This window comes from Amycolatopsis sp. NPDC051373 (genome assembly GCF_040689465.1).
In the GTDB taxonomy this organism is placed as follows: Bacteria; Actinomycetota; Actinomycetes; order Mycobacteriales; family Pseudonocardiaceae; genus Amycolatopsis.
In genome coordinates, this window is sequence record NZ_JBFBAE010000016.1 from 125,576 (window position 1) to 182,293 (window position 56,718).

The following is a 56,718-nucleotide window of genomic DNA, read 5'->3' on the forward strand; positions in this document are numbered from 1 at the left end:
CCCCGGGAGCACGAAGTGCGAACAGGAAGGGGCAGAAGGGGCGACCCGCTCAACCAGCCTGGGGGTCACTGGGAGCGGGTCGCCGAGTACCAGCTTAGGTAATAAGTGCCGAGTTCGCTCCTCGGGGTCTTCAACGAACACCGATTATTTCTTCACCGAGTGAGCCCGCAACCGGTGAAGAAGCACGTTCAGGATCATGAAACCCCTCGTCAAAGGCACTTCGATCGACGAAAGCGTACCGCTGAACGGGACGCGCAGCGTGACGAACGTCGCTCCGGCCACGGGTTCCTGTCGGTCGCCGCGCGGTGCCTGAAAAAGAGCACGAGGGGCCCCCGCCGGTTCGCGGAGGCCCCTCGAGGCGCCAGGTGGATCGGTTGGGTCACGCCAGGGCGGTCGCCAGGGGCGTGTGCGGCAGGCCGTGCGCGGTGGCGACGGGCTCGTTGGTGAGGGCGCCGCCGTGGGCGTTGAGGCCCTTGGCGAGCGACGCGTCGGCGTTCAGGGCCGCGTGCCAGCCGCGCTCGGCGAGCTGCACGGCGTACGGGAGCGTCACGTTGGTGAGGCCGTAGGTCGAGGTCCGGGGCACCGCGCCCGGCATGTTGGCGACGCAGTAGAACACCGACTCGTGGACGCGGTAGGTCGGGTCGTCGTGCGTGGTCGGGCGCGAGTCGGCGAAGCAGCCGCCCTGGTCGATGGCGATGTCGACCAGCACCGAGCCCGGCTTCATGCGCGAGACGAGGTCGTTGGAGACCAGCTTCGGGGCCTTCGCGCCGGGCACCAGCACGGCGCCGATCACGAGGTCGGCCTCCAGCACGGACTCTTCGACCGACAGGCGGTTGGAGGTGACCGTGCGGATGCGGCCGCCGAAGTCGTTGTCGATCTGGCGCAGGCGGTCGACGTTCGTGTCCAGGATCTCGACGTCCGAGCCCAGGCCCAACGCCACGCGGGCGGCGTTGATGCCCGCGACGCCGCCGCCGATCACCACGACCCGCGCCGGGTGCACGCCCGGGATGCCGCCGGGCAGCACGCCGCGGCCGCCGCTGGGCTTCATCAGGGAGTACGCGCCGACCTGCGGGGCCAGCCGGCCCGCGACTTCGGACATGGGCGCGAGCAGGGGCAGTGCGCCGGTGGCCGTCTGCACCGTCTCGTACGCGATCGCCGTGGTGCCTGCCGCCAGCAGGGCGTCGGTCAGGGGCCGGTCGGCCGCGATGTGGAGGTAGGTGAACAGCACCAGGTCCTTGCGCAGCCTCGGGTACTCCTCGGCGATGGGCTCCTTCACCTTGAGCACCAGCTCGCCCTCGGCCCACGTCTCGTCGGCGGTGGCGAGCATCTTCGCGCCGGCGGCCACGTACTCCTCGTCGCTGATCGACGAACCCACCCCGGCGCCGGTCTCGACGAATACGTCGTGACCACGCCCCACCAGCTCGTGCACGCCGGCCGGGGTCAGGGCGACCCGGTACTCGTGCTTCTTGACCTCACGGGGAACGGCGATACGCACGGCGGCCTCCTGGCGGCGGATTGGTTCGAGGTGCTGCCACTCACGGTGATGCACCCGGACGGCGGTGTCATCATGCGCGCGGAACAGTTCTTTCGCCATTTCATGGTGCCAAGGGCACAAATCGCTTGACCTCGACCGTACTCGAGGTTGTCGGCTGTCGCACTTGGTCGTGGAGGAGGGCGTGCATGCGTGCGGTGTGGTTGAGGGAGTTCGGCGGACCCGAGGTGCTGGTGGCGGGGGAGGCGCCCGACCCGGTCCCGGGGCCGGGCCAGGTGCTGGTCGAGGTGGCGTTCGTGAACGTGACGTTCGTCGAGACGCAGTTCCGGGCGTCGGGCTTCGGCCCTGTGAATGCGGAGCTGCCGATGATCCCCGGCAACGGCGTCGGCGGCGTGATCAGCAAGGTCGGCGACGGCGTCGACCTGGCCCTCGTGGGCCGGCGGGTGGTGACGTCGACCGGCGGCAGCGGCGGCTACGCCCAGCGCGCGGTGGTCGACGCGGCCTTGGTGTTCCCGGTGCCCGACGCGCTTTCGCTCGACGCGGCGGTCGCGTTGCTCGCCGACGGCCGGACGGCCACCGGGCTCGTCCACACCGCGGCAGTGGCGCCGGGCGACCGCGTGCTCGTCGAGGCTGCCGCCGGTGGCGTCGGCAGCCTGCTGGTACAGATCGCGAAGGCGGCCGGCGCGGAGGTCGTCGCGGCGGCGGGCAGCGCTGAAAAACTCGCGCGGGCCCGAGAGTTCGGCGCGGACGTGGCGGTGGATTACACAGCTGCTGACTGGGCTTCGGTGGTCGGACCGCTCGACGTGGTCTTCGACGGGGTGGGCGGCTCCATCGGGACCACCGCGTTTTCCTTGCTGCGTCCCGGCGGTCGCATGGCGGTGTACGGACTCGCGAGCGGCGCGTGGGCGAAAGTGTCCGAAGAGGACGCTCGCGCTCGCGGCGTCACGGTGATCCGCTCAATCGGCGACGCGGCCGCGCTGCGCGCCTTCACGGTGTCGGCCCTCGACGCGGCTTCGGCCGGCCACCTCACTCCGGTGATCGGGCAACGGTTTCCCCTCGCGGCGGCCGCCGACGCCCACGCGGCGATGGAAGCGCGCGGCACTTTCGGCAAAACCCTGCTGGTCGCATGATTCTGCTGGTCGCATAACGCCCGACGCCGGAAAGCCTTCGTGTGAAGGACCTTTCCTGCGACGTCAACGCCACCGCAACGCCACCAACTGTGTAAGCAACGCCAGCCGCACATCGGGGTCGTGGCGTTCGATGCGAGACGCGTCGGGCCTGATTGAGCGCATTGCGCCAGACCCCGCCCCACCAGACAGGCCCCCACCCTCCACCGGGGGGACGTCCCTGTTCCATCCTATCGCCACCAGGCCTCGAAAAACGGCTGCAGCGCAATCTGTGGACAACTCCGCCAAAGGCGACCTTCCTGTGGACAACCAAGCCCGCCACTTGGTGTCCCGAGCGGTCCCGCCGGGGCGTTAGACGTGCCTGGCGCGCGGCGGAAAGTGGTGCGGTACCTAGGGCCTGACGAGCAGCGGTCGGCCCCGCGATTCCTACACGAACGAGACCAAACGCGGCACCGTCTGGATCCGGCTGACGCCGGAAACCCTTCGCACGAAAGACCTCTCGTACGTCAACTCCACCGCAGAGCCACCAGCTGCGTAAGCAAAGCCAACCGCACATCAGGATCGTCCAGATCGAGTGGCACGAGGTCCAGCAGGCGTTTCATGCGGTACCGCAACGTGTTCGGGTGGATGCGCAGCTCCGCGGCGGCCGCGCGGGGGTCGCCGGGGTGGCGGAGCCATTCGTAGAGCGTGTCGACGTAGCCGGCTTTCGTGGTTTCGTCGTGGGCGCGCAGCAGGCCGAGCGGGCCGAGGTCCGCGACGCGCGCGGTGGCCGAGCCCGTGGCGGCGCGGTGCAGCACCAGCGAAGTCCAGGCGTCCTCGTAGGCGACGACGCGTCCCTCCACCAAGCCGGCGCGCAGCAGGCCCAGTGCTTCGTCGGCCTGCGTGCGCGAAGTAGCCAACGCGGAGACGGCCACGGGGGAGCCGGCGGCGGCGCGGGGGACGCCGCCGCGGCGGGAGGCGGGCTGCGCGGCGAGTGCGTCGCGCAGTTCGGCCCAGGCGCCGCCGTCGGGAACGACCGCGTAGAGCAGGCCGCCGAGTTCCGTGGCGACGGGGCGGCGGCCGATGCCCTGGGAGATGCGTTCGAGCAGCGCCAGGCGCAGGCCCTCGGCGTCGCGGCCGTCGCCGCCGGTCACCTCGATCGCGACGACGCGGTGGGGCTCGTCGGACAGGTCCAGCTCGGCCACCACGCGCCGCTGGCCGGGGTGGCCTTCGAGGACGGCCCGCAGCAGCTCGGCCGAAGCGCGGCGTTGCGCGTCCGTGTGCGCGCGGCGCCGAAGCAGGTGCAGCGCGACCACCGGCGCCGCGTCTGCGAAAGCGGCCGCGCGTTCTTCGGAAACCGGCCCCGCGACGACGGCCCACATCGACCCCAGCAGCTCGCCGCCCATCCGGATGGGCACGATCAGCCGAGGCAGCGTGCCGTCGCGCTGGGCGGGCACGAAGATCGTCTGCCGCCCGCGCGACAGCTCGCGGAACACGCCGCGCGAACGGAACCGCGCGAGCACGTCGTCGGGGATCCGGCGGCCCATGATCGTGGCGACGCGCGCGGGGTCGGTGAGGTCCTGGCGCGCGGAGTAGGCGAGCACGCGCGAGTTCGTGTCCTCGATGGTCACGGGCGCGTCGACCACGGACGCCACCGCGTCGGCGAGCCGGAACAGATCGCCTGAGCCGGGGTCGCCGCCGTCTTCGAGGGACTCCGATTCGTCGCCGAGCGCGTCGAGGACCGTGCGCAGCAGCCACACGAGCTGGGCCCACGACGTCGCCGAGTGGACCTGGATGAGCGCTATTCCGGCAGATTTCGCCGCGCGGCGCACGGTGGGTTTGGTCGCCAGCGGTGGTTTCAGCAGGACCGCGGCGGCGCCCTGCGCGGCGCTCACGCGCAGCAGTTCGGCCGCGTCGGCCGGATCCACCGTGGCGACGCCCAGCACTAGGTCGCCCGCCGCGATGCCCGCGGGCACGCCGGGCTCGGCGATCACCACGTCGCCCGCCGCCGGGCAGTCGTCGGGCAGCTGGAGCGCGTGGAGCAACGTCGGCCCCACCCGGTCGACCACGCTGCGCACCGAGACCACGGGATACATCCTCGCCGAGACGCGTTCACGGCGCTCGGCGCGGGTAGCCTTCGACGGAACCGGGCAGCCGCCGGAGGGGAGGAAGGCGATGGCCATCGTGGGTGTGGGCAAGGTCGTCGTCGGCGTCGAGGACCAGGCGCGGGCGAAGGCGTTCTGGGCGGACACCGTCGGGTTCACCGTGACCACCGACGTGCCCTACGACGACCAGGGCAACCGCTGGGTCGAGGTCACCGCGCCCGACGGCACGATCCTGGTGCTGAGCGCGGCGCCGGAGGACCGGCGGCGCTTCGAGGGCCGCGACGAGCTGCCGACGTCGAACGTCTTCTTCCACGCCGACGACATCGTGAAAACCTGCCAGGAGCTGTCGGAGCGAGGTGTGGATTTCCCCGCGAAGCCCCAGCGGCAGCCGTGGGGCTGGTGGGCGATGTTCACCGACTCCGAGGGCAACCGGTTCGCGCTGCAACAGCGTGACTGAGTCCGTTATGGACGGTCACCCGAACGGCCGCGCCCGGGCACCCGCTCGGGTGATCGACTTGCACGGTAGGTTGACGGAGTACTCCCAGCCCGTGGGAAACCTTGGGTGGGCCGTTCAGGGGAGCTAGCTTCGTCCGCGGAGCCGATCCCTTTGAGCCGCAAGGAGAAACTGATGCCGGAAGACACCTCGGCCTGGTCCTTCGAGACCAAGCAGATCCACGCCGGCGCGGCACCCGACCCCGCGACGGGCGCCCGCGCGACGCCGATCTACCAGACCACGTCGTACGTCTTCCGCGACACGCAGCACGGTGCAGACCTGTTCAGCCTGGCCGAGCCCGGCAACATCTACACGCGCATCATGAACCCGACGCAGGACGTGCTGGAGCAGCGCCTGGCCGCGCTCGAAGGCGGCGTCGCGGCGCTCGCGTTCGCCTCCGGCTCGGCGGCCACCACCGCGGCGATCCTCACGCTGGCCGGCGCGGGCGACCACTTCGTGTCCAGCCCGTCGCTGTATGGCGGCACCTATAACCTGTTTCACTACACGCTGCCGAAGCTCGGCATCGAGGTCACGTTCGTCGACGACCAGGACGACCCCGAGCAGTGGCGCGCGGCCGTGCGGCCCAACACGAAGGCGTTCTTCGCCGAGACGCTGGCCAACCCGGGCAGCAACGTGCTCGACATCCGCACCGTCGCCGACGTCGCCCACGAGGCCGGCGTACCGCTGATCGTCGACAACACCGTGCCCACGCCGTTCCTGCTGCGCCCGATCGAGCACGGCGCCGACGTCGTCGTGCACTCGGCCACGAAGTACCTCGGCGGCCACGGCACCACGGTCGCGGGCGTGCTCGTGGACGGCGGCACGTTCGACTTCGGCAAGGACCCGTCGCGCTTCCCGGGCTTCTCCGAGCCGGACCCGAGCTACCACGGTCTCAAGTACTGGGAAGCTCTCGGCCCCGGCGCGTACGCGGCGAAGGCGCGTGTGCAGATCCTGCGTGACACCGGCGCGGCCATCTCGCCGCTCAACAGCTTCCTGATCCTGCAGGGCATCGAGACGCTGTCGCTGCGGCTCGAGCGCCACGTCGCGAACGCGCAAGCGCTTGCGGAGTGGCTGGAGCAGCGCGACGAGGTCGAGACCGTGTATTACGCCGGCCTCCCGTCGAGCAAGTTCTACGCGGCCGCGCAGAAGTACCTGCCGCGCGGCGCGGGCGCGGTGCTGTCGTTCGACCTGCGCGGCGGTGTCGAGGCCGGCCGCAAGTTCGTGGACGGCACGGAGCTGCACAGCCAGCTGGTGAACATCGGCGACGTGCGCAGCCTGATCGTGCACCCGGCGTCGACCACGCACAGCCAGCTCAGCCCGGAGGAGCAGCTCGCGAGCGGCGTCACGCCGGGCCTGGTGCGGCTCGCCGTGGGGCTCGAGGGCATCGAGGACCTCAAGGCCGACCTCGAGGCGGGCTTCCGCGCCGCCAAGGCGGAACTGTGACGGATTCCGGTGCGCATCCCCTGCCCGTCACCGGTGCGTGGCGGGCAGGGGACCCACCCGGCAGACGGCAGTGGTTCACCGGTCCCGGCGCGCTGTCGCTGGAGGCCGGTGGGTCGCTGCCGTTCTACACCCTCGCGTACGAGACGTGGGGCACGCTCAATTCCGACGGCTCCAACGCGGTCCTCGTCGAGCACGCCCTGACCGGCGACAGTCACCTCGCCGGCCCCGCCGGGCCCGGCCACCCCAGCGCGGGCTGGTGGGACGGCCTCGTCGGGCCCGGCAAGGCGCTGGACACGGACTCGCTGTTCGTGGTGGCGCCCAACGTGCTCGGCGGCTGCCAGGGCTCCACAGGCCCGTCGTCGCCCGATCCCGACGGTCGTGTGTACGGCAGCCGCTTCCCGGTCGTCACCGTGCGGGACCAGGTGGCGACAGAGGCGGCGCTCGCTGACGCGCTCGGCATCGACCGCTGGGCCGGCGTGGTCGGCGGCTCGATGGGCGGCATGCGCGCCCTCGAATGGGCGGTGACTTTGCCCGATCGGGTGGCGTCCGTCCTGGTTCTCGCTTCGGCGGCCCGCGCGTCGGCCGAGCAGATCGCTTGGGCCGCGCCGCAGCTGCACGCCATCCGCTCCGACCCGGGCTGGCACGGCGGTGACTACTACTCGCTGGCGCCGGGCGAGGGCCCGCACGCCGGCCTCGGCGTCGCCCGCCGGATCGCCCACGTGACCTACCGCAGCGAACCCGAACTGGCGCAACGCTTCGGCCGCCTGCCGCAGGGTTCGGAGGACCCGCTTCGCCGCGGCCGCTTCGCCGTGGAGTCCTATTTGGACCACCACGCCGACAAGCTGGTGCGCCGCTTCGACGCGGGCTCCTACGTGGTCCTCACGGAGTCCATGAACACCCACGACGTGGGCCGTGACCGTGGTGGGGTGGGTTCGGCTCTGTCTCGGGTCCGGGCGCGGACTGTGGTCGCCGGCGTGGACAGCGACCGGCTTTATCCGCTGTACCAGTCGGCGGAGATCGCGGAGGGCGTCGGTGGTGAGGCGGCGGTGGTTTCGTCGCCGTATGGGCATGATTCGTTCTTGATCGAGACCGGGCAGATCGAGGCTTTGGTGAAGTCCTTGCTGGGCTGACCGGGCGCGGGGCGATGATCCGAGGCACGCTGGGGTGGTGGACGACGCCTTCACCTCACGCTTGAAGATCACCTACGGTCCGGCTGACCGAGTTGACCGAGCTGATCCGGTTGGCTCGGCTGATCCGGTTGGCTCAGTTGCCTCGGTTGGCTTCGCCAGTGGGCTCGGCACCGAGCCTGGTCCGTCGATCTCCCTGGACCTGCACCCGATCCTGCGCGACTTCGCCCACTCCACCGACTCGGCTTCACACCAGGCTTGGCTGACCGGCCTCACCTGGACCGCCCACCTTCGCGACTCGATGGTCGTCGTCACCGCCTCCGCTCCGGACGGCAGTTCCTTCGGCTTCGGGATCCCGGACGGACCCGCCGCCTCCCGCCTGGCCGCCGCCGCGGACCACCTGCAGGACTTCGTGGTCGAGCACCTCCGCGCCGGCCTGCCCCTGGTCCCCGGCACCGCCCGCCCGGCCCACGCCCGCCTCCACGACGGCGAGGCCCTGTGGGCCGACGTCCGCACGCCTTGGTCCTGCCTCATCGGCTCGTACCCGTGACACCTCGGCGCACCAGTGCCGCGCTGAGTTCGTTCGCGCCGGGGTGAAATCCTCGCGTTGCGAGACAACCCCCGCGCGACGGCAGGGCCCACTCTCCCAAGGCAAGGTTCCGGCAAAGTTGTTGTGGTGTTCAGGGGTGGATGCCGAGCAGGGTGAGGGCTCGGGGTGGGGTTGCGGGTCGTGTGGCGTAGTCCGGCGGCGATGGTGGTCCAGCCGGTGCGGTCCAACCGGTGTGGCGCAGGGCGCTGGTGGTGAGGTTGCGGAGGCTGGCCATGACGCGGGGGTGCGGTGCCGGTGCGCGCTCGGGAGTGGTCTTCGTTGTCTGTGACGTCGCGGACCCAGCGGAGTTTGTTTTCGATGTGCCAGTGGTTGCGGACATAGTGGCCGATGGAGGCGGGGTGGGCCCAGGTTCCGGTGAGGTTGGTGAGGCCGAGCGCGGTGTGGGCGGTGTGTCGTGCGCTGGTGTAGTGGGTGGCGTGGGGGAAGCCGATCGCGGGGCAGCCGAGGAACTGGCCGAGTGGTGCGAGTTGGGTGGTGCGGCGTTAGGTGCGGCCGTGGCCACAGTCGGTGGTGATGTGGGCGGGGATCTCGTGCCAGGGCAAGGTCTGGAGCAGCCCGTGGAGGCGGTGCTGGTTTTCTTTGACGGTGAACACGTAGTGGGTCATCGCGGCGAGTTGGTGCACTCCGGCGCCGCCGGTGAGGGCGAAGGTGCCGCGCAGCGATTTCCCGTCCACCGCGATCGCTTCGGGCAGGGTGTCGGCATCGGGTTCGGCGGGATCGTGTTCGGCCGGCACTCACATGATCAACAGAGACTGCGCCCGCCCTACAACCAGGGCCACACGACTTTGCCGAAACCCCGCCCTCCCAAGGGGGGCTGCCCAAGATCCATTCTATCGGCACCCGGCGACAGAACCCTGCGCTCAGCCGGAGTTGTCCACAGGACCCCACGGCCGGCCCAAGTTGTTCACAGCACTCTTTGGTGGACCTCGACGCACCACCTCGATGAGTCGAGGTGGTGCGTCGAGGTCGCCTGCCCCGCACACCCGCCACGGCGAACAAGCCGCGCCCTGGTGAATCGGGGCATCCCTCAGCGAGCCGCGAAACGCAATCGATCGGGGGACAGCAAAACGGACAACCCGGTGAACCGGACGCCCCAACTCCGACCGCCGTCGATCAAAGCAACTACAACAAGAAGAGGCGCCCCACCAAGGGACGCCCCTTCCGCATCACCAAAAACCGCAGATCAGCCGATCGCCGACGTCAACGGGTTGTAGTACCCACCACGCTGCCCAGCCGCCGTCGGGTGGTAGGACTCGTCCACCGGCCAGGTGAGGCTGTGGAGGTAGTCGCTGGCCGACGAGCAGATGTTGTGCCCCACGAAAGCCGAGCGCACGTCCACGAACTGGGCGCCCGCGGCCGCAGCGCGGGAAGCCAGCACCGAGGCCAGGGTGTCCGCGCCGGAGTTGATCGCGGAGCGCTTCGTGTCGCTCAGGCCGACGCTGCAAGAACCCGGCACGGTGTAGAAGCGCGGGTACGACAGCACCACGAGCTTTGCGTTGGGCGCCTTGGACTTCACGGCGCGGTAGACGTTGTCGAGCAGGCCCGGGAGGGTGTTCTGCACGTAGGTCTTGGCGGTGTTGACCCGGGCGGTGCAGGTCGAGTCGCTGTTGAGGGTGCAGGTGGTGATCACGTCGGTGAAGCCCGCGTCGTTGCCGCCCACGGTCAGGGTGACCAGGGAAGCGCCCGAGGGCATCGAGTTGATCTGGTTGAGCACGTCGCCGGTCTTCGCGCCCGAGCAGGCGAGGAAGGTGAACGACGTGCCGGCGTGGGCGTTGGCCCACAGCTGGCCGTAGGCGTTGGCACTGCGTTTGCAGCTGCCCGAGCTGCCGTAGCTCCCGGCGCCCACCCCGGAAGAGTAGGAATCGCCGAGCGCGACGTAGCTGGTGGCGGCGTTGGCGGTGCTCACCAGGCCGAGTGAAGCGAGAACAGCGACCCCCAGGGCCGCACACATCCGGAGGAACGTACGTGAGGTGGGACGAGCGGCTTCAGCCATGGTCACTCCAGTCGTGACGGTTCGACGAGAAGAACAAATACCAGGTGGAATCCCCACCCGGCACCCCAGAAATCCCAGGTGACCCCACTTGGCTCACGCACTAAGTGGGGCCGGAAGTTAGCGGTCGCTAACCCGCCGCCCTACTATGAGCGGATGCCGGCGAACCCCACCCCACTCGTGAACGGCGAGAAGGCGAACAGGCGTGAACAGATCATGGCCGCCGCCGCCGAGCTGTTCGCCCACCACGGTTTCCACGGTGTCGGGATCGACGACATCGGCGCGGCCGTCGGCATCTCGGGCCCGGCGCTCTACCGCCACTTCCGCAGCAAGGACGCCATCCTCGGCGAGATGCTGAACTCGATCAGCCACTACCTGCTCGAAGGCGGCACCGACCGCGCCGAGACAGGCGGCACGCCGCTCGAGCTCCTCGAAGCGCTGGTGCGCTTCCACGTCGGCTTCGCGCTCGACCACCCGGCGCTGATCACCGTGCAGGAGCGCAACCTCGCGAACCTCACTGACAGTGACCGCAAGCAGGTGCGCGCGCTTCAGCGGCAGTACGTCGAGGTGTGGGTGCGCGCGATCCGCGACGCGATCCCCGGTCTCGAAGAGCGAGAAGCCCGCTCGGCGGCACACGCCGTGTTCGGCTTGATCAACTCGACGCCGTACAACCGCCATCTCGGTGACACAGAGCTGTCCGAGCTGCTGTGCCGGCTCGCTCTGGGCGCACTTTCCGCGGCCGGCTGATCACCCGGATTCGGGGTATCCCCACGGAAGCCGGTGCTGGTGTTTGATAGGCACGTGACCCCGGACCGGAGCGAGGACGAGCAGCGGCTCGTGGAGAAGGCGCAGCGCGCGCTCGTCGCCATCAGCCTCGGCGAGGACGCCGAGGCGCTCGAAGAGGTCACCCCGTCGTCCGACGAGCCGCAGGCGCGCTCGGAGGAGACCAAGGAGCTCATGCTGCTGCTGTTCGGCGAGTGCAGCGCCATGGTGTCCACGCTCGGTGACGGCGGCACGGCCCCCGTCAAGGTCCAGGTCTTCGACGAGGACGGCGAAGAGGTCTCCATCGACCAGGCCGACCCACCCGTGCGCACCGCCGTGCGCACGCTGCTCGCCGAAGTGCACGGCAACACCGCCGCCGCGCGCGAGCAGGTGGAGATCGCGTTGGCCAGCGCCGCGCCCAACGAGGTCGACAGCCTCGTGCTCCAAGCGCTGCGCTGGACGATCCGGCTGTCGGTCGAATGCCTCGACCGCGACCTTCCCGTCGCCGACTGGATCTCCGACGCCGTCACCGGCTGAGTCCCGCGTCCCGGACAAACGCCCGCCGCGCTGGCAGGATCACGGCCATGGAACGCGTGCTCGGCATCGGCGGCTACTTCATCCGCGCTGCGGACCCGGCGGCCCTGGGCGCCTGGTACCGCGACTGCCTCGGCCTCGATGCCGACGAGAACGGGGTGTGGCAGCAACAACCCGGCCCCACCGTTTTCGCGCCGTTCGAGGCCGGCACCGAGTACTTCGGCTCGAAGTCGCAGCAGACCATGCTCAACTTCCGCGTCCGCGATCTCGACGCCATGCTCGCCCAGCTGCGCGACAAGGGCGCAGAAGTGGCGGAGGAGACGCAGGAGATGGACGGCGTCGGCCGCTTCGGCTGGGTCACCGACCCGGAGGGCAACCGCATCGAGCTTTGGCAGTCGGCCTGACGCCGGCCACGGGTGGCGGGAGACAGCCAAGGATGACCACGTCCGGAACCTCGAACGTCGCTGTGATCGGCCCGGGAGCGATCGGGACGACCATCGCGGCCGCGCTCCACCAGGTCGGCCGCACGCCCCGGCTGTACGGCCGCACCGCTCGCGACCGGCTGGAGCTGCACGCACCGGCCGGCCACCTCGTGGTGCCCGGCCCGGTCCAGGTCGACGTCACCCGGGACGTGACCCCGGTCGATCTCGTTTTCCTGGCAGTCAAGGCGACGCAGGTCGACGCGGCTGCGCCCTGGCTGGCCGCGCTGTGCCGAGCGGACACGATCGTCTGCGTTCTCCAGAACGGGGTCGAGCAGGAAACCGTCGTCGCGGAACACACCCGCCTCGGCCGGGTGCTGCCCAGCGTCGTGTGGTTCCCGGCGCAGACCCGGGCCGACGGGGCGGTGTGGCTGCGCGCCCAGGCCCGCTTGACGGTGCCGGACACCGAGCCGGGCCGCGCGGTGTCCGCGGTGCTGGCCGGGAGCTGGTGCACCGTCGAGGCGGCAGCCGATTTCCGCTCGTTGGCCTGGCGCAAACTCATGCAGAACGCGCTCGCGGGGCTCATGGCCCTCACCGGCCGGCGTGCCGGCATGTTCGCGCGGGCCGACCTGACCGAGCTCGGGCTCGCCTACCTGCGGGAGTGCCTCGCCGTGGCCCGGGCCGAGGGCGCCGACCTCGATGACCAGGTGCCCCGGGAAATCATCGACACGTTCCGGGCCTATCCGGCGGACATGGGCACGTCGATCCTGGCCGATCGCGAAGCCGGCCGGCCGCTGGAATGGGACGTCCGCAACGGGGTCGTGCTGCGCCGCGGGCGCCACCACGGCATCCCGACACCCGTCAGCGACGTTGTGGTTCCGCTGCTCGCGGCCACCGGCGACGGGCCGGGATGACGCGGGTGTGAGCCCCCGGACCCTGGCTGGACACTCCGGTTAGCGGTCGCTAACATCCGAAGGTGAGTTAACGACCGCTAACGTCTCGACGGGGAGTCATGGACACGCCGGTACTGAGCAGTTCCGCGGATCCGCGCGGCGACGCGTTCGCCCGCAGCGTCACCTCGCACGGCGAGCTCGTCGAGGACCTGCGCAAGCGCCTTGACGCCGCCCGCCTCGGCGGGCCCGAGAAGTCCCGTGCCCGGCACGTGGAACGCGGCAAGCTGCTGCCGCGCGACCGCGTCGACACGTTGCTGGACCCGGGTTCGCCGTTCCTCGAGCTCTCGCCGCTCGCGGCCAACGGCCTCTACGACGACGAGGCGCCGAGCGCCGGGATCATCACCGGCGTCGGGCGCGTCTCCGGGCGTGAGTGCGTGATCGTGGCCAACGACGCCACCGTCAAGGGCGGCACGTACTACCCGCTCACGGTCAAGAAGCACTTGCGCGCCCAGGAAGTGGCGCTGCACAACAACCTCCCGTGCATCTACCTCGTCGACTCCGGCGGCGCGTTCCTGCCGCGCCAGGACGACGTGTTCCCCGACCGCGAGCACTTCGGGCGCATCTTCTACAACCAGGCCACCATGTCCGCGCGCGGCATCCCGCAGATCGCCGCTGTGCTCGGCTCGTGCACGGCGGGCGGCGCGTACGTGCCGGCCATGAGCGACGAAGCGGTGATCGTCCGCAACCAGGGCACGATCTTCCTCGGCGGCCCGCCGCTGGTGAAGGCCGCGACGGGTGAGGTCGTCACGGCCGAAGAGCTGGGCGGCGGCGACGTGCACTCGCGCCAGTCCGGCGTCACCGACCACCTCGCCGACGACGACGCCCACGCGCTGCGCATCGTCCGCGACATCGTCTCCACGCTCGGCCCGCGCACGCCGCGGCCCTGGGACGTGCGGCCCGTCGAGGAGCCGGCGGTGGACCCGCGCGAGCTCTACGGTGTGGTGCCCACGGATTCGCGCACCCCGTACGACGTGCGCGAGGTGATCGCGCGCGTGGTCGACGGCAGCCGGTTCTCCGAGTTCAAGAAGGAATACGGCGCCACGCTCGTCACCGGCTTCGCGCACATCCACGGCCACCCGGTGGGCATCATCGCCAACAACGGCGTGCTGTTCGCCGAGTCGGCCATGAAGGGCGCGCACTTCATCGAGCTGTGCGACCGCCGCTCGATTCCCTTGGTGTTCCTGCAGAACATCACCGGCTTCATGGTCGGCAAGGCCTACGAGGCCGGCGGCATCGCGAAGCACGGCGCGAAAATGGTCACGGCCGTCGCGTGCGCGCGGGTGCCGAAGTTCACCATGATCATCGGCGGCTCGTTCGGCGCCGGCAACTACTCGATGTGCGGCCGGGCGTACTCGCCGCGGTTCCTGTGGATGTGGCCCAACGCGCGGATCTCCGTGATGGGCGGCGAGCAGGCGGCTTCGGTGCTCTCGACGGTCCGCCGCGACGCGATCGAGGCCCGCGGCGGCGAGTGGTCGGCCGAGGACGAGGACGCGTTCAAGGCGCCGATTCGCGACCAGTACGAGCACCAGGGCAGCCCGTACTACTCCACCGCGCGGCTGTGGGACGACGGCGTGATCGACCCGGCGGATACCCGCACAGTGCTCGGGCTCGCGCTGTCGGCCGCGGCCAACGCGCCCCTGCCCGAGGTCAACTACGGCGTCTTCCGGATGTGATGAGCGTGTCTGACGGTTCTTTGTTCACCACGGTCCTGGTCGCCAACCGTGGCGAGATCGCGGTCCGCGTGATCCGCTCGCTGCGGGAGCTGGGCATCCGCTCGGTCGCGGTCTACAGCGACGCGGACGCCGACGCCAAGCACGTGCGCGAGGCCGACACCGCGGTGCGCCTCGGCCCGGCCGAGGCGGCGAAAAGCTATTTGTCGATACCGGCCATCGTCGCTGCGGCCCAGGTGACGGGCGCGCAGGCCGTGCACCCGGGTTACGGCTTCCTCGCCGAGAACGCCGCATTCGCGCGTGCCTGTGAAGAGGCCGGTCTGGTGTTCATCGGCCCGCCCGTCGCCGCGATCGAGCAGATGGGCGACAAGATCCGGGCCAAGGCCACGGTGTCCGCGGCCGGTGTGCCCGTCGTCCCCGGAGTGTCCGATCCGGACATTCCCGAGGGCGGGTTCGCCGAGGCGGTGGCCGGGGTGGGTTACCCGGTGCTGCTGAAGCCGTCCGCGGGTGGTGGCGGCAAGGGTATGCGGCTCGTGCACGAGGAGTCGGAGCTCGCCGCCGCGATCGAGTCGGCGCGCCGTGAGGCCCGGGCTTCGTTCGGCGACGACACGCTGCTCGTGGAGCGGTTCGTCACGACGCCGCGCCACATCGAGATCCAGGTGCTCGCCGACAAGCACGGCAACGTCCTGCACCTCGGCGAACGCGAGTGCAGCCTGCAGCGGCGGCACCAGAAGATCATCGAAGAGGCGCCGTCGGTGCTGCTCGACGAGGCCACGCGCCAGAAGATGGGCGCCGCGGCGGCCGAGGCCGCGCGGTCCGTGGGTTACGTCGGCGCGGGCACCGTCGAGTTCATCATGTCGGCGCACGACCCGGACGAGTTCTTCTTCATGGAGATGAACACGCGGCTGCAGGTGGAGCACCCCGTCACGGAGATGGTGACGGGTCTCGACCTCGTGGCGTGGCAGGTCCGCGTGGCCGCCGGTGAGCCGCTGACGGTGAAGCAGGAGGACGTGCGTATCGAAGGCCACGCCGTGGAAGCCCGCGTATACGCGGAGGATCCCGCGCGTGGCTTCATCCCGACCGGCGGCACGGTGCTCGCCGTGCACGAGCCGTCGGGTGACGGCGTGCGCGTGGACTCGTGGATGACCGAGGGCGCGGTGGTCGGCTCGAACTACGACCCGATGCTGGCCAAGGTGATCGCTTACGGCCCCGACCGCACGGCGGCGTTGCGCAAGCTCGACCGCGCGCTGGCGGACACGGCGTTGCTGGGGCTGGGTACGAACATCGCGTTCCTGCGCAGCCTGCTCGCCGACGAGGACGTGCGCGCGGGCCGGCTCGACACCGAGCTGGTGGACCGGCGGCTGTCGTCGCTGGTGTCGTCGGAGGTGCCCGAAGGGTTCTTCGTGGCGGCGGCGCTCGACCGGTTGCTTTCGTTGCAGCCCCAGGGTTCCGTGGTGGATCCGTGGGACGTGCCCAGCGGGTGGCGCATCGGCGGCGGAGGCGGGGTCACGTTCCGCCTGCGCGTCGGCGAGGTCCAGGCCGTGGTGCGAGTGACGGGGCTCGTTTCCCAGGCCACCGTGCAGGTCGACGACAACGCACCGGTCGAGGCCACCGCGACCCGCGCCGGCGACGTGCTGGAAGTGCGGCGCGAAACCGGGATCGAGCGCTACCGCCGCGCCGAAGGTCCACAACGGATGGTCTGGCTCGCGCGCGATGGCTTCGGTTTCGCGTTCGCGGACCAGGAAGTGCGGCTGGCGGCGCGTGGTGAAGCCGCGGGCGCCGGGCCGGTGAAGAGCCCGATGCCGGGCATGGTCCTGGTGGTCAAGGTCGCCCAGGGCGACGTGGTCGCGGCCGGCACACCGTTGCTGGTCGTGGAAGCGATGAAGATGGAACACACCGTGACCGCGCCGATCGACGGCGTGGTGAGCGAGCTTTCGGCGCGCGCGGGCCAGCAGGTGGCGTTGGACGAAACCCTGGCCGTGGTGAGCCCGAACGAGGAGCAACGATGATCGACTTCCGGCTGGACGAAGAGTACGAGGCGCTGCGCAAGACGGTCGAGGACTTCGCGCACAACGAGGTCGCGCCCGTGATCGGGCCGATGTACGAGAAGGAACAGTTCCCGTACGAGCTCGTGGCCAAGATGGGCGAGATGGGCCTGTTCGGCCTGCCGTTCGCCGAGGAGTTCGGCGGCATGGGTGGCGACTACTTCGCGCTGTGCCTGGCCCTGGAGGAGCTGGCGCGGGTCGACTCGTCGGTCGCGATCACGCTGGAGGCCGGCGTTTCCCTCGGCGCGATGCCGATCTACCGCTTCGGCACGCAGGAGCAGAAGGAAACCTGGCTGCCCGCCCTGTGCTCCGGCGAAGCTCTCGGTGGCTTCGGCCTCACGGAACCGGGCGGCGGTTCGGACGCCGGCGCCACGCGTACCCGGGCCAAGCTCGACGGTGACCAGTGGGTGATCAACGGCAGCAAGGCGTTCATCACCAACTCCGGCACCGACATCACGCGGCTGGTCACCGTCACGGCGGTCACCGACGTGATGGAGAACGGCCGCAAGGAGATCTCCGCGATCCTCGTGCCCTCGGGCACGCCGGGCTTCGCCGTGGCGCCCAAGTACTCCAAGGTCGGCTGGAACTGCTCGGACACGCACGAGCTGTCCTTCGCGGACGTTCGTGTGCCGGCGGAGAACCTGGTCGGCATCCGCGGCCGTGGCTACGCACAGTTCCTGTCCATTCTGGACGAAGGCCGCGTCGCGATCGCCGCCGTGAGCGTGGGTCTGGCCCAGGGCTGCGTCGACGAGTGCCTCAAGTACGCCAAGGACCGCGTCGCCTTCGGCCACCGGATCGGCGAGTACCAGGCGATCCAGTTCAAGATCGCCGACATGGAGGTGCGCACCCACACCGCGCGCCTCGCGTATTACCAGGCGGCGTCGAAGATGCTGCGCGGCGAACCCTTCAAGAAGGAAGCGTCCATCGCGAAGCTCGTCGCCTCCAACGCCGCCATGGACAACGCCCGCGACGCCACCCAGATCTACGGCGGCTACGGCTTCATGAACGAATACCCGGTCAGCCGCTTCTACCGCGACGCGAAGATCCTGGAGATCGGCGAGGGGACGAGCGAGGTGCAGCGGATGCTCATCGCTCGCCACCTCGGCGTCGCGGGCTAGTGCGTCAGCTCGCGGTCAACACGAAGAACAGGAAGCTCGGGCTGATCGTGAGCAGACGGTAGTCCTCGGGCCACAGCTCGCGGGCGGCCGGCGCGGGCATGGGTTCGCTGATCACGGAGATCTCGAAGCGCGCCGCGGTGAAGGCGGCGGTCATCGCGTGCAGCGGCCGCATCCAGAACGACATCGGGATGGTCTGGCTGCCGAACGTCCACTCTTCCGTCCAGTTGTAGGTCTCGAAGTAGTTGGTCTTGATGCCTTCCATGCGCTGCAGGGCGTGGATGGCGAAGGGGTGATCGACCGAGATCAGCAGGCGTCCACCCGGTTTGAGGATGCGCTTGAGCTCGGTGAGCGACGGGCCCCAGTCCTCCAGGTAGTGCAGCACGAGGGACGCAATGACGTCGTCGAACGCGTTGTCGGCGTAGGGTAGCGGTTCGGCCAGATCGGCGACGCGCAGGTCGGCCTCGGGCCCGAGCCGGCGGCGGGCCAGCTCCAACATGCCGGCGCTGAGGTCGAACCCGGACATGATCGCGCCGCGATCGCGCAGCACCTCGGACAGCGGGCCGGTGCCGCAGCCGGCGTCGAGGACCCGTCTTCCGGCGACGTCGCCGGCGAGCTCCAGCATCGCGGGCTGCTCGTAGTAGGCGTTCTGGATGCCGTTTTCGTTCTGGGCCGCGTATGCCTCGGCGAAGCTGTTGTAGTCGTTGGCCGGCAGCGTGTGGTTGTCCGGAGTCATGCGGCCGATCATGGCAGAAAACGCCGGACTTCCGGTTGATCCCCTTTCACCATAACCCGGGTGGCAAGCCGGAAACATCGGTCCGCGGGGCGATGTTTCGGCGCCGCCGAATGATTACTGTGGTCGGCATGCCTGAGGAACGCGCACTGAACGTCGGCCCGTCCGGAATCGAGCTGGCGTACGAACGCTTCGGTGACCCCGGAATGCCGCCGGTCGTGCTGATCATGGGCGGTGGCGCACAGATGATCAACTGGCCTGAGGAGTTCTGCCGGGAACTGGTGGACCGCGGCTTGCACGTAATCCGCTTCGACAACCGCGACTCCGGCCGGTCCACGCATTTCGACGACGCGCCTGTGCCGGATTTCGCTGCCGTTCTCGCGGGGGATTTCGCGACGGCGTCCTACACGCTGTCGGACCTCGCGGGTGACACGGTCGGGCTGCTTGATCTGCTCGGGCTGGAGAGCGCACACCTCGTCGGAGCGTCGCTCGGCGGGATGATCGCGCAGATGGTCGCCATCGAGCACCCCGATCGGGTGCGGACGCTGACGTCCATCATGTCCACGACCGGGGCCCCGGGTGTGGGCGCGCCCGACCCGTCGATCCTGGCCGAGATGGGACAGCCGCCGAGCGAGCGGCAGGCGTTCGTGGCGTGGCAGGTGCGAGCGTCGCGGATCACCGGGTCGCCGGGGTTCGAGTTCGACGAAGCTGCCGTCGCTGAGCGAGCGGGGCGGACGTTCGACCGGGGCTACCCCGCACTGGGCATGCCGCGGCAAGCCATCGCCGTGGTGGCGTCGGGCGACCGCACGGACCGGCTGCGGCAGCTGGACGTGCCCACCCTGGTCATCCACGGCGACGCCGACCGCATGTGCGACCTCAGCGGCGGGCGCGCCACGGCGGCGGCCATCCCCGGGGCGGAGCTCGTGGTGGTACCCGGCATGGGGCACAGCCTGCCGCGCGAGTTGTGGGCGGACTTCGCGACGCGGATCGCCGCGCTGGTCAAGACACCATGACCGCGGCCAGTTCGCCGCGTCGTACGCAGTGGTGTGCGCGAGCGCGGGATCTTCTTGCCACTGCGGGGTTTCCCGCATCGACGAGACCACGTCGGCAGGCATTCCCACGGCGTCCGTGCGGAACAAGGCCAGCGCACCGTCGAGGTCAACAGCGTCCACCAGCGCCCGCAGCCGCCGCGCGCCTCCTGCCGTGATGGCAGAAGGTGGCTCCTACGCGACCACCCACCGCACCACGTCTGGCCGCACCGTCGCCCGCAACGCCAGCATCCCTCCCGACGAATGCCCGGCCACCACGGCCGCACCGCCGGCGGCAACAGCCGTGGCCACGACGTCGGCGACCTCATCCGCGACGGGGTGCGCCGGCGGTCAGTCGATCGCCACTTCCGCCTCGATCTCCACTGGAATGCCGAACGGCAGCTCCGCGAGGCCGACCGCCGAGCGCGCGTGGTCACCCGCGTCCGCGCCCCACAGCTGCACGATGAGGTCGGAAAAACCGTTGACCACGGCGGGAGTGCGGGCGAACCCGGGCGCGGTGTTGACCATGCCGAACACGCGCAGCCACGCCGTGACGCGGTCGAGGTCGCCGAGTGCGAGCTTCAGCGAACTGAGCACCGCGAGGGCGGTCAGGCGGGCGGCCTCGTACGCCTGCTCTTCGGTGACCTCGGCGCCGACCTTGCCGAGGGGGCCGGCGAGGGAGCCGTCGGGGAGCAGAGGGCCGTGGCCCGAAATGAACGCGCGGTCCCGGAAGACGCGGACCCACGGGAAGGCGAGCGTGACGCCGGGCGGCGGGTTCATCGGCTCCGGCAACTGCAGGCCGAGCTCGGCAAGGCGGTTTTCGATGTGCACGACGGGGAGCTTACGGGCCGGGATAATAATACCGGTATAGTTATCCTCATGGTGGAGCTGAAGACCGCGACCGAGCTCGCGGTGATGCGGGAGGCGGGCCGCGTGGTGGCCCAGGCGCTGGCTGCTGTGCGGGAGGCCGCGGACATCGGCGTTTCGCTGGCCGGGCTGGACGCCGTCGCCGCTCAGGTGATGGCCGACGCCGGGGCGAAGCCGTCGTTCCTCGGCTACCACCCGAACTGGGCGCCGACGCCGTACCCGGGCGTGATCTGCGCGAGCGTGAACGACGCCATCGTTCACGGCATCCCCGGCCGGTACCGCCTGCGTGACGGCGACCTGCTGAGCATCGATTGCGGCGCGTCCATCGACGGCTGGCACGGCGACGCCGCGGTGAGCTTCGTCGTCGGCGCGGCGGACCCGGCCGACCTCGCCTTGATCGCTGCGACGGAAAAGGCGCTCGCGGCAGGCATCGCGGCCGCGCAGCCCGGCGCGAAGATGGGCGACATCTCGGCCGCCATCGCCTCGATCGGCCGGGCGCCGGGCTACGGCGTCACCGAAGACCACGGCGGCCACGGCATCGGCCGCGCGATGCACGAGGACCCGCCAGTGCCCAACGACGGCCGCCCCGGTCGCGGCCTGCGCCTGCGGCCTGGTCTGGTCCTCGCCCTCGAGCCCATGTTCACCCGCGGCGGCCTCGACGACTACCGGCACGCCGACGACGGCTGGACCGTCCACACCACCGACGGCACCCGCGCGTCGCACTCGGAGCACACCGTCGCGATCACCGAGGCCGGGCAGGTGGTCCTGACGCTGCCCTAGGGGTACAACGTCGGAGATGGCGACTTTCACGATCCGCCCAGGCGAACCCGGCGACGCCGACACGTTGCTGCGCTTCTTCGACGAGGCCGTCGAGTGGCTGGTGGCGCGCGGCAGCGCCGGTCAGTGGGGTGATCAGCCGTGGAGCGGTATTCCGCACCGGGCCTCGCGCGTGGCCGACATGGCGAAGGAGCCGGGTCTCGGCATCGCCGAGGTCGACGGTGAGCCGGCGGGGGCGTTGATCGTCCGCGAGGAATGCCCGAAGTACGTGCCGCCGGCCGCGGAGCGGGAGCTGTACATCGGGCTGCTCATCACGTCGCGCCGGTTCGCGGGTCACCGGGTGGGCGCGCGGCTGCTGGAGCACGCGCTGGAGGAGGCCCGGAAGAGCGGCATCGGCCTCGTGCGCGTCGACTGCTGGGCCGGTGGCGACGGCGAGTTGCAGCGCTACTACGAGGGCCAGGGCTTCACGCCGACCGTCCGCTTCGACGTCGACGGCTGGATCGGTCAGGTCTTCGAGCGACGCCTCTGATCGGGGCAGTCGACTGGCGCTCGGCGCCGCGCCGGGGCACGATATTGACACGACGCCAACAGTGCCCCGAGGCAAGAGGAGCCGGCCATGGCCAAGCAGCCGCGAACGCTGTCCGGGAAGGTCATCGTCATCACCGGTGGCGCGCAGGGCATCGGGGCCGCCACGGCCACCGCGCTCAAGCGGCTCGGCGCGCGGGTGGTGCTGGGCGACCTCGACCTCGTCCGCGCGGAGAAGACGGCCGGTGAGCTGGGGCCCGACGCCGTCGCGCTGCCGCTGGACGTGACCGACACGAAAGCGTTCACCGAGTTCCTCGACGAGGTCGAGCGCCAGGTCGGGCCCATCGACGTGCTGATCAACAACGCCGGCATCATGCCACTGGCGCCGCTCGACGAGGAGGACGACGCGGCGACGCGCCGGATGCTGGAGATCAATCTGCACGCCGTCATCCATGGCACGCGCGAAGCCGTGAAGCGGATGAAGCCGCGGCGGACCGGGCACATCGTGAACGTCGCTTCGATGGCCGGGAAGTCCGGGTTCCCGGGCGCGGCCACGTACTGCGCGACCAAGCACGCGGTGGTCGGGCTGTCGGAGGCGGTGCACTTGGAGCTGCGCGGCACGGGCGTGTCGGTGTCGTGCGTGATGCCGGCGGTGGTGCGCACGGAGCTGGCGTCCGGGCTCGGCGAGGCGAAGTTCATCAAGTCCGTGGGGCCCGAAGACGTCGCCGCGGCGATCGCGGATGCCCTGAAATACCCGAAGTTCGATGTTTTCGTGCCGAAATCCCTGGATTTCACGGGCCGGATCACGCGGCTGTTCCCGCGCGCGTTCGGCGAATGGTTCGTGCGCGCGCTCGGCGGTGATCAGCTGCTGGCGTCGGCCGCGCATTCCCCGGCGCGAGCGGAATACGAGTCCCGCGCTGCTCAGAGCGCTCCGGCGGCCGACGCGGGGAACTAGGTTCCCGGTCACCGGGCACTGTCCGAAATGGACGTGCTTGCCGGGTGCTTGCAAGTGTGGCGGTGTTGATGCCGCCCCCGGCCACGGGCAAGATTGCCTCCGAGAGGTCGAGCTCAGGAGGCACACATGGTTTCACCCACGGCACGGCTGGCCGCAGCGGCGTCGAACGTCGTGGGGAAGGTGCTGCACGGCGGTGTCGCCGACCTGCGCCCGATGCCCCGGGTGCTCATCGACCAGGGCCCGAACCGCTCGCTGTACCGGATGACTCACAGTGGCGCGCCGGTGTCGGGGCCGCCGATCCTGCTCGTGCCGCCGCTGGCCGCGCCCGCGCTGTGCTTCGACCTGCGCCGCGGCTGCAGCCTGATCGAGCACCTCGTGGAGGCCGGGCGCAACGTCTACCTCGTCGACTACGGCAACGTCGCGTTCTCCGACCGGCGCCTCGGCATCGAGCACTGGATCGACGAGGTGCTGCCGCGCGCGATCCGCAAGGTGAGCGAGGACGCGGGCGGCGAGGGCGTGCACCTGGTGTCGTGGTCGCTGGGCGGGATTTTCTCGCTGCTGGTGAACGCCGACCAGCCCGAGCTGCCGATCGAGTCCGTCACCGCCATCGCGTCGCCGGTCGACTTCGCGGCGATCCCGATCGTCGCGCCGTTCCGCCCGCTCGTCGACCTCACCGGCGGCCACCTGCTCACGCCGGTCTACCGCGCGTTCGGCGGCGCACCGTCCTATTTGGTCAGCCGGGTGTTCCGCGCGACGGGCATCAGCAAGGAGATCACGAAGCCCATCGCGATCCTCAAGAACCTCGACGACCGCGACTACCTCGCGCAGATCGAGGCCGTGGACCACTTCATGGACAACATGTACGCCTACCCGGGCCGCACGTTCGGGCAGCTCTACCACCGCCTTTTCCGCACCAATGACCTCGCCGAAGGCACCGTCGACCTCAACGGGCGCAAGATCAGCCTGTCGGACGTGAAGGCTCCGGTACTCGTCGTCGCGGGCGAGAACGACACGATCGCCCCGCAGCCTTCGGTGGAACGCGTGGTGCGGCTGCTGGAAAACGCGCCGGAGGTGCGCTTCCGCACCGCGCCTGGTGGTCACCTCGGTGTGCTGACCGGGCGCAAGGCGCGGGGCACCACGTGGACTTATCTGGACGAGTTTCTCGACGACCGCATCTGACGGCAAGCAAAGGGGCACCGGGCTGACCCGGTGCCCCTTGTTGACTTAGACCGCCGGCGCCTGACCGTTGCGGGCGGAGATCCAGTCACGCACGTCACGCTGTAGCAGACCGCGCAGGGCGAGGCCCGCGAAAACCAGCGGCAGCACGCCCGAAAAGCCGCTGCTGATCAGCGTCACGATGCCGTTGATGATGATCACGGCCTCCACCACGATGGCGGTCACGAACGCCCACTGCTTGCCTTGCGGGAGCACGATCGCGCAGGCGGCGAGGGCGATCGCCATCAGGATGTTGACCACCACGATCACCAGCAGCACCCCGGCAAAACCCCCGGCGGAGGCGCCCGCGACGGCTCCGATCAGGATCGAACCGAGCACGCTGAAGGCGACCTGGATCCACATGAAGATCCGCGCCTGTCCCAGGCCCTTGGGCGGGCCGTACTCCCCAGGATTCGTCATGCCGCGAAGGTTAAGGCAAACACGTCGAAATCTATCGGCAGGAGATCAATCCGATATTCCGGACCTAAGACGCTAATTACGTGAGGAGTTGGAGAAAAACTCACCTGAGCGCGGTGAGTGCCTTTTCCAGTGCGTCGAGCGCGCCGAGGGCGTCGCTGTAGCAGTTGGGGAGGAAGTAGACCGAGCCGTAGAGGTGGTTGGCCTTCGTGTCGGGCAGCGTGGTGAAAGCCGTCTGGCTGAACAGTTCCGGGCCGAGGTTGGCGGGCTTGTCGGCATTTCGGTCGGGGAAGGTGCATGCGCGCGCTGCAACGGGTGGCATTGCCGGCATGAAACCGCCATTGGGCGGATACGAACCCCGCTCAGTCGCAGTTCCGTTGCGACCGGGCGGTGTTTCGTTACGCCCCAACCTACTTCAACTGCGCCGACGTCTTCCCCAACACCCGCCGAGCCACGATCAGCTGCTGAATCTGCTGCGTCCCCTCGAAGATGTCCAGTATTTTTGCGTCCCGAGCCCACTTCTCCAGCAGCGATTCCTCCGTGTACCCGTACACGCCGGCCAGCTCGACGCACTTCAGGGTCACGTCCACCACGGTCCGGCCGGCCTTGGCCTTCGCCATGGAGGCCTGCAGGGAGTTGGGCTTGCGGTTGTCCGCCATCCACGCCGATTCCAGTGTCAGGAGGTACGCGGACTCGAAGTCGGCCTCCAGTTCGAGCCAGGTGGCGGCGGCCGGGTGCTGCGGGGGGCGGTCGTAGTCGATCGTGACGCCCGCGGACGACAGGATTCGGCGGGTCTCCTCCAGGGCGGCGCGGGCGACGCCCACCGCCATGGCCGCGACCAGCGGCCGGGTGTTGTCGAACGTCTGCATGACGCCCGCGAAGCCCTTGGCGGTGTCGATGTCCGGCGTGCCCAGCAGGTTCTCGCGGGGGACGCGGCAGTTTTCGAAGCGCAGCACGGCCGTGTCGGACGCGCGGATGCCCAGCTTGTGTTCCACACGAACGACTTCGAAGCCCGGCGTGCCCTTCTCGACCACAAAGGACTTGATCGCCGCGCGGCCCTTCGTACGGTCCAAAGTGGCCCAAACCACCACGGCATCCGCGCGCTGTCCCGACGTCACGAAGATCTTCTCGCCGTTGAGCACGTAGTCGTCGCCGTCGAGGACAGCGGAGGTGGTGATGGCGGCGGAGTCGGAGCCGCAGTCGGGCTCGGTGATGGCCATGGCGGCCCACAAGCCGGAAAAACGGGAGAGCTGCTCGTCGGTCGCGACGGAGCTGATGGCCGCGTTGCCCAGGCCCTGGCGTGGCATGGACAGCAGCAGGCCGACGTCACCCCAGCACATCTCGATCGTGCCGAGGACGACGTTGAGGTTGGCGCCGTTGCGGTTTCCGTCGCCCGCCGAGTCACGAGAGCGGCGCACGCCCGCCGCGCCGGCGCCGCCCTCGCCGGAGGAGTTGAGGCCGTCGAGCAGGGCGGCGAACATGTCGAGCTCGGCTGGGTAGGTGTGTTCGGCGCGGTCGTACTTGCGCGAGATCGGCCGGAACACTTGGGCCGCGGCCTGGTACGCCTGGTTGATCAGCGTGCCGGCCTTCTTCGGAACTTCGAGGTTGATCATCGAAAAGCCTTTCTAGAGGAGGACGGCGCCTTCCATCACGCCGATCGCTCGCAAGTCCCGGTACCAGCGCTCCACGGGGTGCTCCTTCACGAAGCCGTGTCCGCCCAGCAGCTGCACGCCCGCGTTGCCGATGCGCATGCCCTTGTCCACGGCCAGCTTGCGCGCCAGCGCGGCCTCCCGCGCGTAGTCCTTGCCCTGCTCGGCCCGCGCCGCCGCGCGCAGCGTGACCAGGCGCAGGCCCTCGAGCTCGATGGCGATGTCGGCGACGGAGAACGCCACCGCCTGCCGGTGGCTGATCGGCTCGCCGAACGCGGTGCGCTCGTTCACGTACGGCACCACGTAGTCGCGCACGGCCTTCGCCGTCCCGGCGGCGAGCGCCGCCCAGCCCAGCCGCGAGAGGCGCACGACCTCGGTGAACACGTCGGGCTTCCCGCCGCCCAGCAACGCGCCAGCCGGCAGCGCGACCTTCTCCAGGTGCAGCTTGCCGGTCGCGGCGCCACGCAGGCCCATCGCCGGCTCGGCCTCCACGGTGACCCCCGCCGACGACGATTCCACGAGGAACAGCGCCGGGCCGCGGCCTTCGAGATCGGCCGAGACGAGGAACAACTCTGCCTCCGCCGCACGCGGGACCAGCGACTTCACGCCGTCGAGCTGGTAGCCCTTCGGCGTGCGTTTGGCCTTCGTGGCGGGCTTGAACGGGTCGAACAGCGGCGTGCGCTCCAGCAGGGCCAGCGCCGCCGCGGGCACCTGGGCGCCGGCGAACGCGGGCACGTAGTCGGCCTGCTGCTGCTCGTCGCCCCAGGCCACGAGCGCCGTGCTCACCGCGGACGGCGCGAGCACGGACACGGCCAGGCCCATGTCGCCGTGCGCGAGGGCCTCGGCGACGAGCGCGTTGGTGACGACGGAACGCTCGGTGCCCGCCCCGCCCAGCTCCTCGGGGATGCCGACGAGGCTGATGCCGAGCTCGGCCGCACGCGTGAGCAGGCCTTCGGGCGCCGCGAGCTTGGCGTCGGCGTCCGCGGCGGCGGGCCGCAGCTGCTCGGCGGCGAACTCGGTCACCGTCTCCGCGATGAGCTGCTGGTCTTCGCTGGGCGTGAGGTCGAACAGCCCGGTGTCCTGCGCGGGGGCCAGCCGCGCGGGTTTGCCGAGCCGCCGCACCGACTTGAACGACCGCGTGGCCGCCCCCGCCGCGCGGAAACCGTTGCGGGTGCCCGCTTTGACCAGGTTCTGCACGGGCCCGCGCAGCCCGGCCCTGTCGATCACGCTGCTCCCGGCCAGCCGGGTGAGCGCGGCCAGGCCGAAGCCCATCGCGTCTCGTTTCCTCGCCGCAGCCATGTGGCCTCCCCCTCGGGTTACCTACTCGCGAGTAGGTTAGCACGTGCCGGCCGACCTTGCGTGGCAGCGCGTCACCGGCCCCGGTTCGAACGGCCGAACTGCTGCGCTTCTCCGGTGAATTCGCCGGGTGACGGCAATTGCACTCGTTAGTGTGGAAACAGTTTCATGATTACCTGGGTCTCGGCACACTTCGGTGTGGAATTTCCGCCGGAATCATATGGGGAGTCATGACCGTCACTGCCGAAGATCGGGTAAAGGTCGTTTTCGAATTGTTCGATGTCGATCACAGTGGATTCTTGGAGGAGAGTGACTTCACGGCGATGTCCGACCGCGTCGAGCAGGTGGCCGACGGCTCGGGTCCCGAAGCGAAGGTGGCGCTGAGAGCCTCCTTCGCCAAGTGGTGGACCACCGTCGAGCGCGAGCTCGACGCCAACCGCGACGGCAAGGTGAGCTACGACGAGTTCACCGCGTGCGTCCTGTCTCCCGAAAAGTTCGACGACACCGTCACCGACTTCGCCCACGCGTTGTCCGCCCTCGGCGACCCCGACGGCGACGGCCTGATCGAACGTCCGCTTTTCACCGCTTTGATGCTCGCCATCGGGTTCAGCCCGGCCAACATCGACGCCTTGTTCGACGTATTCGGCCCGGACGCCGAAGATCGAATTGCGGTGTCCGTCTGGTCGGACGGCATCGTGGACTACTACCACCCGACCAAACCCGACGTCGCTGGCAACTACCTGGTGGGCTGAGGCTCACTGGTCAACGCGGCGGCAGGGGGACCTGCCGCCGCACCCAGGCCATCCGCTCGAACGCGACCAGCCCCAGCACCGCCACGGCGGCCGCGACCACAGCCACCGCCGCGGGGACGTGCTCCAGCAGCGGCGTGACCCCGAGCAACACGGCGGCGAGTACGAGGCGCTGGACGTTCCAGCTGCCGACGTTCCGCCGCCGCAACGCACTCAGCGCCACGAGGTACAACGCGAGCCCACCGGTGAGCGCCCAGATGGGCACGCCGTGCAGCGCCTCGCCGGGTACGTGGTGCGCGGTGTCGGACAGGTAGAGGAACGCCTTCTTCAGGCCCAGCGCCACGAGCACGATCCCCGCGATCAGCGGCAAGTGCAGGAACGTGTACGAGTCCGTCGCGAGCTTCGTGCGCTCCACGCCCTTCGCGCCCGCGAGCCGGTGCTCGGCGACGCGCGCGACCACGTCGAAGTAGGTCCACCACATGCCCGCGGCGAGTGCGACCCCGCACAGCGCGCAGCCGGCGATCAGCCACGTCATGGGCACCGGCCCGATGCCGATCCCGATCGCGACGATCGATTCGCCGAGCGCGATGATCACGATCAGCCCGAACCGCTCCGCGAAATGCGCCGGCGAGTTGAGCCGCCAGCCGGCCGGGCCGGAGAAGTAGACGTTCACGTAGTCCACGGTCAGCGCGACCACCCACAGCACCAGCTGCCACGGCCCGGCGAGGAACGCCGCCAGCACCAGCAACCCGATGCTCGGCACCAGCCCGCGCAACATCCGCAGCAGCACGCGCTGCAACTCCGGGTCGTGCCGCGCCGCACCCAGGTACGCGACCTCGTGCAGCACTCGCACGATCGCGTAACACCCGACGAACAGCAACGGCCCGTCCAGCCCACCCGGCCGATCCGTGAACGCCTCCGGCACCGTGAGCGAAAGCAGGAACATCACGCCCATCGCCCCGAACATCGCGAGCCGCGCGATGCCGTGGTCCACGTGGATCGTCGTGCCGAGCCACGCGTAGCAGCACCAGCACCACCACAGCACCGCCAGCACCAACAGCCCCTCGACAACGCCGAGGGGGCTCAGGTGGTCGGCCATCAGCTGGGTCGTCTGCGTGATCGCGTACACGAACACGAGGTCGAAGAACAGTTCGAGCGTCGACACCCGATGTCCTTCGTCCGCCGTGACCAGATGCAGTCTTCGTCCGGTGGGCACTCGGCATGCTCGCACGCGGATGCGGTGAGGGGGAGCGATTTCGCCGAGAGCTTCTTCAGTACTCCAGCACCGCGTGCAGCAATGCCGTCAACTCAGCCTCGAATCGCGGCCGCCCGCTCACCCGCCGGGTTCGCGTGAGGTCGTTGGCGATCGTCAGCGCCGCGTGCACCCGGATTTTCGCCTCGCGGGCGGGCAGGGTGGGCGAGATCGTCGACAGCAGTGTCACCCAGGAGTCCACGTAGTCCCGCTGCACGCGCAGCAGATCGGCCTTGTCGCGGTCCGGCATGGTGACGCGGTCGGCCGTGAAGGAGACCAGTAGCTCGGGCGTGTGCAGGAGCGTGTGGACGTACGAAGCCGCCAGGCGGCGCAGTGCCGTGCGTTCGTCGGGGGCGCGCATGGCTTGCTCGGCGGCCAGGGCGAGCCGGTCCGCCGCTCGGTGTCCGATGGCGACCATCAGGGCCGCTTTGCTGGGGAAGTGCCGGTAGACGCTGGGTCCGGCGATCCCGGCCGCTGCACCGATGTCCTCCATGCTCACCGCGTGGAAGCCGCGTTCGGCGAACAGTGAAGTCGCGGCCGCCAGCACCTGTTCGCGGCGGGAAGGCGTGCCGAGACCGTCCCGAACCGGCTCCACGACGCCTGCCGAAGGGATTGTGCTGTTCAACACAGCCGTGGCCAGCTCGACGAGCAGCGGAACGAATCGGCGACGGGCCACCGTGGTGTGGTGCACAGCCACGCTGCCGAACACCGACAGCGCGCCCCAGCAGAGAAACTCGGCGTCGTCGAGAGCCAGCGAAGGGCGGACTTCCAGCAGCGCCTTCGTCCACGCGTCGAGCACCGCACCCGACCGCCGCCGGATCTCCCGCCGCTCGTCGTGTGGCAGATGAGGGCCTTCCCAGCGCCACAAAGCAGCGATCTCGCGCCGTTCGACAGCCTGCGTGGCCAGCCCCGTCAGCAGCACTTCCAGCTGGTCAGGCCCACCCGACAACGCCGACGCGGTGACCGCCTCCATGTCGTCGATCCCGGCCAGCACGACGTAGGCCAGGATCGCCTGCTTGTCCGCGAAGTGCCGGTAGAGGGCCGGCCCGGTGACGCCCGCCGCGGCCGCGATGTCGTTGATACCGACGCCGTGGAAGCCGCGCGCGCGGAACAGCCCCGCGGCGACCGCGGCGAGCTGGGCCTTGCGGTCGCGGGGGCGCGACCCGCGGGCTGGAGTACTCATGGTGAACCGACGATAGCGCTAATCGGAACACGGGCAACCCATTGACACCATCGGGTTCGCCAGGCATATGTTAATGGGCATTAGCACCCATGGCTCGGTATGCTCGGCCGTGAGATACACCGAAGTGTCCAACCACGCCGCTGCGCGGAGGAGTGTTCAGTGAGTAGCGAGGCCTACATCTACGAGGCGATGCGCACGCCTCGAGGTAAGAACAAGGGCGGTGCCCTCCACGGCACCAAGCCGCTCGACCTGGTGGTCGGGCTGATCGAAGAGCTCAAGGTCCGCCACCCGAACCTCGACCCGCAGGTGATCGACGACGTCATCCTCGGCGTCGTGTCCCCGGTGGGTGAGCAGGGCGCCGACATCGCGCGCACCGCCGCCCTCGTGGCCGGCCTGCCCGAGACCGTCGCGGGTGTGCAGCTCAACCGGTTCTGCGCGTCGGGCCTGGAAGCCACCAACATGGCGGCCCAGAAGGTGCGCTCGGGCTGGGACCAGCTGATCATCGCCGGCGGCGTGGAGTCCATGTCCCGCGTGCCGATGGGTTCCGACGGCGGCGCGCTGTTCATGGACCCGACCACGGCCTACGACGAGTACATCGTGCCGCAGGGCATCGGCGCCGACCTGATCGCGACGATGGAGGGCTTCAGCCGCGAGGACGTCGACCGGTTCGCGGCCTGGTCGCAGGAGAAGGCCGAGGCGGCCTGGTCCGGCGGCTACTTCGCGAAGTCCGTGGTGCCGGTGAAGGACATCAACGGCGTGACGATCCTCGACCACGACGAGCACCGCCGCCCCGGCAGCACCGTGGAGGGCCTGGCGAAGCTCAAGCCGGCGTTCACCACGATCGGCGACATGGGCGGCTTCGACGCCGTCGCGCTGCAGAAGTACCACCAGATCGAGAAGATCGACCACGTCCACACGGGCGGCAACTCCTCGGGCATCGTCGACGGCGCGGCCATCGTGCTCGTCGGCAGCGAGCAGGTCGGCAAGACCTTCGGCCTCACGCCGAAGGCGCGCATCGTCGCCACCGCCGCCATCGGATCGGAGCCCACGATCATGCTCACCGGCCCTACGCCGGCCACGCAGAAGGTGCTGAAGACCGCGGGCCTGACCCCGGACGACATCGACCTGTGGGAGCTCAACGAGGCGTTCGCGTCCGTCGTGCTCAAGTGGCAGAAGGACCTGCACCTGCCGGACGAGAAGGTGAACGTCAACGGCGGCGCGATCGCCATGGGCCACCCGCTCGGCGCCACCGGCGCGATGCTGGTCGGCACCGTGGTCGACGAGCTGGAACGCCGCCAGGCGCGCCGCGCCCTGGTGACCCTGTGCATCGGCGGCGGCATGGGCGTCGCGACCATCATCGAGCGGGTGTGAGGGACCACTGTGTCTGATCAAAAGCTGGCTGAAAGCAAGACCATCCGCTGGGAGAAGGACGCGGACGGCATCGTCACGCTGACGCTGGACGACCCCAACCAGTCGGCCAACACCATGAACTCCGCGTTCCGCGAGTCGCTCGGCGTAACTGTCGACCGGCTCGAGGCGGAGAAGGACGACATCACCGGTGTCGTGATCACGTCGGCCAAGAAGACGTTCTTCGCCGGTGGCGACCTGCGTGACCTGATCCAGGCCAAGCCGGAGCAGGCCGAGGCATTCACCGCGTCCAGCACGCTGATGAAGAGCCAGATGCGCCGCATCGAGCAGCTGGGCAAGCCGGTCGTCGCGGCGATCAACGGCGCCGCTTTGGGCGGTGGCCTCGAAATCGCGCTGGCGACGCACCACCGCATCGCGGCCGACGCGAAGGGCAGCCAGATCGGCCTGCCCGAGGTCACGCTGGGCCTGCTGCCCGGCGGTGGCGGCGTCGTGCGCACGGTGCGGCTGCTCGGCATCCAGAGCGCGCTGCTGAACGTGCTGCTGCAGGGCACGCGCCACAAGCCGCGCAAGGCGCTGGAGCTGGGTCTGGTCCACGAGGTCGTGGACACCGTCGAGGAGCTGGTGCCCGCCGCCAAGGCGTGGATCAAGGCCAACCCCGAAGGCGGCGTGCAGCCGTGGGACGTCAAGGGTTACAAGATCCCGGGCGGCACCCCGTCGAACCCGAGCTTCGCGGCGAACCTGCCCGCGTTCCCGGCGAACCTGCGCAAGCAGCTCAAGGGCGCGCCGATGCCCGCGCCGCGCGCGATCCTGGCCGCGGCCATCGAGGGCGCGCAGGTCGACTTCGACACCGCGATCAAGGTCGAGACGCGTTACTTCGTAAGCCTGGCCACCGGGCAGGTCTCGAAGAACATGACGAAGGCGTTCTTCTTCGACCTGCAGTCGATCAACTCGGGTGGCTCGCGTCCGGACGGTTTCGAGAAGTACACCGCTCGCAAGGTGGGTGTCCTCGGCGCCGGAATGATGGGCGCTGCGATCGCTTATGTGTCAGCGAAAGCCGGCATCGACGTCGTGCTCAAGGACGTCTCGCAGGAAGCCGCCGACAAGGGCAAGGGCTACGCGGTCAAGCTCGAGGAGAAGGCACTCTCTCGGGGCAAGACCACGCAGGAGAAGTCCGACGAGCTGCTCGGCCGCATCAAGGCGACCGGCGACGCGGCCGATTTCGAGGGCGTCGACTTCGTGATCGAGGCCGTGTTCGAGAGCGTCGAGCTCAAGCACAAGGTGTTCGGCGAGATCGAGAGCATCGTCAACTCCGACGCCGTGCTGGGTTCCAACACCTCGACCCTGCCGATCACCACCCTCGCCGAGGGCGTGAAGCGGACCGAGGACTTCATCGGGATCCACTTCTTCTCGCCGGTGGACAAGATGCCGCTGGTCGAGATCATCTGCGGTGAGAAGACCTCGCCCGCGACGCTCGCGAAGGTCTTCGACTACACCCTGCAGATCAAGAAGACCCCGATCGTCGTCAACGACAGCCGCGGCTTCTTCACCTCGCGCGTGATCGGCACGTTCATCAACGAGGCCGTCGCCGCGCTGGGCGAGGGTGTCGAGCCGGCGTCGATCGAGCAGGCGGGTGCGCAGGCCGGCTACCCGGCGCCGCCGCTGCAGCTGATGGACGAGCTCACGCTCACGCTGCCGCGCAAGATCCGCGTCGAGACGAAGGCCGCGGTCGAGGCCGCCGGCGGTACCTGGACGCCGCACGCGTCCGAAGCCGTGATCGACCGCATGCTCGACGAGTACGACCGCAAGGGCCGCTCCACCGGCGCCGGCTTCTACGAGTACGACGAGAACGGCAAGCGCACCGGCCTCTGGCCCGGCCTGCGCGACGCCTTCAAGTCCGGCACCGGCGACGTCCCCTTCGAGGACCTCAAGGAGCGCATGCTCTTCGCCGAGGCGCTCGAAACGGTGAAGTGCTTCGACGAGGGCGTGCTGACCACGGTGGCCGACGCCAACATCGGCTCGATCTTCGGCATCGGCTTCCCCGCGTGGACCGGTGGCGTGATCCAGTACATCAACCAGTACGCCGGTGGGTTGCAGGGCTTCGTCGACCGGTCCCGCGAGCTGGCTGCGCGGTACGGCGACCACTTCCTGCCGCCGGAGTCGCTGGTGGCGAAGGCCGCCAAGGGTGAGATCTACGAATAGGCTCTAAGCGCTGATCGAGAGGGGCTCTTTTCCGGATCCGTCCGGGGAAGAGCCTCTTTCGTTGTCGGCTACGGAGTCGTTGTCGGGCACCAGGTCCAGCCGGATGGTGTAGCCGAGGAAACGGGCGTACATCAGGAACTCGCACAGCGCCAAGTCGTGCGCGGTCGGGCTGTACTCCAAGGTCCAGATGTGGATGGGGCTGGTGCCGAGGGCCTCGGCGAGGTCGGTGCGCGAGCGGCCGGCGGCCATGCGGGCGCGGCGGAGTTTCTCTTGCAGGCGCCGGGGTTCGGCCATCGCGTCGGCATCGGGGTCCGGGGTCGTGAAGTCGGTGTGCGGCATGCGTTCGCGCCAGGGCAGGGGACGTTCGGCGGGGTCGTCCTCGATGACGAGCAGGCGGATGGCGCAGCCGAGTTCATGGGCGTACTCGGCGAACCGCTGGGCGCTCTTCGAGTGCGGGGCGCGGAACCACCATCGCGCGGCGGTGACGCGGCTGGGGAGGCCGGTCATCTCTTGGATGTTCGAGAGTGTCCAGCCGCGGGAGTAGCGGACTTCCTCGAGCCGCGCCCGTGCGACCTCGATCTGTTCCGTCAACGAATCCATGACCACCGCCCAGTGACTTGTCCTGACGAGTTGCCATACGGTGACACACCGTGGGGCAACTGGTCAAGACAAGTTGATGAGTGGCAGGATGTGCGCATGGTGGATCGCAGAAGCGGCATACCTGCGTTTCGGCAGGTTGCGGGGGATCTTCGCGACAAGATCGCGGCAGGTGAATACGCGCCGGGTGAGCAGTTGCCCAGCGAGCGCGAGTTGGTCGACACCTACGGTGTGTCGCGGCCGACCGTTCGGGAAGCGGTGAACATGCTGCGCTCGGAAGGTCTGGTGACCTCGGAGCATGGGCGCGGAGTGTTCGTCCGCCCGCCGGCGTTGGTGCAGGAGCGAGTCGCGACCACTCGGCTTTCCCGTGCTGCCCGGGAAGGCGATCGTGCGGCGTTTCGAGCTGATGCCACGGCTCGCGGTCTCACTCCTTCCGCGTCGGTCGAGGTCAGGTTCGAGCGCGCGGATTCTCGGGTCGCGGCGAGGCTTGCGATCTCCGAGGGTGCCGAAGTGACTGTGCGGGACCGCGTGATGCGCGCGGATGATCTGGTGGTCCAGCTTGCGGTGTCAAGGCTGCCTCGCGGGCTCACCCGTGGCACCGTGATCGAGAAACCCGACACCGGGCCCGGCGGGACGTATGCGCGTTTGGAGGAAGCCGGACATCTCCTCCGCTCGTTCACCGAGCAGGTCGGAGCGCGCATGCCTTCGCCGGGCGAAACCTCGTTGTTGCAGCTCGCCGACGGTGTTCCCGTCATCACCGTCACCCGGGTGGCCTACGGAACCGACGGGACACCACTCGAAATGAACGACATGGTTCTCGCCGCCGATCGGTACGAGCTGTCGTACGAGTGGCCCGCCGACTGAGGATTCGCTCGGTTGGCGGCAGAAATGCCGGGAGTCCTGTCGGTGGTGGATGCGAAAATGGTTCATGACCACGACGACGCCCATCGAGGAGCGCGACCCGCTGGCGTTCGCGGGGTCCGACAAGCTGGTGAAGCTCGTCGGCGCGCTGTACCAACGGCCGCGGATGGGGGATCTGCCGCGGTCGTTGCACTCGGCCAACGTCGAGTGGGAGCCCGGCTACCAGCAGGAACGTGCGGGCCGCAAGGGTTTGCCGATGGTCTGCCTGGTGGGTCCGGCCGAGGGTGTGCTCGAAGAGTTCAAGCGGCGGCTGGGCACGGCGCGGCCCAGCGGCGGCGTGCGGTACGCGTACCTCCCGCTTGACCAGCGTAAAGACACCGAAGGCCCCGCGACCGCGGCGAGCGTCCACGCGATCCGCGACATCCTGTGGGAAGCGCGCACCGAGTTGCTGCGCAGCCCGCGTTCGCGGGGTTCCGGCCTGAGGTTCGGGCTGTTCACGCTCGTCGTGCAGCTGATGGCCGAGAAGCTGCCCGCGTCGGATCCGCCGGAGCGGACGTTGCTGCGCAAGCTGCAGGACAACGGCTTGCTGGTGCGGTTCCGCTCGGCGATCGAGAACGTCGGCAAGGAGCTGGTGCCCTCCAACGACGCGTGGAAGTACCCGTTGCTGGTGCTGCGGTTGCTGACGATGGCGACGTTCCGGCTCGCCGTCACCGGCCGCGTGCCGCTGCTTTCCGGGCGGTACCGCTGGTTCCTGCGCCAGCCGCACCTCGCGCCGGAGATGTCGGGTAGCTTCGTGCGCTTCGCGGTGCGCCTCACCGACGGCGAGTGGCAGCAGGAGTCGCCGGAGTTCGTCGCGCGGCTGCTGGTCAACGCGTTCCTCGAGGACCTGCGCCGCGGCTACCGGCGGCCGTTCTTCCGGCGCCGGCGGATGACGTACCCGGTACTGCTGCTCGACCACGTCACCACCACCAACGGCGGCTACCGGCTGCTGGAGCTCATCAACGACGTGCGCAACCAGACGGGCCTCTTCGACCCGTTGCTGGTCGTCAGCACGAGCGACGCTCCTCCGCCGGAGGACCGGCCGAACCCGGACCGTCCACGGTGGACCGCGGCGGACGCGGGCGACGCGTACCGCTCGTGGCAGCACGAGCTGCTGCGCGACCGCCGCGCCCGCGACGCCGCCGCGTGGTACCTGCCGATCGGCCTCGACCCCGGCACGCCCGAGCAGCGGAGCCGGGCGCGCAAGCACTTGCAGTCGCTGGGGGACACGTATGTGCTGCGCCGTAGGCAGTCGAGTCCGCCTTGGTGGGCGACGCGGTGGATGCGGCTGGGGGTGCCGCTGGTGATCGTCGCGCTGGTCGCGAGTTTCGTCGCCGTGCGGTACGAGGATTTCCGGACCAGCCACTGCGGCACGTCGAGCGAGTGGCTCACGTGGACGGGCACCGAGTGCGTGGGGATCTCCGACGGCTCGTTCTCGGTGTACCAGCCCGCCGACGACACCATCCGCCAGGTGCTTTCCGTGATCACGGACCAGAACCGGCGCGCGGCCGAGCTGCACGGCGCGCACCCGGAACGGCCGTACATCACGCTCGTCGACCTCGAAGCGCTGACCTCGTCCAACGGCACGCCCGAAGGTCTCACGGCGGAACGCGAGTCGCTGGAAGGCGTCGCGGTCGCGCAGCTTCGGCAGCTCACCGCGACGGCGACGGCCGACCCGATCGTGCGCGTGCTCGTGGCGAACGGCGGGCTCGGAATGCGGCAGGGCGTGGCCGTCGCGCGGCAGCTGAGCCGGATGGCCGAGCAGGACCGCAGCATCGTCGGCGTCGTGGGGCTGGACATGAGCAGCCTGCCGACGCAGCAGACCATCCGCGCCCTCGGCGACGCCGGGCTGCCAGTGGTGGCTTCGACGCTGTCGGCCGACGGGCTCGCCGACCAGAACCCGGTGTACTTCCAGGTGGCGCCACAGAACCGTCGCGAGGCGGCGGTGGCCGCTGCCTTCGCTGCCACCCGTCCGGGCCCGCGGGTGTTGCGCGTGTACTACTCGGACGACGATTCCGACACCTACAGCACCAATCTGCGCGACGATGTCATGAAGTCCTTCGCGGACAAGGGGTTTTCGGTCGAGGCCCGGGCTTTCTCCCCGGACGGCGGGCAGCAGGCGCCTTCTTCGCATGACCGCTACCGTGAACGCCTCGTCGGCAACGCTGCCGCGGCCGGCCGGGACACGTGCTCCTACAACGGTTTCGTCCTCTTCGCCGGCCGCGGCGTCCCGGACTTCGGCGACTTCGCCACCGGCGCCGCCCAGTGCGGCAGCACCGCCACGATCCTCGGCGACGACGACGTGTCCCGATACGTCGCCGACCAGGTGGCGCGCGAGCAGAACCGCGCGCTGCCGTACTACTACCTGTCCTTCGCCAGCGAACCGGCCACCGACCCGCAAGGCCTGGCGCGCGACTTCTACACCACGCTGGACCGCACGCTGTTCCCGTTCGAGCAAACAGAACGCGGCCGCTCGTTCGACGGCCACGCCGCCCTGTCCTACGACGCCGCGCTGGTGATGATCACGGCAACGGCCTATTTGCGCGAGACGTCCGCAGACATCCCTGTGACGCCGGGCGCGGTGTGGCGCGAGATCACCGCCATCCACACCTCCCGCCCGGACGATCACCAGACCAACAAGTACATCGAAGGCGTGACCGGCACCATCGACTACGGCGGCGACATCGGCCGGCACGTCCCGGAAGCCAAGCCCGTCTCGGTCCTGCGGGTCGAGGGTGGCGAGGTGGTGCGGGGGTTGCAGGGCTTCTGCGGAATGGCGGCGGGGCGGACGTCGGACGCGTGGTGTCCGGCGGATTCGTGAGCGCTACTCGGAAGGCCAGTGACGAACGTAGGCTTCGGGCAACGTGGTGTCGCCTCGGAGCTCGACGTTGTGAATGTTCAGGCGGGGCAAGGTGAGCCCGTGTTCGTCGATGGCGAGGTCAACGGTGTCGAGGACGCAGTCGATCAGCCAGATCATCCGCTCGTGAGCCTTGTACGGGGTGATCGCCCACCGACACCGGGTGAATCGCACGTCTTCGAAGACGAGCCGCGGCCTGCGTTCTTTTTCGGACCACGGATCCTCGATCGAGTCGAAGTCGAGGCGGGCGTCGGTGAACTCGATCTTCTCGAAGCGGACGTCGCCTGGGCGCAGCGCCATCCCGGAGAAGTCCACCAGTTCACCCAGGAACCGGCAGCGGTAGAAGTCGACGGGGCGTCGGCCGACGCGCCAGCCGGAACAGTCCAGCTCCCGGCCCGTGAACTCAGCGCCGACGAACTCGGCGCCTCCGTGGAACTGCGCGAACTCGAACGTCGATCGGTCGGATTCGAACGAGGCGCCGTGGCAGCTGAGCTTGCCGGTGAAGCTGGTTCGTTTGAACGTGGTGAGCTCGCCCGCGAACTCCGCCCGGTCGAACACCGCTGAGCCGCCGAACTCCAGATTCGAGAAGTCGGCGTTGTCGAACCTGACCTCGGTGAAGTCGAAGGTGAGCTCGTCTCGCCGCCAGGTACCGCGGAAGCTCAGCCGTTCTCGGAATGTCCGGAGGATTGCTTGCTGTACCTCGGCTTCGTCGGCTGAGATCTCGTCCGGTGCCAGGCGCAGGTACCCGCACAGGACGTCCACGCACACCTGACGCTTGTCGATCCAGTCGTCGGCCAGGCCGGCGAGAGAGTAGACGGCGGTCAGGCGCACCGCGGGGCTTTCGTGGGCCAATTGCTCGGCGGCTTTGCCGAGGCGTTCGTTGAACCTCTGGACGGTCTCCCGTTCGTCCTTCTCGACGGCGAGCTGGTGCTCGTCCTCGGCCACCCGCTGCTTGCGGTAGTTGACCGCGAGCAGCACCACGCCGCCGAACCCCGCGACCACGGACAGGGCGATCTTCGTGAGGTCGAGGAACTGGTCGACGCCGAACGCGGCCGTGCTCGGCAACCGCGGCCAGCCGAGAAACCAGAGAAGACCACCGAAAGTCACCGCGGCGACCGCGAGCCCGATGATCAACCACACGATCACGGACAGCGCGATCCTGCCACGTCGTCGGCTCAGGGACGGCACGAGGAGCTCGGCGAAATCCACCAGCGCGGTCCGTACCGAACGGCGGCGCGCGAGGACCGCCACACCCAAGAGAACAAGAACGGCGATGAGGGTGTAGCGAAGCCAATCGGACACGATGGACGAGATTAGCCGTTATCGAACAGGCGGATGCGCGGGCTCACCTCACCGGGCGGTACCGGAGGTCCATGGCCAGCGCCGGATCGCCGTCGTGGATGCGGGCCCAGCGGACGGGCGCCGTGCCCGGGCTGTCGAACAGGCGCACGCCCTCGCCGAGCATGACGGGCGCCAGGTGCACGCGGAACTCGTCGATCAGGCCGAGCTCCAGGCATTGGCGCGCGATGTCCTGGCTGTGGATCTCCAGGTCCTTGCCCTTCGCGGCGGCCAACCCGATCTCCACGGCCTCGGCGAGGTCGCAGTCGAGGAAGGTGATGCCGGCATCGGGGACCGCGTCCTCGGGGTGGTGGGTCAGTACGAACACCGGGCCGGTCCACTCGCCGCCGTAGGGCTGCTTGCTCGCTTTGCCGGGGAAGCGTTGTGCGAGGGCGTCGTAGCCGCGGCGGCCGCCCAGGACGGCGCCGAGGGTGGCGATGGCTTCGTGGTGGGTGGCGGGGCTGACTTTGATGCCGGACATCCAGTCCATCGAGTGGCCGGGGCCGGCGGCGAAGCCGTCGAGCGACATCATGAGGTGCCAGCGCACGTTGCCCATGGGGGCCTCCGTTCGTTTTCGGTGTGCCCGTATTGACCGGCGGGCACCCGAAAACTCATCGGCCGAGCATCCACCTCACGAAGTCGAAGAACTCCTTGGCGTAGAGGTGCGGCTCGTCGGCGGCCGCGGCGACCTCGTCGACCCAGCGGTACACGTCGGCGTAGCGCGGGAGCCGGTCGGCTTCGTAGGCCTGCAATGCCGATGGCACGTCCGCCTGCGTCAGGTGGTCGGCGAGCACCAGGGCGTCCTCGATGCCCAGGGACGCGCCCGACGTGATGTGCGGGGAGACGGCGTGCGCCGAGTCACCGGCGAGGGCGACGTGGGCGGAGACCCAGCGCGACTGCAGCGGCAGCGCCATCACGCGGTTGCTGACCACGCGGTCCTCCGGTGTCGCCTCGATGGCTTCGCGCAACGGGAACGGCAGCCGCCGTCGTAGAGGTGGTCGACGCGGGCGAGAGCTTCCTCCTTCGCGGAACGCGTGGTGGGCGGCGCGCCCAGCTGCGCGAGGACCCAGAACGCCGTGCCGCCGCCGCTGCGGACCACGCCGCCGCGGGTGCGTTCGCGGCCGACGACGAAGCGTTCCACGGTGATTTCGGGGATCGCGCTCTCCGCGACGATCCCGCGCCACGCCAGGTGGCCCGGGTACTCCTGAGCGGCCGAACCGGGGGAGAGCTGCTCGCGGACGCGCGAGTACACGCCGTCGGCGCCGACGAGGAGGTCGGCTTCCTCGGTGGAACCGTCGGCGAACTCCACGGTCACGCCACCGTCGTGGTCGCGGTAGCCGGTGACGCGGGCGCCGGTGCGCAGCTCGTCGGTGGTCAGCGCGGCGGCGAGCAGCTCGTTGAGGCGCTGGCGGGTGACCATGAGGTAGTCGACGTCGGCGAGGTCGCCGTAGTACTCGTCCATGACCTGCCCGGCCGGGTCCTGGTAGCGGATCGCGCTCGGCACGCCGGCCGCGCGGATCTCGCCGCCCACGCCGAGCCGGTCGAACACCGCGAGCGCGTTGGCCCACAACCCCAGCGCGGCGCCAACGCCGCGGATCTCGGATTCCTGTTCGCACACCAAGGTTTCGAACCCCGCCCGCCGGAGTGCGAGCCCCGTCGTCAGCCCGACAACGCCGCCCCCGGCCACCACCGCTCGTTTTCGCACGCGCCACATCTTCCTCGCGGAAAGGGCGCCGTGACAACCCGGAAGAGGTGTCACAAGATCAGCGGTCCAGACCTCGTCCGATAAAGGTCAGGTTCTGTTTCCTGGCAACGGATTCCGTGTCTTTCCGTGTAGTTGTTCACGGTTGTAACACTGCACGGAAATTCGTCGACAAGGCGGCGCACGGTCTTTTTTCGAGGAGGCACAAGGTGTTGCGTAAACTGGGTTTGGTCCTGGCCGCCGGACTGCTGGTCGCCGGCTGCGGTGCGGCACCCGCCCCGACCGGAACCGGCGGCGTAGTCCCGCCGGTCACCACGGCATTGCTGCCGACCACGTCCGCGTCGCCGGTAACAACTTCCGAGACGCCAACGTCCGCTTCCGTGCCGACTTCCGTGGCGCCGGAAACCACCACGTCCCAGGTGGCGGCTCCGAAAACCACAGCGAAAGCCAAGACCACTCCGAAAACCACGGCCGCTCCGCCGAAAACCAATTCGGCCGCCTGCAGCGCGGACTACTACCGCAACTCCTCAGGTGTCTGCGTACACCGCCCGTCCTCCAACCCCGCCGGTGCAACCGCAAAGTGCAAGGACGGCAGCTACAGCTACAGCCAGCACCGCTCCGGCACCTGCTCCGGCCACGGCGGCGTGCTCACCTGGATCAACCGCCCCGCGAGCTGATTTCCACAGCGGTGGGTGCCCGCCCGGCTCCTGACCGGGCGGGCCGGCGTCAATGGTGGTGCGTGACCGTGGTGTGGTGGCTGGTCGAGTGGGTGGTCGACGAATGCGTCGATCCGCTGCTGTGGCCGCGGATCGCGACGAAGTAGACGATCGCGGCCACGACGATCAGCGCGATGAGAGCCGCGATGGCGATCTTCGCCTTGCTGTAGGGCCGTTCGCCCTGGACTTCGCCGGTGCGGCCGTTGACGAGGATCCGCCAGTTCTTGCCGGCGTAGACGTAGGTGGCGACCCAGACCGGGAGCAGCATCAGCTTGAAGGTGACGTCGCGGTGCTGCGTGTTCATCGACTGCACGCGCTGCTCGTCGCCACCGATGTCGTGGCGGCAGTCGTCCTCGATGACCGGCGTCATACGACGCTTTGCTTCCTCGAAGCCGGATTCGGCCTCGATGTCGTAGCGCAGCGCGAAATGCCCGGCGAGGAACTGCGGCTGATACGGCTCGGCCTGCTCCAACGGCCACGGCGCGAGCTTGTCGAGTTCGTTCGAGGGCAGCTGGGTACTGCCCGGCACGAGCACGTCGTCGAAGAACCGGGCAACCTGGCCGCCCGCCGGGTACCAGCGCGTGTGCCGCACCCGGCGGGTCTTCTGCTGCCCGTTGTCGTAGTAGGTCTCGGTGACCCAGTAGTGCTCACCGCGCTGCCCGGAGTAGACGGTGTCCGTCTGCGAATCGTAGGTCCAGTGCGGGATGTAGGTGCCCTTGGTGGACTCGGCCGTGCCGACCTTCTTCAGCGCGTTCGGCGCGAACCAACGCGAGTTCGTCCACTTCTTCAGGTGCGTGCTCACCGCGCCCTTGTCGAACTGGAACGGCAGCACGCCTTCGGGCACGAGCTGCCCGGACGCGTGCGCGTCGATCACCAAGGGGGCACCGCAGAACTGGCACAGACTGGCCGTTTCGTTCGTCTCGGTGGTGGCGCCGCAGCGCTGGCACTTGAAGACGTACTGGCCGATCGTGGCGATCGGTTTGCGGGCCAGGTTGGTCAGGTCGGCGAACGCGATCTCTCGGATCTGCCGGTCGCCCGCCGTGATCTCCTGGCGGTACCCGCAATACGGGCACTGCATCGAGGTCGACCCCGGCGCGAACTCCAGGCGGGCTCCGCAGCCGCCGCACGGGTAGGTGGTCGCGGCCGTGTTCGCCGGCGCGAACGCGGGTGGCGGACCGTACTGCGGGGGACCGCCGGGCGCGGGTGCGCCCGGAAAAGTGCCACCCGGCATGGGTCCACCGGGCATGGGTCCGCCCGGCAAGGTGCCACCGGGCATGGGTGCCCCCGGCATCGGGCCGCTCGGCATCGGGCCACCAGACGTGGGTCCGCCGGGCATGGCACCGCCCGGCATCGGGCCCGGGCTACCGGGCATGGGTCCGCTCGGCGTCGGGCCGTGGTGCGGGTAGTTCGGGTTGGTCATGGCGGCTCCCCTCCGCTGGACGAATCAGGACGGCTCAGGACTGCGGCGGCAGCGGCGGCGGGGTCGCGCCGAACAGCGGCGAGACCTCCGGCACCTGCGCGGCCGGTGTCCATTGCGGCATCCCGGACTTCCACACGAGGGTCTCCCGGGTCAGCGTGCCCGCGGAGATCTGCGGCCCGAGCTGGGCCCGGTCGAACGGGCCGAGCTGCTGACCGTTCGCCCCGAGGAACCACTGCTCGGACTGCGGCAGCGGCGGCGGCATCTGCGGCGTCGGCGCGGACGGCGGCTGCTGCTGATACTGCTGCGGCTGCTGCTGGTACTGGGGCTGCTGCTGGTACTGCTGCGGCGCGCCCTGCGGCCCCGCGGCCCGCTGGCCGAGCGCCATGCCGAGACCGATGCCCAGGCCCTCACCCGCGCCGCCCTGGTTGTTCGCGGCCGCTTCGATCGCGTTGGCGGACTGGAACTTCGTGTACTGGTCGAGATCACCGACCACGCCCATCTGGGTCCGCTTGTCCATCGCGGCCTCGACCTCGGGCGGGACCGAGATGTTCTCGATGATGAACTTCGAGATCTCGATGCCGTTGGCGTGCAGTTCGAGGTTGAGCGCGTTGGCGATCGCGCCGCCGATCCGGTCCTGCTGGGTGACTAGGTCGAGCATCGGCACCTTGGCCGCGGCGATGGCGGGGCCAAGCTTGCCGATGATCATCTGCCGGAGGTACTCGGAGACCTCCTCGGTGCGGAACTGCGGGTCGGTGCCCGCGAGCTCCTTGAGCAGCGCGACGGGCTCGATCACGCGCACCGCGTACCCGCCGAACGCGCGGAGCCGGACCATGCCGAACTCAGGGTCGCGCAGGATGATCGGGTTCTGCGTGCCCCACTTGAGGTCGGTGAACTGCCGGGTGTTGACGAAGTAGACCTCGGCCTTGAACGGCGAGTTGAATCCGTACTTCCAGCCCTTGAGGGTGGACATGATCGGCATGTTCTGCGTCTGCAGCGTGTGCATGCCCGGCGCGTAGGCGTCGGCGACCTGGCCCTCGTTGACGAAGACCGCGGCCTGCGATTCGCGGACGGTGAGCTTGGCGCCCATCTTGATCTCGTTCTCGTAGCGCGGGAAGCGCCACACGATCGTGTCACGACTGTCGTCGGTCCACTCGATGATGTCGATGAACTCGCCGCGGATCTTGTCGAAAATCCCCACGTACTGGCCCCTGTCGCCTCCGTCGTTCCGGGCGCTCCCCCGGCCCGTCGACACAGTACCGCGCGTCTCCGTCCGAAATCGGACGGGCGCCGCCGCGCCCGCGCCCGATTTGACTGCTCCATTCAGCCCAGTCCGCTAAGTCGGATCAATCACTTACCTCCCGCCCAGACCGGTCTAAGCGGTAGCGTCCCTTCCGGTACTGCGTACGACTAAACCGGGGGCACAACGTGGCTCAGACAAGCGGACGAGCGATCGTCCCTGTGCTCGCTTCGTGCGGCCTGGTCGCTTCCTTCATGCAGACCTTGGTGGTGCCGCTGATCCCGGCGTTTCCGAAGCTGCTCAACGCATCCGCGACCGACGCGTCGTGGGTCGTCACGGTGACGTTGCTGGCGGGCGCGATCATCACGCCCGTCGCGGGACGGCTCGGCGACCTGTATGGGTCGGCGCGGCGGCCGGTACTGTTCACGAACCTGGCGTCGATCCTCGTCGGGTTTTCCATGTACGCCATGGCGTTGTCGTTCCCGCAGCTGCTGCAGGCACCGTCGGCCACCGGCTACGGCCTCGGCCGGACCATGGTCCAGGCCGGCCTCTGCCTCGCGCCCAACGGCCTGGTCATGATGGCGCTCTCACCCGTCTCCGCGCGCCTGACCAACCGCCACGGCGCGCGCGTCACCCTCATGACCGGATCCGTCGTGATCGCCCTCGGTTACGTCTTCGCGATCCTGCTGATGGACAACGTCGTAGAGCTCATCACCGCGTCCGTGATCATCGGCGCGGGCGTCGGCATCGCCTACGCTGCCATGCCCGCGCTCATCATGGGTTCGGTGCCGGTGACGGAAACGGCTTCCGCCAACGGCCTCAACGCCCTCATGCGTTCGGTCGGCACCTCGACGTCGAGCGCCGTGATGGCCACGCTGCTCGCCAACCTGACCATCACCGTCGGCGCGCTGACGGTCCCTTCGCTCGCGGGCTTCCGCACGACGTTCGCGGCGGCGGCCGTCGCCGCGGTGATCGGGCTGGGCCTCACGGCCCTGGTGCCCCGGGTCCGCGCGAAGACGGCCGCACCGGAACCCGCTGCGGTCTAAGAGCTGTCCTGTAAGTCATCGGAGCCAGAGCACGATGGCGGCGATGGTGAGTTCGGCCTGGTAGTAGGCGGCGCGTTTGGCGTAGCGGGTGGCCAGGTCGTGGAACGGTTTGAGCCGGTTGAAGCAGCGTTCGACCACGTTGCGCTGTCTGTAGACCGCAGCGTCGAACGCGGGTGGTCGGCCGCCGCGGGAGCCCTTGGCTGCTCGGCGGGCGATCTGGTCATCCCGTTCAGGGCTGACGAAGGTGATCCGCCGGTTCCGCATCGCCTCCCGGGTAGAGGGGTGCGAATACGCCTTGTCCGCGATCACTGTCTCAGGCCGGCACCGCGGGCGTCCCGGCCCGTGCTGGGCGACGCTGATGCCATCCAGCAGCGGAACCAGCTGGGGGTTGTCCCCGGCCTGGCCCGGGGTGAGCAGGAACCGCATGGGCAGGCCCCGCCCGTCCACGGCGAGGTGGATTGTGGTGCTCAGCCCGCCGCGGGACCGCCCGAGTCCTTCTCCGTCGACGGCGAGGGCTTCGACTTGGTCGCTGCATCCCCTTTTTCCGGGCGCCAGCCGAGTGCTGGTGTGCTCGGACCACGCTGGAGTCGACCGAGATGATCCACTCGAGGTCGCCGACGGCGTCGTCTTTGACGATCACCCGGTCGAGGATCTTGTCCCAGGTGCCGTCTGTGGATCACAGCCGCAGCCGTTCGTGCGCGGTTTTCCAGGGCCCGTAGCGGTCGGGCAGGTCACGCCACGGAGCGCCGGTGCGCAGCTTCCACAGGATCGCGTTGATCACCTGACGGTGATCCCGCCACCGCCGTCCACCGCCTTGCACCGGCGGCAACAGCGGCTCGATCACCGCCCACGCTTTATCCGTCAACTCACCGCGACCGACCACGTCCCCAATCCAACCGGACCGCAGCTAGATCACTTACGGACACGCCCTGGCCAAACTAGAGCAGCGGCGGCACCGAAGCGTCGATCAGGTGCGGCCCCGGCTCCGCCAGTGCCCGGCTGAACTGCTCGGCCAGCTCCTCCGCCGTGGTCGCGCGCGTGGCGGGCACGCCCATGCCCTCGGCCATCTTCGCGAAGTCCATGTCGGGCCGGCTGAGGTCGAGCAGTTCCTTGGCCTTCGGCCCGTCCGACGCCGCGCCCACGCGCTGCAGCTCCATACGCAGGATCGCGTAGGCGTGGTTGTTGAGGATGACCGTGGTGACGTCGAGGTTCTCGCGCGCCTGAGTCCACAGCGCGGAGATCGTGTACATCGCGCTGCCGTCGGACTGGAGGTTGATCACCGGACGCGATGGCGCGGCGATCGCGGCGCCCGTGGCCACCGGCATTCCGTAGCCGATCGCGCCGCCGGTCAGCGTCAGCACGTCGTGGCGCGGGGCGCCCGCCGTGGCCGCGGGCAGCAGCAGGCCGGACGTGTTGGCCTCGTCGGCGATGATGGCCTGCTCCGGCAGCAGCGCGCCGATCACCTCGACCCAGTTCTGCGCCGTCAGCGGACCGCTCGGCAACGCCGGACGCGAAGCCTCCTGCAGCACCGGCTCGACGTCGGCGGCGACGATCGCGGCGACGTCGCTCAGCGCGGTGGCCACGTCCTGCCCGACCTCCGCCAGCACGTGGACCTTCGCGCCCTCGGGCACGAGCACGCTCGGCTTGCCGGGGTAGGCGAAGAACGACACCGGCGCCCGCGTGCCGGCCACGATCAGGTGCTTCACGCCGTCGAGCTGGTACATCGCCTGCTCCGCCAAGTACCCGAGCCGCTCGACGTTCGGCAGGCCCGCACCGCGTTCCAACCGGGTCGGGAAAGTCTCGATCAGCGCCTTCGCGCCTGTCGCGGCGGCGATGCGGCTGGTGGCCAGCAGTCCGGCCTCGCGGCAGGCGGGACCACCGATGAGCAGCGCCACCGATTCACCGCTCCGCAGCACCTCGGCGATGTTCTTCACCGTCGTCGCGTCCACGGCCTGCGGCGCGCGCGGCGGGATCGGCGCGCACGTCTCGCCGCCTTCGCCCCACGACGCGTCGGCGGGCAGGATCAGCGTGGCCACCCGGCCCGGCGCGTCCTGCGAAGCCGCGACGGCCGCCGCTGCGTCGGCACCGACGTCCTTCGTGTGCGAAGAGCGGCGTACCCAGCCTTCGAGCGAACCCGCGAGCGCGTCGATGTCCGATTCGAGCGGCGCGTCGTACTGCTTGTGGTAGGTCGCGTGATCGCCGACGACGTTGACCACCGGCGTGTGCGCGCGGCGCGCGTTGTGCAGGTTCGCGAGCCCGTTGCCGAGTCCCGGGCCGAGGTGCAGCAGGGTCGCGGCGGGCTTCTCGGCGATGCGCGCGTAGCCGTCGGCCGCGCCGGTCACCACGCCCTCGAACAGCCCGAGCACCCCGCGCATCTCCGGCACGGAGTCGAGCGCGGCGACGAAGTGCATCTCCGACGTGCCGGGGTTCGAGAAGCAGACCTCCACCCCGGCGTCGACGAGGGTGCGGATCAGGGACTGGGCGCCGTTCATGCTGCTCACTTTCTGGGTCAGGCTCAAGAGAAGAGGACACCGGGGTTGAGGATCCCGGCCGGGTCGAACCCCTGCTTGATCCGCCGCAGCAGCTCGAGCTTCGCCGGGTCTTCGAGTTCCTTGTGGTACTTGGTTTTCGTGCGGCCGAGGCCGTGCTCGCCGGAGATCGCACCGCCGAGGTCCATGGCGCAGGTGAAGATGTCGGTGAGCAGTTTCGTGCGCGTTTGCGGGTCCTTGCAGAAGATCGCAAGGTGGACGTTGCCGTCGCCGGCGTGCCCGCAGCCGATCGCGCCGGCACCAGCGGCCAGCGCCAGCTCGCGCGCCTTGGTGAGGAACGGCGACATCGACGAGCGCGGCACGACCACGTCGATCACGTCGTCGGCGCCCGCGGATTTGGCCGACCAGAACGCCTTTTCCCGCGCTTCGATGAGCTTGCGCGCGGAGCCGCCTTCGAGCACGTACACGTCGATCGCGCCGAGTTCGCCCAGCAGCTCGCCGAGCGTCTCGACGTCCTCGCCCAGCCGGCCGGTGTCGCGGTTTTCCAGCGCCACCACCAGATACGCCTGCACCTTGTCGCGGATCGCGTCGGGGACACCGAGCTCGAGCTTCTCGTTGTAGACGATCGCGGCCATCGTGAGGTTGTCGATGTACTCGAGGATGTGCGGCGCGAGCCCGCTCGTCACGATCTTCGGCACGGCAGCCATCACCTGGTCGAAGTCGTCGAACGGCGCGAGCACGGTGGCGCCGTGGGGCAGCCGCGGGTGCAGCTTCACCGTGACCTCGGTGGCGAGCGCGAGCGTGCCCTCCGAGCCGACGATCAGCTGTGTGAGGTCGTAGCCGGTGGAGATCTTCGACGTGCGCCCGCCCGTGCGGATGATCTCGCCGGTGGGCAGCACGGCCTGCAGTCCCAGGACGTTGCTGCGGGTCACGCCGTACTTGATCGCGCGCATGCCGCCCGCGTTGGTGCCGACGTTGCCGCCGATGCTCGCGCTGAGCTCCCCGGGGTACACGGGGTAGGTCAGGTTCGCCTCGGCCGTGCGCTGGTCCAGCTCCGCGAGCGTGACGCCCGGCTGGACCACGGCGACGTGGTTCACGGTGTCGATTTCGAGGACGGCGTTCATCCGCTCGAACGACACGAGCAGGCCGCCTTCGACGGGTCGCGCGGCCGCCGAGAGCCCGGTGCCGGAGCCCCGCGCGGTCACGGGCAGCCCGGCTTCGGTCGCGGCCTTCAGCAGCTCCGCGACTTCCTCGGCGCTGTGTGGCTTCGCGACGTATGCGGGCTTCTGCTGCTGCACGCTCAACGCTTCGTCGTGGGCGTAGTCGTCGGAGATCGCGTCGCCGACCAGCAGGTTCTCCGCCCCGACGATGTCCGCCAGCCGTGCCGCGACGGTACCCATCAGCTGCCACTCCCTCACGCGCCGGTGCCTGGTTACCGAAGCGTAGTACGTCGCGCGGAGGGCTCGCTATGAAACTTCTTCACGTTCACGGGAGGCGTGTCGCGAGGGGACCGTTCGCGCCCCTGCGGCGACCGGTGGCCTCGGTGCCGCGTGCCCTCCACTGGGAAATGAAAAAACGACCATTTCGGCGACGCCCCGCGAGTCGCCGAAAAATGGCCGGAAGGAAAACTGTGCCACGCCGTTGCGCACGGCGTAGCGGGTGATTCGGCGCTGGTGTCTCGGAGAAAGGGTGACCGAGGGGACCGGCCCGCGCCAACAGGCCGGCCCCCGGTGAAACCTTGCCGCCAGATCAGACAAGCCAGCCGAGCACGTGCGCCAGGTGGGCGAGCAGACCCGTGATCAGGTCGTGGCCGTGGTGCGCGTGCTGGATGAACGTGTGCATTGAGGGGCTCCTTGTTCTGATTTGTGTTCAGTTGTGCTCTCGCGAGGAGCGAACGAAGATTTTCACCGCCCTGGCGTGGTGTCAAAAAGCCATTCGACGGCTGGGGTGGGCGTTACGAATCTTCCACCGTAAACGCGTAAGGCTTTCGTGTTCTTCGGCGGGGTGCCATTGTGGACGGACGGCCACCGTAGGTAGCCGCGAGCGCAGTTGATCACTCTGGGTAGCAGACTGCCGTTGCGACAACCGAGCGTCGTAGTTACCCGAACCGGTGATGGGGCTGCCACGAATGGTGAGTCTCGGAGGTTCACACGCCCGGGTGATGGAGGCGCGGTGTCAACGCCCGCGGCGGCCGCGTCAAAGCTTCGTCAACGGCCCGAGTTCCTTGTGCCTGACCGCTTTAGCGTCGCGGGCGAAGGAGGTGTGCCGTGCCCGGACCGCTGCACGTGACCGGCTACCGCAAGGCCGTCGAGGTGATCGACGTGCTCACCGAGGGTGAGACGGGCTTCACCGAACTGCGCAGGCGCACCCGACTGTCGCGTCGCTGGCTCGCCCGGGTGCTGCGGGTGCTCGCCGCGGAGGGGCTCGTCCGGGGGACTGGTTCATGGGACGAGCGCCCGGCGCCGGACACGCGGTTCGCGCTCACCGAAGAAGGCCGGTGCCTGGCCGACGAGCTGGCCGACCTCGACGTGTGGACGGCGCTGTACGAGAACTACGTCAACGGCGCCGGCTGAGCCGGGGGCGCTGGGGGACGACGAAGGCCTCCGCGCCCGTCCGGACACCGGACGCGGAGGCCTTCGCTGGGGGTCTTACTCGGCGCGGGCGTAGGTGAGCGTCTCGCCTTCGACGCCGCGCAGCCACAGGTCCTGCGCGGCCGCCGCCATATCGGCCAGGCCCTCTTCGATCGTGGCGAACACGTTGCCCGGCACCCAGCCGGCGTCGCCGTTGATCAGGAGGTTGTTACGCCCGTAGAAGATCGCGAGGTCCGTGGCGCCCTGGTCGCCGTGGGCCTCGCTGCCGTCGTCGTAGCCGTACGCGGGGTTGCCGATCTCCCACGCCTCGAACCCGAAGTACACGACGTCGCCCGGGATCGGCGTGATCGTCGGGTTTTCGCGGCCCGGCTTGGGGTTCGCGAAGGGCGGCACGAGCGTGTAGACCTCGTTGCGCGCGTACTTCGCGTGGTAGGCCGAGCCGCTCTGCGGCAGCGCGTCCCATACGGCCTGGCAGGTGCGCGGCGCCTCGGCGTCGAGCAGCCGCGCGCGGCAGGAGACGCCGCGCTTGTCGAGTGTGATCGTGATGTAGCGCGCCATTCCTCAGCTCCCTGCGGTGACGGAGGCGACGACGTCGCCCCAGATCTTCAGTGCGTCGTCGACCTGCTCGGCGTTCACGACGAGCGGCGGGACCATGCGGACCACGTTCGAGTAGGCGCCGCAGGTGAGCAGCAGCAGGCCGCTCTTCGACGCCAGCTGCTGGGCCGCCGCGGCCGTCGCGCCGTCCGGCTCGCCGTCGGCGGTCGTGAACTCGGTGCCCACGAGCAGGCCGAGGCCGCGGACGTCGCCGATCGCCGGCGTCTTGTCCGCGATCAGCCGCGCGCCTTCGAGCAGCTGACGGCCGCGCTCGGCGGCGTTCTCCACCAGCTTCTCGTCTCGGATCACGTCGAGCGTCGCGATCGCCGCGGCGCACGAAACCGCGTTGCCGCCGTACGTGCCGCCCTGCGAACCCGGGTACGCCTTCGTCATCAGCTCGTGCGAAGCGGCGATGCCTGACAGCGGGAAGCCGCTCGCGAGGCCCTTCGCGATGAGCACGACGTCCGGTGTGATGCCGAAGTGGTCGTGGCCCCAGAACTTGCCGGTGCGCCCGAACCCGGCCTGCACCTCGTCGACCACGAGCACGATGCCGTGGCGGTCGGCGCGCTCGCGCAGGCCGGCCATGAACTCGTTGTTGGCCGGCACGTAGCCGCCCTCGCCGAGCACGGGCTCGACGAAGAACGCGGCCGTCTCGCTCGGCGCGGAGACGGTCTGGAACAGGTAGTCGAGCTCGCGCAGCGCGAACTTCGTGGCGGTCTGCTCGTCCCAGCCGTAGTGGAAGGCGTAGGGGAACGGGGCCACGTGCACGCCGCCCATCAGCGGGCCGATACCGGTGCTGAACCGGGTGCCGGACGTGGTCATGGTGGCCGCCGCGACCGTGCGGCCGTGGAAGCCGCCTTGGAAGACGATCACGTTGGGGCGCTTGGTCGCCTGGCGCGCGAGGCGCAGCGCGGCTTCGACGGCTTCACTGCCGGAGTTGGCGTAGAAGAGCGAGTCGAGACCCGTCGGCAGCACCTCGCCGAGGCGGCGGGTGAGCTCCAGCAACGGCTTGTGCATCACGGTCGTGTACTGGCCGTGGATGAGCTTGCCGATCTGGTCGCGCGCGGCCTCGACGACGCGCGGGTGGCAGTGGCCGGTACTGGTCACGCCGATCCCCGCGGTGAAGTCGAGGTGACGTTTCCCGTCGACGTCGTAGAGGTACACCCCTTCACCGTGGTCGACCACGACGGGAGTGGCCTGCTTGAGCAGCGGGGAAAGCTCGGCCATGCGGCGCTCCTGGTTCTTGGTGTGAGGTTGCTCGGGAAAGCACTGTGTGCGGTTGTCGATTGTTGACAATATCCATAGCATGGCCTCGGGACAACACGGAGGAGCAAGCTGGATGAGCGCGATCACTGAAGCCGGCGTCGTCGGCGCGGTCGACAAGGAACTCTTCGTCGGCGGCAAGTGGGTGCCCGCGAAGAGCGGGAAGACCTTCGAGGTGCAGGACCCGTCCACCGGCACCGCCCTGTGCGAGGTGGCCGACGCCGGCGCCGAGGACGGCATGGCGGCCCTCGACGCGGCCGTCGCGGCGCAGGCCGGCTGGGCCGCCGTCGCACCCCGTGAACGAGGCGAGATCCTTCGCCGGGCCTACGACAAGCTGATCGAGCGCCGCGACGAGCTGGCGCTGCTGATGACCCTCGAAATGGGCAAGCCGCTGGCCGAGGCCGCGGGCGAGATCACCTACGCCGCCGAGTTCTTCCGCTGGTTCGCCGAGGAGGCCGTGCGCATCGACGGCGGGTACGCGACGGCGCCCAACGGCGTCGGCCGCTTCCTCATCACCAAGCAGCCCGTGGGCCCGACGCTGCTGATCACGCCGTGGAACTTCCCCATGGCGATGGGCACGCGCAAGATCGGCCCGGCCGTGGCCGCCGGCTGCACGATGGTGATCAAGCCGGCCGCGCAGACGCCGTTGTCGATGCTCGCGCTGGCGTCGATCCTCGCCGAGGCGGGGCTGCCCGAGGGCGTGCTGAACGTCGTCACGACCACCGACGCGGGTGGCGTGATGGAGCCGCTGATCCGCGACGGACGCGCGCGCAAGCTGTCGTTCACCGGGTCGACCGCGGTGGGGCGCAAGCTGCTGGAGCAGTGCGCGGAGAAGGTGCTGCGCACGTCGATGGAGCTGGGTGGCAACGCGCCGTTCCTGGTCTTCGACGACGCGGACCTCGACGCCGCCGTGGAAGGCGCGATGCAGGCGAAGATGCGCAACATCGGCGAGGCGTGCACGGCGGCCAACCGCTTCTACGTGCAGCGCGGCGTGGCCGACGAGTTCTCGCGGCGGCTGACCGAGCGCATGCAGGCGCTGGCGATGGGGCGTGGCACGGAGGAGGGCGTGGTCGTCGGCCCGCTGATCGACGAAGCCGCCGTGAACAAGGTGACCGCGCTGGTCAAGGACGCTACCGACCGCGGCGCGCGGGTGCTCACCGGCGGCGCGACCGTGGACGGGCCCGGCCACTTCTACCAGGCCACGGTGCTCACGGACGTGCCGGTCGACGCGCGGATGGCGTCGGAGGAGATCTTCGGGCCGGTCGCGCCGATCACCCCGTTCGACACCGAGGACGAGGCGATCGCGAAGGCCAACGACACGGAGTACGGCCTGGTTTCGTACCTGTTCACCAGCGACGTGAAGCGGGCGCTGCGCGTGTCGGAGCGGCTCGAGGCCGGGATGATCGGGCTGAACCAGGGCATCGTGTCGAACCCGGCGGCGCCGTTCGGCGGCATCAAGCAGTCGGGGCTCGGGCGTGAGGGTGGCACGGTCGGCATCGAGGAGTTCCTCGAGACCAAGTACATCGCGGTGAGCCTGTGAGTGAGTACCGCATCGCGAGCATCCCGGGCGACGGGATCGGCGTCGACGTCACGGTCGAGGCGCGCAAGGTCCTGGACGCGGCCGCTGCTCGGCACGGCTTTTCCTTGCAGTGGACCGAGTTCGACTGGAGCTGCGAGCGCTACACCCAGACCGGCGCGATGATGCCGGACGACGGCGTGGCGCAGCTGGCGGCATTCGACGGCATCCTGCTGGGTGCCGTCGGGTTCCCCGGTGTGCCGGACCACATTTCCTTGTGGGGCTTGCTGATCCCGCTGCGGCGCGCGTTTCAGCAGTACGTGAACCTGCGGCCGGTACGGCTGCTGCCGGGCACCACGTCGGTGCTTTCGGGGCGGACGGCCGACGAGCTGGAGATGGTGATCGTCCGCGAGAACTCCGAGGGCGAGTACTCGGCGATCGGCGGACGGCACAACTCCGGGCGGCCGGACGAGTTCGTGCTGCAGGAATCCGTGTTCACGCGGGTCGGGGTGGAACGGATCATCCGGTACGCGTTCGAGCTGGCGCGTACGCGTTCTTCTCGCGTGACGTCGGCGACGAAGTCCAACGGGCTGATCCACTCGATGCCGTTCTGGGACGAGATCTTCGCCGAGGTGGCGGCGAAGTATCCGGACGTCGAAAGTGGACAGATGCACGTGGATGCGTTGGCAGCGCGCATGGTTCAGGCGCCGGACCGGCTCGACGTGGTCGTCGGGTCGAACCTCTTCGGCGACATTCTGAGCGACCTGGCGGCCGCCGTCACGGGCGGGCTGGGCATGGCGCCGTCCGGAAACATCAACCCATCGGGTGAGTTTCCGTCGATGTTCGAAGCCGTCCACGGGAGTGCTCCGGACATCGCCGGCCAGGGCATCGCCAACCCGGTGGCCCAGATCCTGGCGGGTGCGATGCTTCTCGAACACCTGGGCGAAACCGTTGCCGCGCAAGCGATCCGTACCTCCGTCGACGAGGTGCTCACGGCCGGCGCCGAGCTCACCCCCGACCTCGGCGGCACCGCTACCACAACTCGCCTCGGCACGGCGGTGGCCGAAGCGCTCCGCTGATTTTTCGTCGGTGCTCCCCGCTTCACTTCTCCTCGACCGACCGGCTCCCGCCGGACCGGTTTCGTCGAACGAGGGGGAGCACCGATGTGCGAGCAGTGCGAGGACCGCGAAAACACGGGTAGACCCGGGGAGCGTTACCTGGCGGAGATCCTCGAGCGGATCCAGGAGTACGGCTGGTGCGTCCAGGGCGTGCTGGGCACGGGTCCCCGGCCGCCCTGGGCCTACACCGTCGGCCTGACGGCCCACGGCTTGCCGGAGCTCGTGGTCACCGGCCTGCCGCCACACCCGTCCATCCTGCTGCTGGGCGCCGCCGCCGAACGCTCCTTCGACTCCGGACCACCGCAGCCCGGCGAGATCTTTTCCTTGCGGGGCTTGCCTTCCGTCGAGGTCGTCGCCCTCACGTCACCGTCGGCGCACCTGTCGGTCGCGGTTTCCCTGTACGGCCATGACATCCGCGCCTTGCAACTCGTCCACGCCGACGAAGCCGGCCGCTTCCCCTGGTCCCCGTCCTACCGCGACGGCCTCGGTGGCCAGCCGGTGCTGGGGACGCGGTCCGATGACTGAACGAGGGTGGCGCGGTCTTCGGCCGGCGTTGTCACGTGGTCTCCGCCGGCGGTTGTCCTGCGCGGCGAACGAATCGGGGCGCGGCGACCGGCGCCGGCGGGTTGCTCTCACGGGCCCTCGTGTTGCCGTGGCGGCCGTGACGGTCAGCCTGTCCGCCGTCTGCCGGCCGATGGCTCGGCGGGCGTGGCGCCGTCTTGCTCGCGGATTGTCCGGTGCGAATGTCCGCCGCTCACTGTTTCTCCTTGCGGCAGCAGGGGAATCGCGGCATGGCGGCGTGCGCACGCCCGTGAGCCGAGTTGCCGTCGCAGGCACGCGCGATGCTGCGAAGGCGGCGCGCGGTGCGACCTGCGCAGGCGGACCGACGCCTGCGCGAGGGTGGCGCGGTCTCTGGCCGGTGTTGCCGTGCCTGCGCGGTCGCGGCTCGTGGTCACGGTCACGCGGGAGCCGGCGCTTCGCCTTCCTTCAAGGTCGTCCCCGGCACCAGCCGGCCGATCGCGTCCTCCATGTGCGCGTCCAGCAGGTGCAGGGCCGCGTCCGCGTCACCGGTGCGCAGGGCGTCGATGATGCGCGTGTGTTCGTCCACGCGGTCTTCCACGCCCTGGTAGGTGCTCTGCAGCAGCGTCAGGCACATGCGCGTCTCGATGAGGAGGGTGCGGGCCATGCGCACGAGGCGTTTGCTGCCGGAGGCGTTGATGAGGGCCTCGTGGAAGGCGAGGTCGGCGGCGGAGAGCG

Annotated in this window: 52 protein-coding genes and 1 pseudogene (1 of these 53 running past the window's edge); 28 read left to right on the top strand and 25 right to left on the bottom strand. The window is 69.5% G+C overall.

Annotated elements, in window-relative coordinates; translation table 11 throughout:
* Positions 1-379: 379 nt before the first annotated feature.
* Positions 380-1,495 (bottom strand): alanine dehydrogenase, encoded by a 1,116-nt coding sequence (ald, locus tag AB0383_RS28745; RefSeq protein ID WP_364183970.1) that lies wholly within the window; start codon positions 1,493-1,495, stop codon positions 380-382.
* A 185-nt stretch (positions 1,496-1,680) separates the two neighbouring features.
* Between ald and AB0383_RS28750 the strand changes: the two genes are divergently transcribed.
* Positions 1,681-2,622 (top strand): zinc-binding dehydrogenase, encoded by a 942-nt coding sequence (locus tag AB0383_RS28750; protein WP_366189006.1) that lies wholly within the window; start codon positions 1,681-1,683, stop codon positions 2,620-2,622.
* 503 nt (positions 2,623-3,125) lie between these two features.
* Here the strand turns inward: AB0383_RS28750 and AB0383_RS28755 are convergent.
* Positions 3,126-4,685 carry a helix-turn-helix domain-containing protein gene (locus AB0383_RS28755; RefSeq protein ID WP_366189040.1) on the bottom strand — a complete coding sequence of 520 codons (1,560 nt, stop codon included), beginning with the start codon at positions 4,683-4,685 and terminating at the stop codon, positions 3,126-3,128.
* Between the two features lie 88 nt (positions 4,686-4,773).
* Here AB0383_RS28755 and AB0383_RS28760 point away from each other — a divergent pair, with 88 nt between their 5' ends.
* The 4 genes from AB0383_RS28760 to AB0383_RS28775 all read left to right on the top strand — a co-directional run bounded on the left by AB0383_RS28760 (position 4,774) and on the right by AB0383_RS28775 (position 8,316).
* Entirely contained in the window at positions 4,774-5,160 is a 387-nt protein-coding gene (locus AB0383_RS28760; RefSeq protein ID WP_366189007.1) for a VOC family protein, read from the top strand.
* A gap of 171 nt (positions 5,161-5,331) precedes the next feature.
* Positions 5,332-6,639 carry a bifunctional o-acetylhomoserine/o-acetylserine sulfhydrylase gene (locus AB0383_RS28765; protein WP_364183977.1) on the top strand — a complete coding sequence of 436 codons (1,308 nt, stop codon included), beginning with the start codon at positions 5,332-5,334 and terminating at the stop codon, positions 6,637-6,639.
* The gene (locus AB0383_RS28770; protein WP_366189008.1) at positions 6,636-7,769 is read left to right on the top strand and encodes a homoserine O-acetyltransferase; all 1,134 of its coding nucleotides are present in this window, start codon (positions 6,636-6,638) and stop codon (positions 7,767-7,769) included. The genes AB0383_RS28765 and AB0383_RS28770 overlap by 4 nt, the downstream gene beginning before the upstream one ends.
* 37 nt (positions 7,770-7,806) lie before the next feature.
* A complete protein-coding gene (locus AB0383_RS28775) occupies positions 7,807-8,316 on the top strand; it encodes a hypothetical protein (protein WP_366189009.1) in 510 nt (169 codons plus the stop codon).
* 542 nt (positions 8,317-8,858) lie between these two features.
* On the opposite strand, the gene AB0383_RS28780 is transcribed toward AB0383_RS28775, so the two are convergent.
* Together AB0383_RS28780 and AB0383_RS28785 are read right to left on the bottom strand one after the other, a co-directional pair.
* Complete coding sequence (locus tag AB0383_RS28780) at positions 8,859-9,110, bottom strand: hypothetical protein (protein ID WP_366189010.1); 252 nt, start codon at positions 9,108-9,110, stop codon at positions 8,859-8,861.
* Positions 9,111-9,559: 449 nt separating this feature from the next.
* Positions 9,560-10,327 (bottom strand): SGNH/GDSL hydrolase family protein, encoded by a 768-nt coding sequence (locus AB0383_RS28785; RefSeq protein WP_220243981.1) that lies wholly within the window; start codon positions 10,325-10,327, stop codon positions 9,560-9,562.
* Between the two features lie 195 nt (positions 10,328-10,522).
* On the opposite strand from AB0383_RS28785, the gene AB0383_RS28790 reads away from it, so the two are divergent.
* The 7 genes from AB0383_RS28790 to AB0383_RS28820 all read left to right on the top strand — a co-directional run bounded on the left by AB0383_RS28790 (position 10,523) and on the right by AB0383_RS28820 (position 17,867).
* Entirely contained in the window at positions 10,523-11,113 is a 591-nt protein-coding gene (locus AB0383_RS28790; protein WP_364183988.1) for a TetR/AcrR family transcriptional regulator, read from the top strand.
* A 54-nt stretch (positions 11,114-11,167) separates the two neighbouring features.
* Complete coding sequence (locus AB0383_RS28795) at positions 11,168-11,665, top strand: hypothetical protein (RefSeq protein ID WP_364050152.1); 498 nt, start codon at positions 11,168-11,170, stop codon at positions 11,663-11,665.
* A 47-nt stretch (positions 11,666-11,712) separates the two neighbouring features.
* Positions 11,713-12,066: a VOC family protein gene (locus AB0383_RS28800; protein WP_366189011.1), complete on the top strand. Its 354-nt coding sequence runs from the start codon at positions 11,713-11,715 to the stop codon at positions 12,064-12,066.
* A gap of 32 nt (positions 12,067-12,098) precedes the next feature.
* Positions 12,099-12,995 (top strand): oxidoreductase, encoded by an 897-nt coding sequence (locus AB0383_RS28805; protein ID WP_366189012.1) that lies wholly within the window; start codon positions 12,099-12,101, stop codon positions 12,993-12,995.
* A 98-nt stretch (positions 12,996-13,093) separates the two neighbouring features.
* Positions 13,094-14,707, top strand: a complete 1,614-nt coding sequence (locus AB0383_RS28810) for a carboxyl transferase domain-containing protein (RefSeq protein ID WP_366189013.1) — start codon at positions 13,094-13,096, stop codon at positions 14,705-14,707.
* A 20-nt stretch (positions 14,708-14,727) separates the two neighbouring features.
* Complete coding sequence (locus tag AB0383_RS28815) at positions 14,728-16,713, top strand: acetyl-CoA carboxylase biotin carboxylase subunit (RefSeq protein ID WP_364184259.1); 1,986 nt, start codon at positions 14,728-14,730, stop codon at positions 16,711-16,713.
* Positions 16,710-17,867: an acyl-CoA dehydrogenase family protein gene (locus AB0383_RS28820; RefSeq protein WP_364183998.1), complete on the top strand. Its 1,158-nt coding sequence runs from the start codon at positions 16,710-16,712 to the stop codon at positions 17,865-17,867. Before AB0383_RS28815 ends, AB0383_RS28820 begins: the two co-directional genes overlap by 4 nt.
* Before the next feature lie 4 nt (positions 17,868-17,871).
* Here AB0383_RS28820 and AB0383_RS28825 read toward each other — a convergent pair whose 3' ends face one another.
* Complete coding sequence (locus AB0383_RS28825) at positions 17,872-18,600, bottom strand: class I SAM-dependent methyltransferase (RefSeq protein WP_364184000.1); 729 nt, start codon at positions 18,598-18,600, stop codon at positions 17,872-17,874.
* A 128-nt stretch (positions 18,601-18,728) separates the two neighbouring features.
* On the opposite strand from AB0383_RS28825, the gene AB0383_RS28830 reads away from it, so the two are divergent.
* Complete coding sequence (locus tag AB0383_RS28830) at positions 18,729-19,610, top strand: alpha/beta hydrolase (protein WP_364184003.1); 882 nt, start codon at positions 18,729-18,731, stop codon at positions 19,608-19,610.
* A gap of 366 nt (positions 19,611-19,976) precedes the next feature.
* On the opposite strand, the gene AB0383_RS28835 is transcribed toward AB0383_RS28830, so the two are convergent.
* A complete protein-coding gene (locus AB0383_RS28835; RefSeq protein ID WP_364184005.1) occupies positions 19,977-20,456 on the bottom strand; it encodes a RidA family protein in 480 nt (159 codons plus the stop codon).
* Positions 20,457-20,504: 48 nt separating this feature from the next.
* Between AB0383_RS28835 and map the strand changes: the two genes are divergently transcribed.
* From map to AB0383_RS28855, 4 genes are all read left to right on the top strand, one after another.
* On the top strand, positions 20,505-21,272 hold the full coding sequence (map, locus tag AB0383_RS28840) for a type I methionyl aminopeptidase (protein ID WP_364184008.1): 768 nt from the start codon (positions 20,505-20,507) through the stop codon (positions 21,270-21,272).
* Positions 21,273-21,288: 16 nt separating this feature from the next.
* Complete coding sequence (locus AB0383_RS28845) at positions 21,289-21,798, top strand: GNAT family N-acetyltransferase (protein ID WP_364184010.1); 510 nt, start codon at positions 21,289-21,291, stop codon at positions 21,796-21,798.
* Positions 21,799-21,885: 87 nt separating this feature from the next.
* Entirely contained in the window at positions 21,886-22,749 is an 864-nt protein-coding gene (locus tag AB0383_RS28850; protein WP_364184013.1) for an SDR family oxidoreductase, read from the top strand.
* Between the two features lie 126 nt (positions 22,750-22,875).
* Complete coding sequence (locus AB0383_RS28855) at positions 22,876-23,928, top strand: alpha/beta fold hydrolase (protein ID WP_364184015.1); 1,053 nt, start codon at positions 22,876-22,878, stop codon at positions 23,926-23,928.
* A 45-nt stretch (positions 23,929-23,973) separates the two neighbouring features.
* Here AB0383_RS28855 and AB0383_RS28860 read toward each other — a convergent pair whose 3' ends face one another.
* The 4 genes from AB0383_RS28860 to AB0383_RS28875 all read right to left on the bottom strand — a co-directional run bounded on the left by AB0383_RS28860 (position 23,974) and on the right by AB0383_RS28875 (position 27,302).
* Complete coding sequence (locus tag AB0383_RS28860; RefSeq protein ID WP_354864683.1) at positions 23,974-24,384, bottom strand: hypothetical protein; 411 nt, start codon at positions 24,382-24,384, stop codon at positions 23,974-23,976.
* 100 nt (positions 24,385-24,484) lie between these two features.
* Positions 24,485-24,703 (bottom strand): hypothetical protein, encoded by a 219-nt coding sequence (locus AB0383_RS28865; RefSeq protein WP_366189014.1) that lies wholly within the window; start codon positions 24,701-24,703, stop codon positions 24,485-24,487.
* An 88-nt stretch (positions 24,704-24,791) separates the two neighbouring features.
* Positions 24,792-25,994: an acyl-CoA dehydrogenase family protein gene (locus AB0383_RS28870; RefSeq protein WP_366189015.1), complete on the bottom strand. Its 1,203-nt coding sequence runs from the start codon at positions 25,992-25,994 to the stop codon at positions 24,792-24,794.
* A gap of 12 nt (positions 25,995-26,006) precedes the next feature.
* Complete coding sequence (locus AB0383_RS28875) at positions 26,007-27,302, bottom strand: acyl-CoA dehydrogenase family protein (protein WP_366189041.1); 1,296 nt, start codon at positions 27,300-27,302, stop codon at positions 26,007-26,009.
* Between the two features lie 254 nt (positions 27,303-27,556).
* Here AB0383_RS28875 and AB0383_RS28880 point away from each other — a divergent pair, with 254 nt between their 5' ends.
* The gene (locus AB0383_RS28880) at positions 27,557-28,078 is read left to right on the top strand and encodes an EF-hand domain-containing protein (RefSeq protein WP_364184264.1); all 522 of its coding nucleotides are present in this window, start codon (positions 27,557-27,559) and stop codon (positions 28,076-28,078) included.
* 10 nt (positions 28,079-28,088) lie between these two features.
* On the opposite strand, the gene AB0383_RS28885 is transcribed toward AB0383_RS28880, so the two are convergent.
* The gene (locus AB0383_RS28885; RefSeq protein ID WP_366189016.1) at positions 28,089-29,291 is read right to left on the bottom strand and encodes a low temperature requirement protein A; all 1,203 of its coding nucleotides are present in this window, start codon (positions 29,289-29,291) and stop codon (positions 28,089-28,091) included.
* Positions 29,292-29,346: 55 nt separating this feature from the next.
* Entirely contained in the window at positions 29,347-30,510 is a 1,164-nt protein-coding gene (locus AB0383_RS28890) for a TetR/AcrR family transcriptional regulator (RefSeq protein ID WP_364184026.1), read from the bottom strand.
* Between the two features lie 159 nt (positions 30,511-30,669).
* On the opposite strand from AB0383_RS28890, the gene AB0383_RS28895 reads away from it, so the two are divergent.
* On the top strand, positions 30,670-31,881 hold the full coding sequence (locus tag AB0383_RS28895; RefSeq protein WP_364184029.1) for an acetyl-CoA C-acetyltransferase: 1,212 nt from the start codon (positions 30,670-30,672) through the stop codon (positions 31,879-31,881).
* Positions 31,882-31,905: 24 nt separating this feature from the next.
* Positions 31,906-34,077, top strand: a complete 2,172-nt coding sequence (locus AB0383_RS28900; RefSeq protein WP_366189042.1) for a 3-hydroxyacyl-CoA dehydrogenase NAD-binding domain-containing protein — start codon at positions 31,906-31,908, stop codon at positions 34,075-34,077.
* Between the two features lie 3 nt (positions 34,078-34,080).
* Here AB0383_RS28900 and AB0383_RS28905 read toward each other — a convergent pair whose 3' ends face one another.
* Positions 34,081-34,677: a helix-turn-helix transcriptional regulator gene (locus AB0383_RS28905; RefSeq protein WP_364184032.1), complete on the bottom strand. Its 597-nt coding sequence runs from the start codon at positions 34,675-34,677 to the stop codon at positions 34,081-34,083.
* Between the two features lie 96 nt (positions 34,678-34,773).
* Here AB0383_RS28905 and AB0383_RS28910 point away from each other — a divergent pair, with 96 nt between their 5' ends.
* Both AB0383_RS28910 and AB0383_RS28915 read left to right on the top strand, forming a co-directional pair.
* Entirely contained in the window at positions 34,774-35,538 is a 765-nt protein-coding gene (locus AB0383_RS28910) for a GntR family transcriptional regulator (protein WP_364184035.1), read from the top strand.
* A gap of 64 nt (positions 35,539-35,602) precedes the next feature.
* Positions 35,603-38,395 carry a hypothetical protein gene (locus tag AB0383_RS28915; protein WP_366189017.1) on the top strand — a complete coding sequence of 931 codons (2,793 nt, stop codon included), beginning with the start codon at positions 35,603-35,605 and terminating at the stop codon, positions 38,393-38,395.
* 3 nt (positions 38,396-38,398) lie between these two features.
* On the opposite strand, the gene AB0383_RS28920 is transcribed toward AB0383_RS28915, so the two are convergent.
* From AB0383_RS28920 to AB0383_RS28935, 4 genes are read right to left on the bottom strand one after another with little or no spacing between them, the layout of a single operon-like run.
* Positions 38,399-39,733 carry a hypothetical protein gene (locus AB0383_RS28920; protein ID WP_366189018.1) on the bottom strand — a complete coding sequence of 445 codons (1,335 nt, stop codon included), beginning with the start codon at positions 39,731-39,733 and terminating at the stop codon, positions 38,399-38,401.
* Positions 39,734-39,776: 43 nt separating this feature from the next.
* Positions 39,777-40,325, bottom strand: coding sequence for a dihydrofolate reductase family protein (locus tag AB0383_RS28925; RefSeq protein WP_366189019.1), 549 nt, complete (start codon positions 40,323-40,325; stop codon positions 39,777-39,779).
* A 55-nt stretch (positions 40,326-40,380) separates the two neighbouring features.
* Positions 40,381-40,701: an FAD-dependent monooxygenase gene (locus AB0383_RS28930; RefSeq protein WP_366189020.1), complete on the bottom strand. Its 321-nt coding sequence runs from the start codon at positions 40,699-40,701 to the stop codon at positions 40,381-40,383.
* A complete protein-coding gene (locus tag AB0383_RS28935; RefSeq protein ID WP_366189021.1) occupies positions 40,683-41,474 on the bottom strand; it encodes an FAD-dependent monooxygenase in 792 nt (263 codons plus the stop codon). Before AB0383_RS28935 ends, AB0383_RS28930 begins: the two co-directional genes overlap by 19 nt.
* 206 nt (positions 41,475-41,680) lie before the next feature.
* Here AB0383_RS28935 and AB0383_RS28940 point away from each other — a divergent pair, with 206 nt between their 5' ends.
* Positions 41,681-42,148 carry a DUF3761 domain-containing protein gene (locus AB0383_RS28940; protein WP_366189043.1) on the top strand — a complete coding sequence of 156 codons (468 nt, stop codon included), beginning with the start codon at positions 41,681-41,683 and terminating at the stop codon, positions 42,146-42,148.
* 49 nt (positions 42,149-42,197) lie between these two features.
* Here AB0383_RS28940 and AB0383_RS28945 read toward each other — a convergent pair whose 3' ends face one another.
* Positions 42,198-43,607 carry a hypothetical protein gene (locus AB0383_RS28945; protein ID WP_366189022.1) on the bottom strand — a complete coding sequence of 470 codons (1,410 nt, stop codon included), beginning with the start codon at positions 43,605-43,607 and terminating at the stop codon, positions 42,198-42,200.
* Between the two features lie 34 nt (positions 43,608-43,641).
* The gene (locus tag AB0383_RS28950) at positions 43,642-44,805 is read right to left on the bottom strand and encodes an SPFH domain-containing protein (RefSeq protein WP_364184051.1); all 1,164 of its coding nucleotides are present in this window, start codon (positions 44,803-44,805) and stop codon (positions 43,642-43,644) included.
* A 227-nt stretch (positions 44,806-45,032) separates the two neighbouring features.
* Between AB0383_RS28950 and AB0383_RS28955 the strand changes: the two genes are divergently transcribed.
* Positions 45,033-45,890, top strand: a complete 858-nt coding sequence (locus AB0383_RS28955; protein WP_366189023.1) for an MFS transporter — start codon at positions 45,033-45,035, stop codon at positions 45,888-45,890.
* 15 nt (positions 45,891-45,905) lie between these two features.
* Here the strand turns inward: AB0383_RS28955 and AB0383_RS28960 are convergent.
* The 3 genes and pseudogenes from AB0383_RS28960 to AB0383_RS28970 all read right to left on the bottom strand — a co-directional run bounded on the left by AB0383_RS28960 (position 45,906) and on the right by AB0383_RS28970 (position 49,779).
* Positions 45,906-46,782: pseudogene (locus tag AB0383_RS28960) on the bottom strand (IS5 family transposase).
* A 46-nt stretch (positions 46,783-46,828) separates the two neighbouring features.
* A complete protein-coding gene (locus AB0383_RS28965; RefSeq protein WP_364184055.1) occupies positions 46,829-48,382 on the bottom strand; it encodes an acetolactate synthase large subunit in 1,554 nt (517 codons plus the stop codon).
* Between the two features lie 23 nt (positions 48,383-48,405).
* Positions 48,406-49,779: an FAD-binding oxidoreductase gene (locus tag AB0383_RS28970; RefSeq protein ID WP_364184058.1), complete on the bottom strand. Its 1,374-nt coding sequence runs from the start codon at positions 49,777-49,779 to the stop codon at positions 48,406-48,408.
* Between the two features lie 867 nt (positions 49,780-50,646).
* Between AB0383_RS28970 and AB0383_RS28975 the strand changes: the two genes are divergently transcribed.
* Positions 50,647-50,952 carry a winged helix-turn-helix transcriptional regulator gene (locus tag AB0383_RS28975; protein WP_364184060.1) on the top strand — a complete coding sequence of 102 codons (306 nt, stop codon included), beginning with the start codon at positions 50,647-50,649 and terminating at the stop codon, positions 50,950-50,952.
* A gap of 75 nt (positions 50,953-51,027) precedes the next feature.
* Here AB0383_RS28975 and AB0383_RS28980 read toward each other — a convergent pair whose 3' ends face one another.
* Complete coding sequence (locus tag AB0383_RS28980; RefSeq protein WP_364184063.1) at positions 51,028-51,528, bottom strand: DUF3830 family protein; 501 nt, start codon at positions 51,526-51,528, stop codon at positions 51,028-51,030.
* A 3-nt stretch (positions 51,529-51,531) separates the two neighbouring features.
* The gene (locus AB0383_RS28985) at positions 51,532-52,791 is read right to left on the bottom strand and encodes an aminotransferase class III-fold pyridoxal phosphate-dependent enzyme (protein ID WP_364184066.1); all 1,260 of its coding nucleotides are present in this window, start codon (positions 52,789-52,791) and stop codon (positions 51,532-51,534) included.
* Positions 52,792-52,903: 112 nt separating this feature from the next.
* Here AB0383_RS28985 and AB0383_RS28990 point away from each other — a divergent pair, with 112 nt between their 5' ends.
* The 3 genes from AB0383_RS28990 to AB0383_RS29000 all read left to right on the top strand — a co-directional run bounded on the left by AB0383_RS28990 (position 52,904) and on the right by AB0383_RS29000 (position 55,986).
* Positions 52,904-54,367, top strand: coding sequence for an NAD-dependent succinate-semialdehyde dehydrogenase (locus AB0383_RS28990; RefSeq protein ID WP_364184069.1), 1,464 nt, complete (start codon positions 52,904-52,906; stop codon positions 54,365-54,367).
* Positions 54,364-55,422, top strand: a complete 1,059-nt coding sequence (locus AB0383_RS28995; protein ID WP_364184072.1) for a tartrate dehydrogenase — start codon at positions 54,364-54,366, stop codon at positions 55,420-55,422. The genes AB0383_RS28990 and AB0383_RS28995 overlap by 4 nt, the downstream gene beginning before the upstream one ends.
* An 84-nt stretch (positions 55,423-55,506) precedes the next feature.
* The gene (locus AB0383_RS29000) at positions 55,507-55,986 is read left to right on the top strand and encodes a DUF4262 domain-containing protein (RefSeq protein ID WP_364184074.1); all 480 of its coding nucleotides are present in this window, start codon (positions 55,507-55,509) and stop codon (positions 55,984-55,986) included.
* Positions 55,987-56,419: 433 nt separating this feature from the next.
* Here AB0383_RS29000 and AB0383_RS29005 read toward each other — a convergent pair whose 3' ends face one another.
* Positions 56,420-56,718 carry the end of a GntR family transcriptional regulator gene (locus tag AB0383_RS29005; RefSeq protein ID WP_364184077.1) on the bottom strand. 397 nt of this gene lie beyond the right edge of the window, so 299 of the gene's 696 nt are visible here — the last part of the coding sequence; its start codon lies beyond the right edge, outside the window; its stop codon occupies positions 56,420-56,422.

Excerpts from the sequence above, each read along its gene's own strand:
- AB0383_RS28750 (WP_366189006.1), top strand. The coding sequence starts at position 1,681 with ATGCGTGCGGTGTGGTTGAGGGAGTTCGGCGGACCCGAGGTGCTGGTG.
- AB0383_RS28760 (WP_366189007.1), top strand. The coding sequence starts at position 4,774 with ATGGCCATCGTGGGTGTGGGCAAGGTCGTCGTCGGCGTCGAGGACCAG.
- AB0383_RS28765 (WP_364183977.1), top strand. The coding sequence starts at position 5,332 with ATGCCGGAAGACACCTCGGCCTGGTCCTTCGAGACCAAGCAGATCCAC.
- AB0383_RS28785 (WP_220243981.1), bottom strand. The coding sequence starts at position 10,327 with ATGTGTGCGGCCCTGGGGGTCGCTGTTCTCGCTTCACTCGGCCTGGTG.
- AB0383_RS28790 (WP_364183988.1), top strand. The coding sequence starts at position 10,523 with ATGCCGGCGAACCCCACCCCACTCGTGAACGGCGAGAAGGCGAACAGG.
- AB0383_RS28800 (WP_366189011.1), top strand. The coding sequence starts at position 11,713 with ATGGAACGCGTGCTCGGCATCGGCGGCTACTTCATCCGCGCTGCGGAC.
- AB0383_RS28805 (WP_366189012.1), top strand. The coding sequence starts at position 12,099 with ATGACCACGTCCGGAACCTCGAACGTCGCTGTGATCGGCCCGGGAGCG.
- AB0383_RS28810 (WP_366189013.1), top strand. The coding sequence starts at position 13,094 with ATGGACACGCCGGTACTGAGCAGTTCCGCGGATCCGCGCGGCGACGCG.
- AB0383_RS28820 (WP_364183998.1), top strand. The coding sequence starts at position 16,710 with ATGATCGACTTCCGGCTGGACGAAGAGTACGAGGCGCTGCGCAAGACG.
- AB0383_RS28825 (WP_364184000.1), bottom strand. The coding sequence starts at position 18,600 with ATGACTCCGGACAACCACACGCTGCCGGCCAACGACTACAACAGCTTC.
- AB0383_RS28830 (WP_364184003.1), top strand. The coding sequence starts at position 18,729 with ATGCCTGAGGAACGCGCACTGAACGTCGGCCCGTCCGGAATCGAGCTG.
- map (WP_364184008.1), top strand. The coding sequence starts at position 20,505 with ATGGTGGAGCTGAAGACCGCGACCGAGCTCGCGGTGATGCGGGAGGCG.
- AB0383_RS28845 (WP_364184010.1), top strand. The coding sequence starts at position 21,289 with ATGGCGACTTTCACGATCCGCCCAGGCGAACCCGGCGACGCCGACACG.
- AB0383_RS28850 (WP_364184013.1), top strand. The coding sequence starts at position 21,886 with ATGGCCAAGCAGCCGCGAACGCTGTCCGGGAAGGTCATCGTCATCACC.
- AB0383_RS28855 (WP_364184015.1), top strand. The coding sequence starts at position 22,876 with ATGGTTTCACCCACGGCACGGCTGGCCGCAGCGGCGTCGAACGTCGTG.
- AB0383_RS28860 (WP_354864683.1), bottom strand. The coding sequence starts at position 24,384 with ATGACGAATCCTGGGGAGTACGGCCCGCCCAAGGGCCTGGGACAGGCG.
- AB0383_RS28865 (WP_366189014.1), bottom strand. The coding sequence starts at position 24,703 with ATGCCACCCGTTGCAGCGCGCGCATGCACCTTCCCCGACCGAAATGCC.
- AB0383_RS28870 (WP_366189015.1), bottom strand. The coding sequence starts at position 25,994 with ATGATCAACCTCGAAGTTCCGAAGAAGGCCGGCACGCTGATCAACCAG.
- AB0383_RS28875 (WP_366189041.1), bottom strand. The coding sequence starts at position 27,302 with ATGGGCTTCGGCCTGGCCGCGCTCACCCGGCTGGCCGGGAGCAGCGTG.
- AB0383_RS28880 (WP_364184264.1), top strand. The coding sequence starts at position 27,557 with ATGACCGTCACTGCCGAAGATCGGGTAAAGGTCGTTTTCGAATTGTTC.
- AB0383_RS28890 (WP_364184026.1), bottom strand. The coding sequence starts at position 30,510 with ATGAGTACTCCAGCCCGCGGGTCGCGCCCCCGCGACCGCAAGGCCCAG.
- AB0383_RS28905 (WP_364184032.1), bottom strand. The coding sequence starts at position 34,677 with ATGGATTCGTTGACGGAACAGATCGAGGTCGCACGGGCGCGGCTCGAG.
- AB0383_RS28910 (WP_364184035.1), top strand. The coding sequence starts at position 34,774 with ATGGTGGATCGCAGAAGCGGCATACCTGCGTTTCGGCAGGTTGCGGGG.
- AB0383_RS28915 (WP_366189017.1), top strand. The coding sequence starts at position 35,603 with ATGACCACGACGACGCCCATCGAGGAGCGCGACCCGCTGGCGTTCGCG.
- AB0383_RS28925 (WP_366189019.1), bottom strand. The coding sequence starts at position 40,325 with ATGGGCAACGTGCGCTGGCACCTCATGATGTCGCTCGACGGCTTCGCC.
- AB0383_RS28945 (WP_366189022.1), bottom strand. The coding sequence starts at position 43,607 with ATGACCAACCCGAACTACCCGCACCACGGCCCGACGCCGAGCGGACCC.
- AB0383_RS28965 (WP_364184055.1), bottom strand. The coding sequence starts at position 48,382 with ATGAACGGCGCCCAGTCCCTGATCCGCACCCTCGTCGACGCCGGGGTG.
- AB0383_RS28970 (WP_364184058.1), bottom strand. The coding sequence starts at position 49,779 with ATGGGTACCGTCGCGGCACGGCTGGCGGACATCGTCGGGGCGGAGAAC.
- AB0383_RS28980 (WP_364184063.1), bottom strand. The coding sequence starts at position 51,528 with ATGGCGCGCTACATCACGATCACACTCGACAAGCGCGGCGTCTCCTGC.
- AB0383_RS28985 (WP_364184066.1), bottom strand. The coding sequence starts at position 52,791 with ATGGCCGAGCTTTCCCCGCTGCTCAAGCAGGCCACTCCCGTCGTGGTC.
- AB0383_RS28990 (WP_364184069.1), top strand. The coding sequence starts at position 52,904 with ATGAGCGCGATCACTGAAGCCGGCGTCGTCGGCGCGGTCGACAAGGAA.
- AB0383_RS29000 (WP_364184074.1), top strand. The coding sequence starts at position 55,507 with ATGTGCGAGCAGTGCGAGGACCGCGAAAACACGGGTAGACCCGGGGAG.